Consider the following 57,671-nt stretch of genomic DNA (forward strand, 5'->3'; position numbering starts at 1 on the left):
GCAGCCATTACGTCTAATCCAAATAGATTTACTTTTGATTGAACTATTATATTTGAGAAACAAACTAATACAGATTGTAGACCTGTTGGTATCCCAATTAATAATATTCTTTTTAAGATTTCTTTGTCTATTTTTATTTTGTTTAAATGAAGTTTATAAATTTCATCAGTAGTTAATAATTTTCTCATTATTAAAATTGCTGATAAAGTTTGTGATAATGTCGTCGCTAATGCAGCCCCCATTACGCCCATATTAAATACTATTATAAATACTAAGTCTAAGATGATATTTAAAACTCCAGCAGCCCCTAAGTAATAAAGTGGAGTCTTGCTATCACCCATAGCTCTCAATATTCCTGTTCCCATATTGAAAATCATCATAGGTATCATACTCAAGAAATAAACTTTAATGTATGTAACTGCATGACCAATTACATTTTCTGGTGTGTTCATAAGTTTTAGAATAGTTTCTGCACTTAATAAACCAACTACCATTAAAATTATCCCTGATATAAAACTAAGTCCCATTGTTGTATGTACTGTTTTTGATACTTTTTCTTCATCACTTTCCCCAAAACATTGTGATAAAACAATACTAGATCCATTGGATAGTCCAATAAAGAAGTAAATCATAAATACAACTACTAAGTTACATGTTCCAACTGCGGCTAAAGCATTAGCACCTACAAATCGTCCAACTATTGCCGTATCTACTGTGTTATATAGTTGTTGGAATAGATTTGAAATTAAAATAGGAATTGCAAATAATACAAGTTGTTTCGAGATATTACCCTCTGTCATTTGTGTTACTGCCATATATATCCTCCTTTTATTCCCACAAATTAGATTTATCTTTTATTAATGGTATTACCATATAATATCATTAAATGAATACTTGTTCATATATCATTCTACAATATAATTTTAGTTTTTAATATTCCATTTTGTTATATCAAAAATTTATTTTACAATTAAAATTTCTCTTTTGGCACGATAGCGGCAATTCTAAATCACACTCTTGCATTAAATCATTATCTAGTAGTATATCTTGTGTATTTCCATCAGCAAATATTTGCCCCTCTTTTAATACAACTGTTCTATCACAAGTATCTAATATCATGTCCAAATCATGACTAGCTATTACTTTTGTATAATCAAAACTATTTAAAAGATTTATTAAATTTCTTCTCGCTTTTGGGTCTAGTGCAGAGGTTGGCTCATCCATTATAAGTATTGATGGGTTCATTGATATAGCTGTTGCAATAGCGGCTAAGTTTTTTTGTCCTCCTGATAATCTATATGGAGCCCTATTTTTTAATTCTAATATTCCGACCTTTTTTAGTGACTCCGTAACTCTTTTATCGACTTCTTCTCTGCTCAATTTATAATTTTTAGGGCCAAAAGCTACATCTTCGTATATACTTGTTGTAAAAAGTTGATCTTCTGGATTTTGAAATACAAATCCAATATCTTTTCTAATTTGCGATAGATTTTTTTTATTTACTTCCAATGAATTAATTTCTATTTTTCCACTTGATGGTCTATTTATCCCAGTTAGTTGAAGTAATAAAGTGGATTTTCCTGCTCCATTTGGTCCCACAATACCAAGCGATTCACCTTTATATAAAGTTAAATCTATATGTTTTAATGCTTCATAACCATCTGGATATTTATAATATAAATTTTTAATTTCAATACTAATATCTCTCATTGTATAGACTTCCTATCTCGATTTTTATAAAATATTCACAACTAAACTTCCTATAAATAATGCTATATTTATAAATTTAATTATTATAAAAAATAAAATCCAAAATAACATATATAAATAATCTTTTAGTAGCATTTTTTCATTAGTAAATGTAACATATTCTCCATCAAACCCTCTCAAAATCATAGCGTTGTATATTCTATCTGCTCTCGAAAAACTTCTAAGTAATAAATGACCTAAAAGCGAACCCCATAGTCTACAGTTTATTCCCTTTTGGTTTGGAGCTCTTAACATATATGCATTATATACTTCACTAACTGACTCTATAAGCACAAATATATATCTGTACATAAACACTATTTGATTTGTAAAAACTTTTGGTACTTTTATATCTCTAAGAGATTTTGCAAGACCTTCTATTCCGGTTGTGCAAATAAGCAAAATACCCGCAGTAATAGTGAGCATCCCTTTTATAAATAATGATATAAGCGAAATCGCCCCTAATGTTATAGGAACGATTCCAAAATAAAATGCTACTGTTCTTTCAAAGATTAAGTTAAAAACGCCTAATCCTATTATGACTGGTAAACCTATAAGAGATGCTTTAAGAACTAATTTTAGAGGTATATCAGCTAAATATATTATCAGTATTGGGTAAATTATAAATGGAAGCAATCCTGAAATATTGTATTTTGGAAAAGACACTACAAATACTATGTATAATATAGTTATTATTAGTTTTGCAACAGGGTTTATGCCATGTATAATACTCTTTTGTTTTCCCAAATCATCAATTTTATTCAATTTATATATAGACTCACTCAAACTAGACATTTAAAGCATCTCCTTATATTTTACTAAGCATGTTTTTTAGTGTTATTATCTGAAGTTTTTTTAACCTTACTTGCTCCAAATCCAATTAATGCAGCTAGTCCAAGTGTTATAGCTGAACCAACTATACCAGAAACACTAGTCCCTGCAGTATTTTCTGCGTCTGATTTAAATGCATAGTCTGGTAAAAACGCTGTACTTTCTTGTACTGATTCAAGTGTTTTTGATACATTATTACTTCTATCTAACTCAGTACTTCCTGTTACTTTTTGTATTGACCATTCAAGCCCATCAGGATTTGCTGATGCAAATAAAGATAATCCTCCACCTATTAAAGCTGCTACAACTACTAAAACTAAAGCAACTTTTTTAACACTCACATTTTCTTTTACACTACTTCCATCATATCCAATAAGTAGTTCTGGTTTTGCATTATAAATAAATATAAGTACGCATCCTGTTAAGATTCCTTCAACTAAACCTATTGCTAAATGTATTGGTTGCATTAGAATCACAAAAGTACTAAATGGAAGTTCTGTTACACCTGATAACATTGTCTCACAAACTACTCCAAATGCTCCAAGTTGAAGTGAAATTACAACTGAAATTATGGATGCAATCATGATTTTTGTAGGAGTAAATCCATTTTTTAAGATTTTTTTATATATAAATGGAAATCCTATAAAGCATGCAAAAAATCCCATATTAATCATGTTGCAGCCGAGAGCTAAAAGTCCTCCATCAGCAAAGAATAAACATTGAATTACTAATACGGAAGCTATTGTCAAAAATCCTGCCTCAGGACCTAATAATGATGCTAATAAAATTCCGCCTCCAATATGTCCACTTGAGCCTGTACCTGGAATTGTGAAGTTTATCATTTGTGATGCAAATACAAATGCTCCAAGTACCCCCATTAAAGGTATTTTTTTATCAAAACTAATTGACTTAGGGTTGTCTAGATCTTCTAAATCACCTTTTGATAATTTTGTTGCAGAATAAGCCAATGTTCCTGCTGCAGCTACCCACATAACTCCACCAACTGCTGGTGATAATAAAGCGTCTGCCATATGCATAAATACCATCTCCTTAAAATTAGCATTAAAAAAATTCACTTCGTTCATATCGCCAACGAATCAAAGATTCCGTTGCTTAAGTTAATAAGTTGGAAATTATACATTATCCACAAACCAGATAATGTATAATTTCCTTATAATTTAAAAAACCACAAAAACATATAGTTCTCAAAGAACTTCTAAGCCTTCGTGGTTTAATTTCATAATTTATATTTTTGTGGTTAATTTAGTTAAATAGTAGCACTATATTTTTTTATTGTCAACAAATAGATAAATTTCACTTTTTTGCAGTCCTATATTGCTTATGTACTTCCATATTCACAAATATTTTTAAATATTTTTCCAATTTTAATTGACATAGTTTGCATTCTTCTATACAATTTAAGTATAAATTAAGTTATTGATAAAATATGTTTGAAAACATGCAAACCAAGTCAGAAGACTTTGTAGTCTTTTGGCTTTTTTTATTTTTCTATAACTTAATTCATATTCTACTTTCCCCAAAAGATAGAATAGAAAAATAACCCTGTCTTATAATATGTATTTTTTATTTTAATCAATCACCTCAAGGGTGATTTTTTTTTATTAAAAACTAAAATCCATAAAGTCTGTATATAGACTTTATGGATTTTAGTTTCGTTTATTTACTTTAATCATAATATTTATGAGTTATTTATATTAAATATAATTAAATTTGATTTATTATATTTGCTTCGCTATTAAATCGCCCATTTCTTTTGTTCCAACTACTTCTCCAACACCATTGTAGATGTCTTTTGTTCTATATCCTGCATTTAAGACATTTTCAACTGCATCTTCAATTGCTTTTGCTTCTTCTTCTAATTTAAAACTATATCTAAGCATCATAGCCACTGATAATATTGTAGCTATTGGGTTTACTATGTTTTGACCTGCTATATCAGGTGCACTACCATGAATTGGCTCATACATCCCGAAGTCGTCTTCTCTGACAGATGCTGATGGTAACATCCCAATAGAGCCAGTTATCATTGATGCCTCATCTGATATTATATCTCCAAATATGTTATTAGTTACTATAACATCAAATTGAGAAGGGTCTTTTATTAATTGCATAGCTGCATTATCTACATACATATATGATAATTCGACTTCTGGATATTCTTTTGATAATTCATTTAAAATTTTTCTCCATAATTTAGAGCTATCAAGAACGTTGGCTTTATCTACACAAGTTAATTTTTTATTTCTTATCATTGCTGTTTCAAAAGCCTTTTTGCCTATTCTTCTTATTTCGTTTTCGTCGTATTTTTCAACATCATATGCAAACTCAATGCAATCTTCTATTCCTGTTTTTCTTTCTCCAAAATAGATTCCTCCTGTAAGTTCTCTTACAACGACAAAATCTATACCTCTTTCTACTATGTCAGCTCTAAGTGGAGATGCTTCTTTAATACTTTCGTGCATTGTTGCTGGTCTTAAATTTACAAATAATCCAAGACCAGATCTAAGAGCTAATAGACCTTTTTCTGGTCTTCTTTCGCTGTCTATATTGTCCCATTTTGGTCCACCAACTGCACCTAATAAAACTGCATCACTTGCTTTGCATATATCTAGCGATTCTTTTGGTAGTGGTTCTCCTGTTTCATCAATTGCTGCACCACCGCCTAATACATTTGTATATTTAAATTTATGATTATATTTTTGAGCTATTTTGTCTAAAACTTTTAATCCTTCGTTTACTATTTCTGGACCGACACCGTCCCCTTTTATTACTGCTATATTAAAATCCATCTATAATAATCCCCCTAGTTGACTTCTTTTCCCTTATATTTTTATTATTTTTAATTTATTTATATAATTTATTTCTACAAGTATATTTACTAATTTATTATCTTATATTTGATAATTTATTTTTATGTTTGTAGTATATTTTATTTATTTTTTTCTATTGATTTAATTAAGCCGCCATTTTGAATTATATTTTGCATAAATTCTGGGAATGGTTCTGCTTGATAAGTTTCGTTTTTTGTTATGTTTTTTATTACACCTGTATTGAAGTCAATTTCAACTTTGTCGCCTTCTTCAATTCCTTTTGCTGCTTCGTCACATTCAAGTATTGGAAGACCTATGTTTATTGCATTTCTATAAAATATTCTAGCGAAAGTTGATGCTATTACACAAGATATTCCACTTTCTTTTATCGCTATTGGAGCGTGTTCTCTTGATGAACCACACCCAAAGTTTTTGTTTGCTACTATGATGTCTCCTTCTTCTACTTTTTGAGCAAATTCTTTATCTACATCCTCCATACAGTGAGATGCTAATTCTTTCATATCAGGAGTATTTAAGTATCTCGCTGGTATGATTACATCTGTATCTATATTATCTCCGTATTTAAAAACTTTTCCACTTGCTAACATATTATTTTTCCCCTCCACAAACTTCACTTGGTGATGATATTTTTCCTGTTATTGCAGATGCAGCAGCAACTGCTGGACTCGCTAAATAAACTTCTGATTCTGTGTGTCCCATTCTTCCTACAAAGTTTCTATTTGTTGTTGATACTGCTCTTTCGCCTGCTGCCAATATTCCCATATGTCCACCTAAACATGGGCCACATGTTGGTGTCGAAATTGCAGCACCTGCAAGTACCATATCAGTTATATATCCTTTTTCTATTGCTTCAAGGTAGATTGCTTGTGTTCCTGGGAAAACTATACATCTTACATCATCAGCAACTTTTTTACCTTTCATTATTTCGGCAGCAATTCTCATATCTTCAATTCTACCGTTTGTACATGAGCCGATTACAACTTGATCAATTTTTATATCTTCAGTTATTTCGTCAGTAGTTTTTGTGTTTTCTGGTAGATGTGGAAATGCTACTGTCGGTCTTAACCCGCTTAAGTCTATTTCAATTACTCTGTCGTACTCAGCATCTTCATCTGCTTCATATACAGTTGGTGTTTTTTCTATTGTTTTACATGGATGTGAGTTTATATATTCTTTAGTTTTTTCATCAACAGGGAATATTCCGTTTTTAGCCCCTGCTTCTATAGCCATGTTACATATTGTAAATCTGTCATCCATTGATAAGTGTTGCACACCATCTCCCACAAATTCCATCGACATATATCTAGCTCCATCAACTCCGATTTCGCCGATTATGTGTAAGATTATATCTTTACCACTTATCCATTTAGATGGTTTATTTTTTAGAACAAATTTGATTGCTCCAGGTACCTTAAACCATGCCTTTCCTGTCGCCATGCCAGCTGCCATATCAGTCGAACCTATACCTGTTGAAAATGCACCAAGTGCTCCGTATGTGCAAGTATGTGAATCAGCACCGATTACTACATCACCTGCTGTTACTAATCCCTTTTCTGGTAATAAGCAATGTTCTATTCCCATTTGACCAACATCAAAATAGTTTACGACTTCTTTTCCTCTTGCAAAAGTTCTAGCAACTTTACATTGTTCTGCACTTTTTATATCTTTATTTGGTGTGAAGTGGTCACATACTATTGTGACTTTAGTATTATCAAATACTTCATCTATTCCTAATTTATTAAACTCAGTTATTGCAACTGGAGTAGTTATATCATTTCCTAAAACTAAATCTAAGTTAGCTTCTATTAATTGTCCTTTTTTTACTTCATCCATACCAGCGTGTTTTGCTAATATTTTTTGTGTCATTGTCATCCCCATCGGCATATCCTCCCAATTATTCTTAGTTTACATTCATTTTTATATAGCTCTTATTAATAGCGTTCATAAGTGCGCTTATTGCTGCCGTATTGATATTTTCAGAAATTCCAACTCCGAAATATGGTTCGTCTGCACCTGTATCAATTTGAATATAAGCAACCCCTTTAACATGTGAACCTTCACCAAGAGCATGTTCATGGTAGTGAACGAATTTATAGTTTTTAAGTGGTTGTAATTCTTTTTCATCTTGTTGCATTAATGCATTACTAAATGCATCTACTGGACCATTACCAGTTCCTTTAATTGTATAATCATGGCCGTCAAAGTTTATTACTGCTTCTAATGATAAGCTATTTGTCTCTATATTATTGCTATCAACATCAAATGAATCAGAATCTACTGAGCTTATTTTATATTTTGTTAATTTGTATGGTGTTTCTATATCGATATACCATTTTTTAAATAAGTTGAATATCTCTTGTGGAGAAAGTTCTTTACCCATTGAGTCTGAACATCTTTTTACTACTTTTCCAAAGTATGTCTGCATAGCTTTTGGCATATTATATCCAAATTCGCTTTCCATGATATATGCTGCTCCACCTTTACCAGATTGAGAATTTATTCTTATTATTTCTGTGTATTCCCTTCCTAAATCGTGAGGGTCTAATGGTAAATATGGAACTTGCCATACATATTCACCTCTAGATTCTCTAGCTTTCATTCCTTTTCTGATTGCATCTTGGTGTGAACCAGAAAAAGCAGTAAAGACTAAATCACCGACATATGGATGTCTTTCATGTATATTTAATTTTGTGCAGTTTTTGTATATATCTGCTATTTCATTTATATTTGAAAAGTCTAGCTCAGGATCTACACCTTGTGCGTACATATTCATTCCCACTATTAATATGTCTAAGTTTCCTGTTCTTTCACCATTTCCAAATAATGTACCTTCTATTCTATCTGCTCCTGCTAATAATCCTAACTCAGCAGCTGCAGTTGATGTCCCTCTATCATTGTGTGGATGTAAACTTATTGTCACACAATCTCTATTTTTAATATTTTTGCTGAACCATTCTATTTGGTCTGCATATCTGTTTGGTGTAGTCATTTCTACAGTTGATGGTAAATTTATTATCATCTTATTTTCTTGTGTTGGCTCCCAAACATCCATAACAGCCTCACAAATTTCAAGAGCATATTCCATCTCAGTTCCTGTAAAACTTTCTGGTGAATATTCAAATTGGAAGTTTGTTTCTGGATATTTAGCTGCTTCTTCTTTCATTAATTTTGCCCCTTTAACAGCTATTCCTATTATTTCGTCTTTTTCCATATTGAACACTACATCTCTTTGTAATACTGATGTTGAATTATATAAATGCACTATTGCATTTTTACATCCTCTTAATGCATCAAAAGTCTTTGTTATTAAGTGTTCTCTTGATTGAGTTAAAACTTGTACCTTAACATCATCTGGTATTAAGTTCTCATCTATTAACTTTCTTAAAAAGTCGTATTCAATTTGTGACGCTGATGGAAATCCTATTTCGATTTCTTTGAATCCTACATCTAACAACATTTTAAACATTTTCATTTTTTCATCTACGCTCATTGGAGTAGGTAGTGATTGATTCCCGTCTCTTAAATCTACACTACACCAAATAGGTGCTTTTGTGATATCCTTGTCTGGCCATTCACGATTTGTAAAGTTTTTTGGTTGAAAGTCTGGTTTTACATATTTTTTATAATTAAACTCACTATTTCTCATTTTTTATCCCCCTGTATTAACTATTCACATTGTGTATTTTGTATATTATTCAGTATTTTCTGATATTTAGTTTGAGTATTTTTCCGCTTTACTCAGTTATTTGTACTATTTGCCCATGTACTTATTTAACATATGTGCCTTTATATGTGTTTATATTCCCTAGTTATTTTTTATTTTGTGCTTTTTTATTCCCTATTATTTTTCTCTTATCGAGTCCCAGTTATTATTAGTTATTTACCAAATATTAAAAAAATTTAAAATTTAATTGAGATTGGCCTTATCTCTTTTATTTTTTGTGTTAAAAAAACCCCGTCTCTAAAAATTAGAGACGAGGTTGTATTCTCGCGGTACCACTCTAGTTAGCTTATAAAAAGCTCACTCTGTAACAGTTAAAATTAACTGTCTGCCTTATAACGTAGACTAACGTTTTACCCTAGGTAAACAGCTCCTAGACAAGTTCAGATTCATCCACTGCCAAATCACACCAGCCTTTGGCTCTCTGTAAGCTTCATAAATTCCTACTACTTCTACTCAACGCCTTTGTTTAGTTTTTGTTGTTATTTTGTGTATTTTCTTAACTTAATTAAAATAATATATTATTTACCATTTATTGTCAATAAATTTTTATATATTTTCTTCAATTCATTAAATTCCGAAAAATTCTATAATTTGATCTTCCCAATAATTGATTACTAATTCTTTTGGGAAATTAGCTTCTTCAATTATTGCTTCTGCATATTGGAAAACTCCTATATCATAACATATATGAGAGTCTGTTCCCATTATTATTCTTACACCGTATTCTTTACAAAGTTCTAGGTATTTCAGTATATTTTCTCTAGCGCCCTCTCTAGATGTATTTGGTGATAATGATGAATTATTTACTTCTAATAATATATTTTTTTCTTTTGCTTTTTTTACTATAGCTTCATAATCAAGCTCATATCTAGCGTCATCTGGATGACCTATTATTTTTACTTTTTCTTTATCCATAACGTTAAGGATTGCCATTGTATTGTCTTCTTTAGTAGATGGTTCTATACATACTATATGAAGACTAGCTATTAGATAATCAAGACCATCAAGAGCTTTTGAATCTAATTCGTCTATATTTCCATTAACATCAAGTATATTAGCTTCCATACCTCTTAATATTTTAACGCCATCCATTTCTCTTGGAACTACTTTTAGATTGTGAAAAAAGTATTCTGCTGGTCCGCCTGTCATTGTTGAACCATGGTCAGATGTCCCAAGAAATTTCATGCCATGTTTTTTAGCAAATTGTATATTTTCATGTATCGTGCTGTAAGCGTGTCCACTTGCAACAGTATGTGTATGCATATCTATTATTGCTTTCATTATTCTTCCTCTCTATGATATTTAGTATAAAATGATTCAAGCTGCCCCAATACTGAGACAGCTCTTATTTTAATGTTTAATTATTATTTTCCAGCTTTTTTTATAGCGTCGCCAATTGTAGCACCTAAAGATTCTTCAGGTTTCATAAATTGAGTGTAATCTTCTTCTGGCTCTGCATTAACTTCTTTTATAGATATTAACATTCTTTTTTCTTCTGGATGGAAGTTTAATATTTTAGCTTCTATTTCATCACCAGGATTTACTACGCTGCTTACTGTTGGAACTCTTTTTTCGCTTAATTGAGATATTGGTAAATAAGCTTCAACACCTTCTTTTATTTCAACGAAAGCTCCTCTATCTATAGTTCTAACAACTTTACCAGTTATAACATCACCAACAGCAACTTCTTTAGCTATTAATTGCCATGGATCGTTGTTTATATCTTTTACTGCTAAAGCTATTCTATTATTTTCTTTATTTACTTCTAATACATAAACGTCTAATTCTTGTCCTTCAGAAACTACATCTTCAACAGACTCTACTCTTTTCCAAGCTAAGTTGTTTATATGAGCTAATCCTTCTAAACCTTCACCGATATCTATGAAAGCTCCATAAGGCATTATTTTTGTTACTTTACCATGTATTTTTTGTCCTACTTCAAGAGAATCGAATATGTTTTGTCTAGCTTCTTTAACCCTAGCTCTTTCTGCATCTCTTTCAGCTTTAACTTTAGCTCTTTCTGCGTCTCTTTCTGCTTTTTCTCTTTCTTTTCTTTCTTGTCTTTCTACATTTATTCTTTCTTGTAATACTTCTCTATGAGATGCAACATATTTGTTTCTGTTTGTGTTGAATTCTATTATATAAACTTCTAAATTTGCACCAACATATTCTTTTGTATCGTTTACAAATTTAGTGTCTATTTGAGATATTGGTATAAATAATTGAATTGATTTGTATTTTGCAAATACACCTCTTGGTATAGCTTTTTCAACATATGCAGTAACTATTTTATGTTCGTTATATGCTGCTTCTACATCTTTTAAGTCTTGTTCTTTATCTGCTAATACTTTTGATAATCTTACAGTACCATCTTTAGGAGATACTTTAGTTATAACAGCAGATACTTTGTCGCCAACTTTATAAACATCAGCAACTTCTTTGTCCTTTTCTATATTTAAATCGTCTGATATGATTACTCCGTCAAATCCACAATCTAAACCAAGTACAACTGCATCATGAGTTACTTTAGTTATAGTTCCTGTTATAAGTTCCCCTACTTTTAATTTGTCTAACTGTTGTTCTTGTTGGTCTAACAGCTCTTGCATTGATAATTCATTAGTCATTTTATAATACATCCTTTCACACGTTTATCTTATTAATCCTATAAGTATTATTATACCATTAATCGTTAAAATACCTACAGTTTTATCACAAAATTTATACATAAATTTTATTTATTTTACAAATAATCGACGTTTTTAATATATTCTTATTTTTTCAATTTCTAAATAAGAAATTCCCTCTTCTAATGATTAATGTATATTTTTTTGCTATATCTTAATATTATACTAAATTTTTTGTAATTTTACATCAATCTGACAAAACTTGGTACGATTTATTTCCTAAATTCTCTAAAAACTGCACATCATACACTAAATCCATATATGAATATGATTTTAAATACTCCATATAATAGAATCGATATTTTAAATATTTTAGATATAAGGATGATAATTATGAATTCAAATAACTATAAAAAGCAACTTAAGAAACAAAAACAAGAATTAGAAAATTTAATTTCTGAAATGGAGGATAACACTCTATTTGGCGATACTACTCACCACACAAGCGAAAGATATAGCTCTGGCGAATTATCTAGTTATGATAACCATCCCGGAGATATTGGAACAGAAGTCTATATGAATGACATGCAAAATAGTCTTACTGACCATCAAAAATACCAACTTGATAAAGTAAACGAAGCATTATCAAAAATAGACGATAATTCATTTGGCTATTGCGAAAGATGTCATCACAAAATAGAACCAGAAAGACTCGATATTCTTCCAGAAACTCAACTATGTGCTCATTGTGCACAACAAACTGAAACTTACTCTAAATACGATAATACTGAGCAATACGACGCAAATAATATAAATATGGACCCTCATTTTTATTCAGAATACGTCACAGATTTAACTGATTTAAATAAAAACGGATCATCTGTAAATGAAAATTGTCCGAGAGATAAGGATGATTTATTTTATAGTAATTAAAAATATGCATAAAATAAGTGTTGTAAATTTTACAACACTTATTTTTATTTGTATTCTTATTTCTATTTAAAACTTATATATAATTTTTCATCTGTAATTTCAACAAATATTAAGTATTCTTATCTACACTAATACACTTTTATAAATTTTATAAAATTCTCTCCTACTTTTATATTTAAACAAAAAAATAGAAGGTGAAAATCACCTTCTTCTTGGTAAATAATTAATACATTTAAATAACTGGGCACTATATGTATATATTTATTGTATATAATTTTAGATTTTTGTGCAACTTTTTTTATAGTTTTTATCACAAATTTTTTTATTCTTTCCCTTGATTATGCTACTATTTGTTATAGAAAGGTTATAAAGTTTGAGGTGATTATATGTACGATTTAAGAGATAAATTATTTGAGTTATCTGATGATAAGTTTAAAACATTTCACAGTAGATTATGTCCAAATACGGATAATATAATAGGGGTTCGTCTTCCACTATTAAGACAACTTGCAAAAGAAATTGCAAAGGGAGATTGGAGAAATTTTTTGTCTAACTCTAAAGAAGAATATTATGAAGAAATTTTAATAAATGGATTAGTCATAGCATATGCTAAATGTGATGTAGAAGAAAGATTAAATTATATTGAGAGTTTTGTTCCAAAAATAGATAACTGGGCTATTTGTGATAGCTTTTGTAATACATTGAAATTTGTAAATAAAAATAAAGAAATCATGTGGGAATTTATTCAATCTTATCTTAAATCATACAACGAATTCGAAATAAGATTTGCTGTTGTAATTATTCTAAATTACTACATTACTGAAGATTATATAGATTTAGTATTAAAAACTTTAGACAATATTAAACACGATGGCTATTATGTTAAAATGGCCGTTGCATGGGCTATTTCTATGTGTTTTATCAAATTTGAAGAAAAAACTATGGCTTATCTCAAAGATAATAGCTTAGATGATTTTACATATAATAAATCTCTACAAAAAATCTGTGAATCTCTTCGTATAGATAAAAATACAAAAGAATTGATAAAATCTATGAAGAGATAGGTTTAATCTTAAATAATATAAATTTATAGGGGGTATTTTCTATGAAAAAATATGACGTGATTATTATAGGTGCAGGTCCTTCTGGGATATTCTGCGCTTATAAACTAATAGAAAATAATAAAGATCTAAATATATTAATGATTGAAAAAGGCAGACCTATCGAAAAAAGAAATTGCCCTAAACGTAAAACTAAGAAATGTGTTGGTTGTAAACCATGTTCAATAACTACTGGGTTTGCAGGGGCAGGTGCTTTTTCTGACGGTAAATTATCTTTATCACCAGATGTCGGGGGCAACCTTCCAGAAATATTAGGATATGATAAAGCTATCGAACTTATTAAGGAATCTGATGATATATACTTAAAATTTGGAGCTGATACTAAGGTATATGGAGTTGATAAAGAAAAGGAAATTATAGAAATAAGAAAAAAAGCTATCACTGCTAACTTAAAGTTAATTGAATGTCCTATAAGACATCTCGGCACTGAAGAAGGTTATAAAATTTATTCAAAACTTCAAGACCATCTATTATCATCTGGAATAGATATTATATTTAATACTATGGTTGAAGATATAATCATAGAAGATAATACGGCAAAAGGAGTTGTCTTAGATGATGGGCGTGAATTTTTCGGTGATGAAATCGTAAGCGCAATTGGACGTGAAGGCTCTGAATGGTTCTCAAATATATGTAAAAAACACCATATAGAGACCCAAGTAGGTACTGTAGATATTGGTGTTCGTGTTGAAGTTAGGGATGAAGTTATGGAATTTTTAAACAAAAACCTATATGAGGCTAAATTGGTATACTATACGCCTACATTTGACGATAAAGTTAGAACATTTTGTACTAATCCATCAGGTGAAGTCGCTACTGAATATTATGAAGATGGGCTAGCTGTTGTAAATGGTCACGCATATAAATCAAAAGAATTTAAAACTAACAACACAAACTTCGCACTATTAGTATCTAAAAACTTTACTAAACCATTTAAAACACCGATAGAATACGGTAAGCAAATCGCTCAACTTAGCAATATGTTGTGTGATGGCAAGATATTAGTCCAAACTTTTGGTGATTTTCAAAGAGGAAGAAGAACTACAGAAAAAAGACTTTGTAGAAATAACTTAATTCCTACACTTAAAGATGCAGTCCCTGGTGATTTATCTTTAGTTATACCTCATAGAATAATGGTCGATATAAAAGAAATGATTTTAGCATTGGATAAAGTTACTCCCGGCATTGCAAGTGATGAAACTCTACTCTATGGAGTTGAGGTCAAATTTTACTCTAATAAAGTAATTGTAAATAAAGATTTTGAAACAAGTGTTAAAAATCTTCGTGCTATGGGAGATGGTGCGTCTGTTACTAGAGGGTTACAACAAGCATCTGCCAATGGACTTAGCGTCGCAAATAGCATACTTTCAAAGTTAAATAAATAGAAATATGGATTTTTTAATATATAGGAAAAATTCACTTCGTTCATAATGCCAACGACTTTGTCTGTTGCTTTAAATAATAAAAAAGATGCATGATAAATATTTATCTCACATGCATCTTTTTAAATTTATAAGTCTTTTAGATAATTGCTTTTAAATTTATTTTTTTATTGTAAATGATGAATCTATTTTTTTATTATTATCAGTTCTATAAGTATTTATTGTAAATGTTTTATTTGTGACATCTATTATTGAATACGTTGGCACACTTTCCTGCCATCTTGATGCTATATAGGCTTCTTGGTTTTCTGATAAATTATAATACTTACTTCCTGTAGATGAATCGGCAGTAAGATATAAAACTCCTTTAGGCTTTTTAACTACCATAAATGATTTATTTGTTACTGCATAATCGTCTTCTATAGACCTCATATAATTTTCATATTGTTCATTTTTTTCTTTTTCTCCATTTGTATATTTTTCATAGTCTTTTTCAGTAATCATAGATGATTCATCCAGCTTTGCACCTTTTAATATATATGATCTTGAATATATGTGGTCATGCCCTGTTAATACAACATCTATATTATTTGCTTCTAATATTGGTACGATTTTATATCTCATTCTAGTTAATTTAGGTGAGCTAGAATGTTCTCCAGAGCCATATATATCGTGGTGCATTGATACTACTCTCCATGTGGCATCTTCGTTTAGTTTTATTGCATTTTCTATAAATTCTTTGTGCTCAGAAATTTTTTTACTATTGCTATTTAATATTATAAATAAAGTATTTCCATATCTATAATAATAATCACTGCCTGCTGTTGTCTGTCCTAGTCCGCTTTGGTTTGGAGTATTAAAGTGGTATGAATAGTTACCGCTTGGTGAATCATGATTTCCAATCGTAGTTGCTACAGGCATTGATTTTAATAGTGATGGACTTAAATACCCTGAATATTCAATTTCATTTTTATTGTATAAAGCATTAGATTTACCTTTATCTCTCGATTGTATTTGGTCTCCTGATGATATTATAAAACTTATGTTACAATCTCTTTTTATAATGCTTTCGATAGTATTATTCCAGTTAAAGCTGTCGTTTCTAACTGCTCTATCCTGGATTTCATCTTCGCTCAAATCCTTTGGCATACATCTCCATGATGCACCTATTTGTGGATCTCCAACAAAAGCAAAACTATATCTCTTGAAGTTTTTAGTTTGGTATAGTGTTGGTTTTGTCCATTTCCCATTGATTGTATAGCTATAATAATATCTAGTATTTGGTTTTAAATCTGTTGCTGTTGCTTTATTGCTTTTGAATCCTTCTGTTGCATTTGTTGTTGTGACTTGTAATGCTGTAGAATTTTTCATTTCTGGATTATCACTTATTTTCAAGTTCGGCTTTATTTCACATGTTTTTGAATACCATGCAAAATTCAGTTGTGTTTCATCACTACCTGGTGATAATGACATTTGTGTTGGAGAGTTTTTTATTTTTTCCCATTCGTCACACCATTCACTCCACTTTTCACTCTGGCCTTGTGATGTTTTTGTCGCATCTGTCCAGCTATTATTGTCTACAGCAAATACATTTGTAGATGATGTAATTATCATAACTGCAATAATTATTGATATAAGATAATTTCTTCTTTTCATATTTATGACTCACCCTTTTCAGTTGTAATATTATCAATATATACTACTTTGTTATGATGTAATTAAGTATAAATCCAAGTTATAAAGTATTCAACAAACTTAAGATAGATTTAAAATGTACTTAATTAACTTAACATTCTCTTAATATTTCTAATAAACTTCAATTATAGTATTTTATTCAAGTCGAATTTTTATTCATATAGCTATTTATTTTGTATCAAAAAAATAGTGTTAGATATTATGTTCTAACACTATTTATTCTAAATCTCTATTGTTTTTTTCTTATATTTCTAGTTGCTACAATATCCACACCTGTTCCAGCAATATTTGATACCAATACATCACCTATTTTTATAGGCGCTTCAACTTCTACATCTTTAAGCGCTTTTATACAGTCGTGTATTTTTGCTTTTGGAATATCTTCTTTAGTTTTAACCGAAACTACTGCTATATTTCCATTTTTAACTCTTACAATAGAAGTAACTATTCTTGTTGGATTTGTTACTTCTTTTACTGCGTATTCTTTTCCCTTTTTACAAGTGTTGCCTTTTACTTCAACAACTTCTGAACCATCCATATCAACAGTTAAATTGCAGCCTAAAGGGCATCCTATACAAATCAATTCGATTTTATTACTCACTTCTACAGCTCCCATAATTAAGCCTCCTCAATTCTTATAGTTATATCATCTAAATTTGTAAAGTTTTCAAGTTCTTCTTTTTTAAGAACAACTTGTTCCATCTCTCCTGGTGCCATAACTCTACGTTTTTTGTGCCCAACTCTTTCATCATTAAAGTAAGTTGATATATAGGCATTTTTAAATACATTCCCTACTCTAAAACGTACAGTTAATTCATCATCCATATTCTCTACGTTTATAGTTTTTGGAACTGTGTATCTAACTCCATCAACTGCTTTTATCTCTATTGTTTTTTTAGATTCTTTCTTTCCTTGAAGTATATATTTAGCTGCATTTTTACCTGCTGTTGCTGCCTCTTGTGAAACAAAGTCAACTAAATCATGAACATGTAACACATTACCACAAGCAAACACACCATCAACACTAGCTTCTAAGCTCTCATTTACACATGGTCCATTTGTTATAGGGTTTATTTCTACTCCCATTTCACGAGATAATTCATTTTCTGGTATAAGTCCACAAGATAATAATAATGTATCACAAGAATAGAATTCTTCTGTTCCTTCAACTGGTTTTCCATCTTTAACTTCTGCAATAGTTATTCCTTCTACTCTTTCTCTACCTTTTATATCTACTACTGTATGGCTTAATTTTAGAGGAATATCATTGTCATCTAGGCATTGTACGATATTTCTCTTTAATCCACCTGAATAAGGCATAAGTTCTGCAACTACTTTAACATCTGCTCCTTCTAATGTCATTCTTCTAGCCATTATTAGTCCTATATCCCCAGAACCTAGTATTACTACTTCTCGTCCTGGAAGAAATCCTTCGATATTTACTAATCTTTGTGCTGTTCCTGCTGAATAAATCCCTGCTGGTCTGTATCCAGGTATGTTTAATGCACCTCTTGGTCTTTCTCTACATCCCATTGCAAGAATTACTGATTTTGCATCTATTGTAAATAATCCTTCTTCTCTATTCATTGCTGTTACTGTTTTATTGCTATCTATATCCATAACCATAGTGTTTAATTTATACTCTATGTTTAGTTCTTTCGCTCTTTGAATAAATCTATCTGCATATTCTGGTCCTGTTAGTTCTTCTTTAAAAGTATGAAGTCCAAAACCATTGTGAATACATTGATTTAATATTCCCCCTAATTCGTTATCTCTTTCTAATATTAATATTGAATCTATTTTATTTTCTTTTGCTGCTATTGCTGCTGCAAGCCCTGCTGGTCCTCCGCCAACTACTACAAGATCATAATTTTTCATCCTCATTCACCCCTTATATTGAATCTTTAACTAAACCAAGTACCATATTTGACTCTCCACCGGCCTTTGTTATATCAAACATAGAAATACTCAACTCTCTTTCTAATATTTCCATAGTCTTTGGTGAACAGAATCCTGCTTGGCAACGTCCCATCCCTGCTCTAGTTCTTCTTTTTACTCCGTCTAATGATTTTGCACCTAAAGGTCTACGTATTGCATCTATAATTTCACCTTCTGTAATCATTTCACATCTACAAATTATATTTCCATATGCAGGTTGTTCTTTTATTAATTGGTTTCTTTCTTCTAAACTCAATGTATTTGGGTCAAGTATTCCTTTTCTAGTTCCTACAAAATTAGGGTTTTCTTCTAAGTTTAATTTTTCTTTTAATATATCTGCTACCATTTTTCCTATTGCTGGAGAACTTGTCAATCCTGGTGATTCTATTCCAGCGCAATCTATAAATCCTTTTGCATCCTCAAGCTCTTTTATTATAAATTCATGGTTATCTTCATGAGCTCTAAGCCCTGAGAATGATGTTATTACTTGTCGCATAGGAATATTTTTAACATTCATTGATGATTTTCCTATAACTGTATCTAATCCTTCTCTAGTTGTATTAACTCCTTCCTTATCATCTATATCAGTTGATGTAGGCCCTACTATTAAGTTTCCATGAGCTGTTGGAGAAACTAATACACCTTTTCCCATTTTTCCTGGAAGCGCGAATATTGTTCTTGAAACATGATTTCCTGCAGTCTTATCTAATAAGCAATATTCACCTTTTCTTGCTGTTATATTTATTTTATTTTGGCTTACCATGTTGTGGAACTTGTCTGCATAAACTCCTGCTGCATTAACTATATATTTTGTTTTTATATCCCCTTGATTTGTTTTAATTATAAATCCACCATCTATCTTTTCTATATCCTGAGCTTCTGTATTAAATCTAAATTCTATACCGTTTGTATTTGCATTTTCTGCAAGTGCTATATTAAGACCAAAAGGACATACAATACCACCAGTAGGAGCATACAATGCAGCGTAAACATCGTCTGTTATATTAGGTTCTAATTCTAAAACTTCTTCTTTATTTAATATTTTTAATTCTTTAACTCCATTTCTTATTCCTCTGTCATATAACTCCTTTAACTTTGGCATATCTTCTTCTGATAGGCAAATTACTAAAGATCCATTCTTTTTAAACGGAAAATCTAATTCTTTAGATAACTCCTCCATCATTAAATTTCCTTCTACATTTAGTTTTGCCATTAATGAACCTTCTGGAGCATCGAATCCAGCATGAACAATCCCACTATTTGCTTTTGATGTTCCTGAACACACATCTTCTGTTTTTTCTATAACACAAGCATTTACTTTATATCTTGATAATTCTCTTGCTGATGCACTCCCTGAAACACCAGCTCCTATTATTACTACATCATACATATAATCCATTCTCCTTTTTAAATATTAATTTTCGTATGTATTAAAAAAGCCAAGAAAATTAAAACCTACGTTAATAGGCTTTTAATTTCCTTGACTTTATCTCTATTCTCTAGTCTTAATATTTAATTTTACATTTGAATACGTTTTCTTTATTCTTATAAACTAGATGAGCAACTTTTGTATAAGCTACAAAAGTTCCTCACTTATATAATACTTTAAATTAATTTTTATTACAATAAAATTGTAATATTTTTCCATGATATCTTTTTAACAGTGTTATTCTACCATGGAATTGCTCCATATACTAATACAGCTATGATAGCACCAACTATTGGTCCTAATAATGGAACTATTGCATATCCCCAACCAGAGTCGCATTTACCTTCGATTGGTAATAATGCATGTGCAAGTCTTGGTCCGATATCACGAGCTGGGTTGATAGCATATCCTGTTAAACCACCTAATGACATACCTACTGAAACGATTATACCAAATACAAATATGTTACCTAGTCCTATATCTCCTGCTCCTGCTACATTACTGATACCTTTAATTGCAAATACTAAAATAAAAGTCCCTATAATTTCGCTTAAGAAGTTTAAAGGTTTGTCTTCTATTGATGGTGCTGTACAGAATACCCCCCTTTTTGTTGGGCCGTCTTCTGTTGCATCAAATTGACCTTTAAATAATACATATACTAAGCAAGCACCTAAAAATGCTCCTGCAAATTGAGCAATTATATATCCTGGAACTACTGACCAAGAAATTGTGCCATCTAAAGCTAGTGCTATTGTTAATGCTGGATTAAAGTGAGCGCCTGATGCTGCACCAAAAATATATGCGGGAATCATAACTGCAAGCCCCCAACCTAATGTTATTTGGATAGGTCCTGCACCTTTCATACCTGATTTATTTAGGTTTACATTGGCAACAACTCCACACCCTAAAATTATAAGAATCATAGTACCTAAAAATTCTGCTATATATGCTAACATAACATATTCCCCCTTCTTATTTTAACTCATATTATTTAATTTTAATTCTTATCATTGGTATTTTTCAAATTTCGTAAGTATTTCTATGCTTCTGAAGTTGCTTCTTCATCTTCTTTAGCCCATCCAAATGAGCATTTAACTGCTTTGTTCCATCCTTTGATTTTTTCTTCTCTATCTTCTCCATCCATAGCTGGAGTAAACACTTTATCTATTGCCCAGTTTTTAATTACGTCTTCTTTACTACCCCAGTATCCTACTGCTAAACCTGCTAAATATGCAGCACCCATAGCTGTAGTTTCTACACAACAAGGTCTTTTAACTGGTGCATTTATTATATCTGATTGGAATTGCATTAAGAAATCATTGGCACTAGCACCACCATCTACTTTAAGTGCAGCTAAGTCAATTCCTGAGTCAGCTTTCATAGCTTGTAATACATCATTTACTTGATAAGCTAATGATTCTAATGTAGCTCTTATTATATGGTATTTGTTAACTCCACGAGTTAAACCTACTATTGTTCCTCTTGCATATTGATCCCAATGAGGCGCACCTAAACCTGTAAATGCAGGTACTACGTAGCAACCATTAGTATCTTTAACTTTTTTAGCCATATATTCTGAATCTGGAGCAGAATCTATTATTCTAAGTTCATCTCTTAACCATTGTATAGATGCCCCTGCAACGAATATAGAACCTTCTAAAGCATAATTAACTTTTCCATCTAAGCCCCATGCTATAGTTGTTACTAATCCATTTTTAGAATAAACTGGAGTTTCTCCTGTATTCATCAACATAAAGCATCCAGTTCCATATGTATTTTTCGCTTCACCTGGATTAAAGCAAGTTTGACCGAATAATGCTGCTTGTTGGTCTCCTGCTGCCCCTGCAATAGGTATTTCTTTACCAAAGAATGACGCATCGCTATATCCATATATACAGCTTGATGGTTTTGGTTCTGGTAACATGCATTCTGGTATGTTTAATTCTTCTAATATTTCTTTATCCCAAGTTAGATCTTTTATGTTAAATAATAATGTACGAGATGCATTAGAGTAATCTGTTACATGAGATTTACCTTTAGTTAATTTCCATATTAACCAAGTTTCAACAGTACCAAATAATAATTCTCCTTTTTCAGCTCTTTCTCTTACACCTTCAACATTATCTAGTATCCATTTTAATTTTGTTCCTGAGAAATATGCATCTATTATAAGACCTGTTTTTTCTCTAAATTTATCTGTTAATCCTTTATCTTTTAAAGTATCACAGTATTCTGAAGTTCTTCTACACTGCCAAACTATTGCGTGATATACTGGTTCTCCTGTATTTTTGTCCCAAACTACAGTTGTTTCCCTTTGATTTGTTATACCTATAGCTGCTATATCATCTGCACCTATTCCCAATTTAGCCATAGCTTCAACAGCTACACCTAATTGAGATGACCATATTTCATTTGCATCATGTTCAACCCAACCTGGTTTTGGAAAGTATTGAGTAAATTCTTTTTGTGCTACACTGCACATTTCTCCTTTTTCATTAAAAATAATACATCTGTTACTAGTTGTACCTGCATCAAGCGCCATTACATATTTAGACATATTCAAAATCCTCCTTCTAAACCTTATACATTATAAATAAAAATATATATAATTATATAGACTAGTTGTACTTAAATAGTCATATATAATATCCCTAAATTAATGTCTGTCCTCATACCTTTGTGCCTCTTTGATATTCTACTACATTTTCCAAGTGTCCTGATTTGTTGAAGATACACATACAGCTCCTGATGAAAGTGCATCCATTATATCTTCTTTGTCTGTGATTAATCCCCCAGCAATAAGTGGACATTTTATTTGTTTTGAAATTCTTTTTATTATTTTTGGCATTACTCCTGGCAAAATTTCTATTATATCTGGATTTACGTTGTTTTGTGATTTAAAAACGTTTTCCAAAGCCATAGAATCGATTAAGAAAAATCTTAAAACTGTGTATAATGATAATTCTTTTGCCCTTTTAATTAAATTAGGCTTCGTAGTTATTATTCCATCTGCTTTAGTGTTTTTCTTTATAAAATCAACAGATATATCTTTTGCACTTAACCCCACAATTAAATCAATATGTACCATTGCAACTTTATTATTTTCTTTAATTTCGTCTACTATTTGTACTATATTACAGACGTCACCAAATAAAATAAATATGATTCTTATTGAATCTATTTTTACAGCCTTATGTAATCCATCCATATCTTTTACTGCTGCTATTATTGGATTGCTTTCTATTTCATTATAAAATCTAATATCCATTTAAAACTCCCTCTGTATACTACTTATTTCTTAATTTAGATACTAATTAGTATTACTAAAATACCCCTAAATTCATGTGTCAATAAAAAGAGCAATACTAAGTAAAGACAGGTCTGCCTTCTTTAATATCGCTCTCAACATCTCACATGTAATATTTACCATTTATACTTAGATAGTATCACATCAATTTGCATGACACAACATTTGATATTTTTTTAACGCCACTTTTTTTGATAAATATATTTTTAATAGTTTTTAGTATACAAAGTCAACCGTTATAGTGTTTTTTTATCCATTATACTTACTTTTTAGAAGTTCTATTTCTCTAGCATATCCATCTAGTTCATTAGGTGTTTCTAATAAAAATGGTAGATGTTTTAATGCATCGTGATTTATAATTCTAACTATAGCATCAAGCCCAATTTGACCTTCACCAATTCTAGCATGTCTATCTTTATGACTACCACAAGAATTTAAACTATCATTTAGATGTATTGCTTTTAATCTATCTAATCCTATAAGATTATCAAATCTTTCTAGTACTCCATCTAAGTCATTTACTATATCATATCCTGCATCAAATACATGGCATGTATCCAAGCATACACCTAGTTTTTCATCTAATTCTACTCCATCTATTATAGCTTTTAATTCTTCAAAATTACGCCCTACTTCCGTTCCTTTTCCTGACATAGTTTCAAGAAGAACTGTTGTTGTTTGTTCTTTTGTAAGTGCTTGATTTAACATATCTGTTATATATTTTATACCTACATCTGCTCCTTGTTTAACATGACTTCCTGGGTGGAAATTATATAAGTTGTTTGGAGTTAGTTCTAATCTTTTTAAATCATCTATAAATGTATTTACTGCAAACTCCCTTTTACTTTCATCCGCTGCACAAGCATTTAAAGTATATGGCGCATGTGCTAATAATTGAACAAAATTATTTTCTTTTGCTAAATTTAAAAATTTATTTATATCATTTTGATCTAATTGTTTTGCTTTTCCTCCTCTTGGATTTCTTGTAAAAAATTGAAACGTATTTGCATCTATTGTTAGGGCTTCTTTTCCCATATTTTCAAATCCTTTTGAGACTGATAAATGACATCCTATATTTAACATAAATTTAATTTCAATAGATTTTTGTTAATTTTACAACAATCCATTGATATCCTCCTCTACTATTTATATATATCTTATTTACTTTAATATTTTTATTAAAATTTGATTTCTTTTACTTTATTAACTTTATTTTTTTGTATTGATATACCTTCTAGATCTAAAAGTCTTTCCTTTAAATCTAATCCACCTGCATATCCTACTAATTTTTTATTTGCTCCTATAACTCTGTGACATGGAATTATTATAGGAATTGGATTTTTATTATTAGCCATACCTACAGCTCTACATGCCTTTTCATTTCCAATAGAAATGGCTATATCTTTATAAGACCTAGTTTCGCCATAAGGTATTTCAGTTAATGCCTTCCATACTTTTATCTGAAACTCTGTCCCATTTGGATGAAGGGGCAAATCAAATACCTTTCTTTGACCATCTAGATATTCTCTTATTTGAGTATAAGCCAGTTTGGTTAAATCACTTTCTTCTATAATTACATCGTCTATATATATATTTTCTGATTCAAAATATAAATTTGTTATATTTTGGCTATTATCTCTTATACCTAGTCTTCCTAACTCCGTATCATAAAAAAATAATTTATCCATTCAAATCCCTCCTCTTTATTCTACCCATTATTTCTTAAATTGTAACAAAATTATTGTCCTGTGTTCATTTTCTATATTTATTTATTATATATTTTGATACAAAATAAATCACCACATAATATTTTTACAAAACAAAAATTCGCTTCACTCATATCGCCAACGAATCAGAGATTCCGTTGATTTAGTTGATAGGTTGGAAATTATATATTTTCCACAAACCAAATAATATATAATTTCCTTAAAAATAAAAAAGCAACTACTAAGTTGCTTTTTATTTATAAATATCTTTCCTTAACAAATCCTATACTTGTTCACTATTTTCATTTTCTTGTTTCAACAACGGATTATAATATCTTCCCTTTTTCCTTGTACCTTTTCCATATTGTATTGCTTCTTGAGGACATCTACAGATACACGCCATACACTTTGTGCAGTGTTGTGACCACATTGGTCTTCCTTTATACAATTCTATATTTTTATATGGGCAAACTTTAACACAAAGACCACATGAGTTACATTTGCTATCAACATTAAACTTTGATGTTCCCATACAGCAAATATAAAATAATCTTTTTACTATATATGTTTTAAAATAATCCATTATAGTGTATTTATCTTTATCAAATGCATGCAGTTGTCTATCTTTAATCTGTTCATTTATCCTAACTATGCTTTTTTGAGCTTCTTCTAATTTTCTATTTCTTAAAAGAGTTGAATCCAAATCAAACATAGTTATAAAATTCTCTGGCATTTTTATAAATGTTGTATAGTATATTTCCATCTTTTTATCTTTAAACATATTATCTAAGTACTTTGACATACATCCTGTATCAGTACCACAAGTATATACAGAAAATAGGTAATGCTGTCTATATCCATTAAATTTTACTTTTTTTATAAAATTTTCAACTATTTGGGGTGGTGCCCATGAATATGTGGGAAATACAAATCCTATTTTTTCTTTTCTTCCTAAATCGTAAACATATTCTTCTTGATTTTTTTGCATTTCTCTAGCTATATCTATCAACATCTCATTTTGATATTTACCTAATTCTTTAGCTACCCATAAAGAATTTCCGGTCCCCGAGTAATAAAATATCATATGTCTATTCCCCCTAACCTGTAAAGTATCCTCTACTCCTATAAGTGAAACTTCTCTATTCATTGTTCTAAAATTTTTAAACTATAATTTTATATAATATAATTGCCTAAATTTATTATAGCATATATACTTTTCTTCTCTCCTAATAATAATTATGATTTATTAGGATTAATTTAACATAAATTTAATAATCCCTTTTATTTTATTATAATAGAATTAATTAATTTTGATGTATAATAAATATAATCGATTATGTAATTAATTGAAAGGAGGCTCATTTGTCAAATATATTAAATTTAGATAAAATCCTACTTCTCTTTTGTGGAGAAGACATATTTACTGATTTAAATAATGATAATTACAATCAAACAGTTGATGTTAGATCCTCCGAAGAATTTAATTCTACAACTTTACTACAACATAATGTTCCTGTAATAAATATAGCACAACATCAACTACTACATAAACATCTATATCTAGCTGGAATTATCGTTTTTTATGGACTCTTTAAAAATAGGCAGTTTATAAAAAGAAAATTACTAGAGATATCTAATAATAAAAAATTAAGAATATTAATTGGATGTTCACAAGGTAGGTTACGCAGTCCTGCTGTTTGGTTGTATGCTAGATTTTTAGGAATTGATGCAAAAATTTTGCAATATGGAATTAAGCATTACGTTGAATAATATATTTTCATAAAAAAAATCTCAGGGGACTAGGAATCCTGAGATTTTTTTGGTTATACCCTAATGACTTTCTATAACCATTTTTTTACTATATATATTATAGCCTAAATTTATGAATTTTTATAGTAATATTTTGATATTACCTATATCAATATTTGGTTATTATCTTTTATAAAATAATATTCTTAAATAAATATCCTTTTGATGTTAAACTTTATATGTAATATGTTTATTGATGTTTCATTATACAATTTTTATTTTTACAAACTCTACAAACACCTGTACATTCGTCTACTAAATCTAGAGATTGTTCAAAAGCAAATTTGCTATTGTTTTTATTTCTTATTATAGGAATATCTTGTTTTTTAGCTTGAGTTTCTACTGATGCCATTAGTTTATGTGACACTGTTGAAGTAAATATAACTATTGCATCTGGACTTCCAATCGACCTCTTAACTTTTGACGACATATTTAAAACTACCTTAGCTTTATATCCCCTATTTTTCGCTAACTGTATATAGTCTCTTTTCATTCTTTCATTTCCACCAACTACTACTAAACTCATATTCGTTCCAACCCCTTTTATTTATTCTCATTATCATTATGATAATTTAATTCTAGTTTATTTATTTCTATTTGTCAAACAGATGATATTGATTATCATTTTTAATATAATATTATATTATAATACCTTTTACAAAAAGTCAACCATAATTGATAATATTTATCAATTACACCTTAACTTCTATTATCTTGAAAGTAATTGAAATTAAAAAATTCACTTCGTTCATAGCGCCAACGAATCAAAGATTCCGTTGCTTAAGTTAATAGGTTAGAAATTATACATTATCCACAAACCAGATAATGTATAATTTCCTTAGAATTAAAAAAGACCGCATATTAAATATGCAGTCTTTTTATAATGCAAATTATACTAAGTATAGTTTGTATTATTCTTGTTCTTCTAATTCAACTTTTATGCTTAATTCTTCTAATTGACCTTCTTCTGGTAATCCTGGTGCATTAGTCATTGGGCATATAGCATTTTGGTTTTTAGGGAATGCTATTACTTCTCTTATGTTGTCAGCTCCTGTAAGTAACATCATAAGTCTGTCAAATCCAAATGCAAGACCAGCGTGTGGTGGAACACCGTATTTGAATGCTTCTAATAAGTATCCGAATTTATCGTTAGCAGTCTCTTGGCTCATTCCTAAGGCCTTGAACATCTTTTCTTGAACTTCTTCATCAGATATTCTTACACTACCTCCACCAAGCTCATATCCGTTTAATACCATGTCATAAGCTTTAGCTCTTAATTGAGTTTTATCTTCTTGATCTAATTTATCTATATCTTCGTCTAATGGGCAAGTGAATGGATGGTGCATTGCTATCATTCTTCCTGTTTCTTCGTCTTCTTCGAATAGTGGGAATTCAGTTACCCATAATAAGTTGTATTTGTTTTTGTCTATTAAGTCCATTTTTCTAGCAACTTCTAGTCTTAATTGACCTAATGCATCATATACAACTTTGTTTTTGTCAGCTACGAATAATATTAAGTCTCCTGCTTTAGCGTCCATTCTATCTAATATAGCTTTTATTTCATCTTCTGTGAAGAATTTAGCTATTGGAGAATCTATACCTTCTTCAGTAACTTTTATCCAAGCTAAACCTTTAGCTTTGTAAGTTTTAGCATGTTCTTCTAATTTTTTCATTCCTTTTTTAGAGAATGCATCTGCTCCACCTATTGCATTTATAGCTCTAACACTTGAGTTAGCAGCATTTGCAGCTGATGAGAATACTCCAAATCCACAGTCTTTAACTAAGTCTGATAAATCTGTAAGTTCCATAGCAAATCTAGTATCTGGTTTGTCAGAACCGAATCTGTCCATAGCTTCTTTGTAAGTCATTCTCTTAAGTGGTAATTGTATATCTATGTTGTGTATTTCTTTGAATATTCTTCCTATCATGTTTTCCATCATAGTCATAACATCATTTTCGTCAACGAAAGACATTTCGCAGTCTATTTGAGTGAATTCTGGTTGTCTATCAGCTCTTAAATCTTCGTCTCTGAAACATTTAACTATTTGGAAGTATCTGTCCATACCACTTACCATTAATATTTGTTTGAATAATTGTGGTGATTGTGGTAAAGCGTAGAATTTACCTGGGTTAACTCTACTTGGTACAAGGTAATCTCTAGCACCTTCTGGACTTGGTTTTATTAAGAAAGGTGTTTCTATTTCTAAGAAGTTGTTTTCAGATAAGTATTGTCTTACTATTTGAGCAACTCTACTTCTCATTATTAAGTTATTTTGCATAGAAGGCTTTCTTAAGTCTAAGTATCTATATTTTAATCTTTTATCTTCAGATACGTTGTCGTCATCTTTTATATATATTGGTGGAGTTTGAGATTTGCTAAGAACTCTAAGTTCTGTAGCTGATATTTCTATATCTCCAGTAGCCATGTTAGGGTTTTTAGCTTGTCTTTCACGAACTATACCTTTTACAGCTATAACATATTCTGAACCTAATTTTTCAGCTTTTTCAAATGCATCTTTACTTACGTCAGCATCGAATATTATTTGGCTTATTCCTCTTATATCTCTTAAGTCAACGAATACTAATCCGCCTAAGTTTCTTTTCTTTTGAACCCAACCATTTAGAATAACTTCTTCGCCAACATTGTCCATTCTAAGATCTCCACAATAGTGAGTTCTCTTTAATCCTTTTAATGTCTCCATGTTTTTCTCCTTTATCATTTACACACTAAAGGAGGACTACTATTTTGTGGTTAGCAAAAATATAAGCAGCCCCTCTAGTATTTTTCATATATTAGATTATAATCTTTTTTTAAGTTCGTCAACTAATTCGCTTAGTTTTATAGTTGTTTGTTCTGATGTTTTCATATTTTTAAGTGTTGCTGTATCGTTAGCTAACTCATCATCACCTATAACTACTGTGTATTTAGCGTTAAGTTTGTCAGAGTACTTAAATTGAGCTTTTAAACTCTTATCTAAGTGGTCATTGTCTGCACTTATGTGATTAGTTCTTAAATCTTTTATTAATTTAAAGCTCTTAGTCTTAGCTGCATCACCTATAGTTGCTATATATATATCAGTTGATTTTGGATTTTCGATTTCTATATTGTTATTTTCTAAAGTTAATAATAATCTTTCTGCTCCAAGAGCAAATCCTATACCGCTTATACCTTTAGGTCCACCAAGCATTTCAACTAGTCCGTCGTATCTACCTCCACCACAAACTGTACTTTGAGAACCGATGTCGTTAGATATAATTTCGAACGCTGTCTTTTTGTAGTAATCTAATCCCCTAACTATAGTTTTATCAACTACATAGTTTATATCCATTTCTTTTAAGTAAGTTTGTAATTTGTCAAAGTGATCCTTACAATCTTCACATAAGTGGTCTATCATGAAAGGTATGTCTTGTAAGTTTTCTTTACAGTGAGGGTTCTTACAGTCGATAACTCTCATTGGATTTTTATCTTTTCTTTCTAAACAAGTTTCGCATAATACGTCAACTTTTTTGTCTAGATATTCTTTTAATTTTCTATTGTATTCTTCTCTACATGTTGGGCAACCTACAGAGTTTATATTTACTGATAAGTTTTTAAGTCCCATTTCGTTGAAGAATTGTACTGCAAGGCTTATAACCTCAGCATCTACTGATGGTCCATCACTTCCTAATACTTCTATACCAAATTGGTGGAATTGTCTTTGTCTTCCTGCTTGTGGTCTTTCATATCTGAAGCAAGGAGTTATGTAGTATAATTTTGTTGGTTGTGTATCAGCATACATTTTATTTTCTATAAATGATCTTATAACACCTGCTGTTCCTTCTGGTTTTAAACTTAATTGTCTATCTCCTCTATCAGTGAAACTATACATTTCTTTTTGAACAACATCAGTAGTGTCCCCAACACTTCTAGCAAATACTTCTGTGTGTTCAAAGATAGGAGTTCTTATTTCTTCATATCCATATAATGCACAGATTTCTCTGAATTTCTTTTCTATATAATGCCATTTATAAACATCCTTTGGTGTTATATCTTTAGTTCCTCTAGGTGCTTTACTTAACATTTTTCTGTACCTCCTCATATTTTCTATTTATCATTTCGTCAACTCTATCAATATATTGTTCTAGATTTTTGACGTTTTCTACTCTTTCGATTCTGTTTTCATCTGTATATACAAATTTCGTGATTGAACCTGCCCCTAAGGCAATATTGCTTTGACGTTCTTCCATAATTTGAATATTATAGATACATTCGTATCCTTCTTTAGCATAACCTATATTTTCTAGGTTTCCTAACATGTGTTTTTGTCTGTACATATAGTATGGATTAAGTCCCATTTTCTTTGCATATTTCATAGATAAATCTATCATCTTAGTCATTTCATCGAATTGAGTTAATTCATAGTTATCTATGTTTTCTTTTAATTTAGATGTTCTTTTAACAGCTAATGTGTGCACTGTTAAACTTTCTGGTGAAAGTTTTTCTATTTCTTTTAATGTATTTTCTACCATTGCTAGATTTTCATCAACAAGACCTAAAATTATATCCATATTAATATTATCAAATCCTAGCTCTCTCGCCAACTGAAAACATTCAATTATATCATTTACACTGTGTTTTCTTCCTACTTTTTGTAGAGTTTCGTCGTTCATAGTCTGTGGATTTATACTAATTCTACTTACACCGTGTTTTTTAAGAACTTCTAAAATCTCTCTATTTATTGTATCAGGTCTTCCCGCTTCCACTGTGAACTCTTTTATATTGCTTAAATCGAATTCTTTGAATAATCCTTTTATTAAAGTCTCCATTTCTTCTGGTGATAAAGTTGTTGGAGTACCTCCACCTATATATAAAGTTTCTATTTCTTTGTTGTTATCTCTAAGAAGTTCTGCAACACCTTTGGCTTCTTGAAGTAATTTTTCTACATATAGTGGCTTTTTACCACCAAATTTATCAACTGGATTTGCTGGGAATGAGCAATAATAACATCTTGTTGGACAGAAAGGAATCCCTACGTATAATGATACCTTATTTTCATCAATTGGGTAGATAAATTGTCGTTCTCTTTTTGCTATGTTTAATGCTAATTCTATTTTATCATCTTTTATATAATAATCTTCTTTTAACTTTTCTTTTATATATTCTTCGTCTTTTCCTTCGTCTAATAAAGCATGGACAATTTTTACAGGTCTTATTCCTGTAAGAATACCCCAAGGTACATTAGATTCAAATTTTTGTTCAAGAATTTTGAACATACTTCTTTTAATTGTTTCTTTTATTGTTTTTTTACGAGCTCTTTCATCTAAACCACTTAAGTCTCTGTGGTCTACATTGCTAAGTATTTCTTCGTAGTTTTCACAATAAACAGTTCTTGAAAAAACTTTATCTCCATGATAGAAAATGCTGTTTTCTATTACCATCATGCAGTCTCTCTCGTCTATAAATCTAAAATCAGAAGTGAATAATTTTATAAGTTCACTTACTTCATATTTATAATCATGTCCTTTTAGAACAACTCCTATCATTTTATGTCTCCTTTTTTATTTCTATTTTATTAAAAAATAAACCAGTACTGCCTTGATTAGCTAAAACAGTACTGGAAAAACTTAAATTTGTTGCATATATGGATTCATTCTTTTTTCTACTCCAATTGTAGATGTAGGTCCATGTCCTGGGTATATTACTGCATTATCATCGTATTTAGCTAATTTTCTTAAAGATTTCATCATTTGTTTGTAATCTCCGCCATAAAAATCAGTTCTTCCTATGCTTCCTGCAAATAAAGTATCCCCTGTGAATATGTGTTCTCCTACTTTTATGCACATTCCACCTTTTGTGTGACCTGGAGTGTGTATAATTTTTAATTTAAGGCTTCCAAGTTCTATAATATCACCTTCTTGAACATATTTGTCCGCTTCAAATTCAACTAAAGGTCCTGGAAGTTGAGCACTTAAATTTTTATTTCTATCTATTAATACTTCTTCTTCATTTACATGAGCTATTACTTTAGCATTTGTTTTGCTTTTAATTTCTGGTACACGGCATATATGATCTCCATGTCCATGAGTTAATATTATATATTCTACAGTAAGTCCATGTTGCTTTATTTTATTGAATATATCTATAGTACTTCCACCTGGATCTATTATTGCACATTTTTTTGTTTTTTCATCTCCAATGATGTAAGTATTTTCATCCATAAATCTATCTACAACTTTTTCAATTATCATCAAAATCCCCTCCTAGAAAGCTTTTTTCGATTCTAATAAGATTGTTACTGGTCCATCATTTGTAAGTTCAACCATCATATGAGCACCAAATTCCCCTGTCCCTACAGTTATTCCTTGAGCTCTTAATTTTTCTACAAATTCTTCATATAAAGGATTTGCTACATCTGGTCTTGCTGCATCAGAAAAACTTGGTCTTCTTCCCTTTCTCGCATCTCCATAAAGTGTAAATTGAGATACTGCCATTACCTCTCCACCTATATCTTTTAAAGATAAGTTCATTTTATCATTTTCATCTTCGAATATTCTTAAGTTAGTTACCTTATCTACCATATAGTCTACGTCTTTAGAAGTATCGTCATGAGTTACCCCTAATAATACTAATAACCCTTTTTTAACTTCTCCAGTTACTCTTTCATCTACAGTAACTCTCGAACTCGCTACTCTTTGAACAACAGCTCTCATATCTGCCTCCCTAAATTTCAAATTATTTTATGAGTATATAAAATTCTGGGATTAATTTCTCATTCTTGAAACGTCGTCAACCCCTGGAATTGATTTTATTTTTTTCATAAGTTGTTTTAATTCTGATATATCGTTAACTTCGACTAATAAGCTGATATTTGCTGTGTTGTCTTTTAGGACTCTACAGTTTATACCGCTTATGCTTAGTTTTTCCATAGATACAACATGTATAATGTCATTTAAAAGACCTACTCTATCTACTGCGATGATTTTTACTTCTCCTTCAAATTTGCTCTTTTCAGGATTATTCCACTCAACTTCTACAAGTCTATTTTGTAGGAATTCATCGTCTAGTTTTATATTAGTACAGTCTCTTCTGTGGATTGCAACACCTCTACCTTTAGTGATATATCCTACTATATCATCACCTGGAAGTGGGTTACAACATTTTGCAAATCTTACAAGTATGTTGTCTAATCCTTTTACAGTTATACCGTTGTCTTTTTTCTTTCTTTTCTTAGCATATTCATGCTCATCAAAGTTTTTCTTAATTTTGTCTTCTTTTTCTTGCATTCTTTTTTCTTTTTCTTGTCGATTGACTTCTTTATTGTAGAAATCTCTGACTTTTGGCATAACTTGTGATGTTGCTATACCACCATATCCTATAGTTGCAATTAAATCTTCTAATGTTGGTTGATTGAATTTTTTTGCAACTTGATTTAAGAATTTTTGAATGCTTGAATTTTTGTATGGTATATTGTAACGTTTAAATTCTTTTTCTAATATATCAGTACCACGTTCGATATTTTCTTCTCTTCTTTCTTTTTTGAACCATTGTCTTATTCTATTTCTAGCAGTTGGTGTCTGTACTATATTTAGCCAGTCACGACTAGGTCCAGTTGAATTTGAAGATGTTATAACTTCAACAATTTCGCCGTTTTGTAATTTATAATTTATAGGAACAATTTTACCATTTATTTTTGCACCAGTACACTTATTTCCTACGTTTGTATGCACTCTATAAGCAAAGTCAATTGGAGTTGAACCTGCTGGTAATTCGATTACATCTCCTTTTGGTGTAAATACATAAACTTGGCTATTAAATACATCGTCTTTTAATGCATCTAAAAACTCATGTGGGTCTTGGACGTCTTTTTCCCATTCCATCATTTGTCTTAGCCATTTTAATTTTTGTTCCATCTTAGCATCTTGGTTGCCTGTGATTCCCTCTTTATATTTCCAGTGGGCAGCTATACCGTTTTCAGCTATTTCATGCATTTCATGCGTTCTAATTTGTATCTCTACAGGTTCTCCATCAGGACCAATTACCGTTGTATGAAGAGATTGATAAAGATTTGGTTTTGGCATAGCAATATAATCTTTAAATCTACCTGGCATTGGAATCCACATTGTATGAACCATTCCTAAAACAGCATAACAATCTTTAACTGTATTGACAATTATTCTTACAGCAGTTAAATCATAAATTTCTTCGAACGTTTTATTTTTCTTTTTCATTTTTTTATAGATACTATAAAAATGTTTTGGTCTACCAGATACTTCGCAATTTATATCGACTTCTTTGAATTTTTCTTCTAATAAATGTACTATTTTATCTATGTATTCCTGCCTTTGACTTCTTTTCATTGTTATCTTATCAGAAAGTTCTCGATAACCTTCTGGATCGATATATTTTAAAGCTAAGTCTTCTAATTCCCATTTAATCTTTGAGATACCTATTCTATGAGCAATTCCACCATATATTTCTAGAGTTTCTTTAGCTTTATATTTAGCTTTTTCCTCTGGCATAAATTTAAGAGTTCTCATATTGTGAAGTCTATCAGCTAATTTAATTAATATAACCCTAATATCTTTAGCCATTGCTAAGAACATTTTTCTAAGGTTTTCAGCTTGAGACTCTTCTTTTGTTTGATACTTAATTTTACCTAATTTAGTTACTCCGTCTACTAAGTCGGCTATATCTTTTCCAAATAGTTCTGTAATGTCTTCATATGTGTAAGGTGTATCTTCTACGACATCGTGTAGTAGACCTGCTGCTATAACTTCCATATCTAGCTCTAAATCGGCTAAGATATTTGCAACAGCTATTGGATGAATTATATATGGCTCACCCGATTTTCTAAATACGCCTGCATGAGCAGATTTTGCTAATTCGTATGCTTTTATAACTGGTGTTACGTCGGCGTTAGGAGCGTATTTTTTAATTTTATCTAAAATTTCTTGTAATTCCTTGTCATACATATTACCACCTGATTATCCTATATTTTTATATATATGAAAATAGTTGGTATATACCAACTATTATTATTCTAGTATTTAATTAGAGCATTTACATGGCAGTCTTGTAATTTATCTCTACCATTTAAATCTTCTAATTCTATTAAGAATTGTGTTGAAACTACTTCTCCACCTAATTGTTCTATTAGTTTTATTGCTGCTTCAGTAGTTCCTCCTGTAGCTAGTAAATCGTCAACTATTGCTACTCTTTGACCTGGTTTTATTGCATCTTTGTGTATTTCTAATATGTTTGATCCATATTCTAAATCATACTCAAATCTTTCAACTTCTCCTGGTAATTTTCCTGGTTTTCTAACAGGTACAAACCCAACACCTAATGCATAAGCAACTGGAGTTCCTATTAAAAATCCTCTTGCTTCTGGCCCAACAACTATATCTACGTTTTTATCCTTTAAATCTTCTGCTATTTGATCAATAGTATATTTTAAAGCTTCTCCATCTTGTAATAAAGTTGTTATGTCTTTAAAACTAATTCCCTCTTTTGGGAAATCTTCAATAACCCTTACACATTTTTTTAAATCCATTTTAGATTCCTCCTAATAGCTTTCTAAGCAACTCTCTCTTAGATGTTTCATATTCGTAAGTATCAAACTTTCATCAAGATTAAATTTAGATACAGATTCTTCTGTAAAATCTATAATTAAATTATTGTTTTTATCGTTTATTTCGTAATTTAATAAATTAAATTCTCTAAATACACTTAATATAGTAAATAATTTAAGTGGCATAATTCCAAATACAGCCTTTATCTTATTAAGTGTGATATCTATATGTTTATTTGTAATACAATATTTATATACAAATATAAATTCTTGTCTCGTAGGTACTATGTTTTCCATTATATTATTTAAATATAATTTACTTTTCTCGTCATAATACTTCATAATTTTACTATTTGTACCAATATTATCTAATAAATACAAATATTCTTGTTTATTATATAAAACATCGTAAAGAATAATACTATTATATATGTTTAAATCTAATTTATCAAGATTAGGAGAAAATATAAGTTTTATTTTATGTGTATTTTTAGATATTTCGCCAAATTCGACATCAAATTCTTCTTCTATAAGTGATAAGTCTGAATATGCTCTAAAAAATCCATTTAACGTATTACACATTACTAAAGTGTCTTCTTTGAAATACTCAAATATATTTATATTTTTTATATCATTACTTTTATTATAAAAATTATCTGATATTTCATTTTCTCCAAAATTATTCTCTTTTATTCTTTTATTTTCTAAATTGTAATCTATTTGGTATAAATTGTTCGTATCTTTTGGAACAATCTTTGAAAATAACTTAATAGAATTAAAATCCTTTATCGCAGATTTTGGATGTGCCATTCTTACATCTTTAAGTAAAAATTGTACTTTTCTATTGTTGTTATAGTTATTTTCATCAAGTTGGAACAATACATCTACCTTATCTCCTCTAGTAAAATCATCTGCTAAATAAGCCATATTAAATCCTATAGCCTCATAGACATGGTCTTTTTGAAGAGTTAATTTAAGGTGTTGTTTTGCTGCTCCAACAAACCCTATATTAGAAAGAAGTAAATCCCTCATTATAAATCTCGGTGTTGGATTACTCATTCCAAATGGCTCTAATAAATGAAGGTCATCTACTAATTTTAAATCTACTTGACCTTCTTGTAGCTCATATTCTACTTTTACATTTTCAATTAGATCTTCTTGGCTTAAATTGTAGTCAGCTATTTCATTTACTCTTTTTCTAAGTTCATCTATATTTTCCATATTCATAGAAAGTCCTGCTGCTTGTTCGTGTCCACCAAATTTAGTCATTAAGTCTTTGCATTTGACAAGTGCATCAAATATGCTAAATCCTTTTATTGATCTTGCAGACCCTGTCGCCATACCTTCTTCTATAGTCAATAAGATTGTTGGTTTATAATATTTTTCAGTTAATTTTGATGCTACTATTCCTATTATTCCATGTTGCCAACCTTCATTAGCTATAACTAAAACTTTATCATCTTGGTATGCCGGGTCGCTATTTATAATCGCCTCAGCCTCACTATACATCTTGCTTTCTATTAACTGTCTTTCACTGTTTTTTTCTTCTAAATCAAGCGCTATTTCTTTTGCTTTTTTAGGGTCATCTGCTGTGAAAAGCTCTACTCCTAAGTAAGAATATCCTAGACGACCCGATGCATTTATTCTAGGCCCTACAGAATATCCTATGTGTGATGATTTTATTTGGTGAGTGTCTATGCCACATACTTTTATAAGTTCTTTTAAACCTATATTTTTACCATCTTTCATCATTTTAAGACCAGTTTTTACAATTATTCTATTTTCATCTTTTAGTGGCACTATGTCACATATTGTAGCCAATGTCACAATTTCTAGATAATTATACATAGTTGTCTTAAATTCTTCTGGTGGTGTTAAAGCTTGTATTAATTTAAATGCTACTCCACATCCACATAAAAAATCATATGGATAAGTACAGTCTTCTTGTTTTGGATTTATTACTGCGATTGCGTATGGAACTTCATCTTGGCATTCATGGTGGTCAGTAATTATAACATCCATTCCAAGTTCTTTCGCAAATTCTACTTCTTTTGCTGATGTAATCCCACAGTCAACACTTATTAATAAATCGCATCCCATTTCATTGATTTTTTCTAATGCTTCAACACTAATTCCATAACCTTCTTTTAATCTATTTGGTATGTAATAATTAACATCATATCCTATCGACTTAAAATATAAAACTAATACAGAAGTTGACGATACGCCGTCCACGTCGTAATCTCCATAAATAAATATTCGTTGATTTTTTTCGATAGCTTCTTTTATTCTATCTACACCTTTTTGCATATCTTTCATCAAAAATGGGTCTCTTAAATAATCTAAAGATGGATTCATGAATATTTCCGCATCTTTTTCTGTTATTATGTCTCTATTTTTTAATATTTGGCTTATTTCCGGGGAAATACCAATTTTTTCACTCATTTTATCTTGTTCTATTTTCCCGAAATGTCTCAAAGTCCATTTCTTTTTATAAAGCATATAATCACCTCCTGATTTATATAAATCACATTTTTATTTTTCCAATTTATCCATTTATTATAAAAACTCTCTACACTTTTATTGTGTTAATTTTTTCCATAGATTTATTATTTATTTTATATATTCTGCTTTATATTTTTACAAGTTTTATTATATTATATTTTTGTATTATTTCATAATTTGTTTTACTTTTTCCAATATACTACCGCTTTTTTAGCTTTTATTTTTTCATATACTACACCATTTTGGCTTATATCTTTTAAGTATTGTTTTACTTTTTCTTCTTGGATATTATCTATATCATACTTAGCTTTACATCTATTTATATATACTTCATATGCATTTTCAAGCGTTCTCTCACTGTCCCAGCTTTGATCTATATATTCTACATTAGGGTAATATCCATTTTCCCATAGTATATTGAATACATACAAAACGCTCTTTTCTGATTTACTTTCTTGTTTATTAATCCCTAATATTTTATCTATTTCATCTGTAACTGAATCTGACCTTCTCGTACCAGAACAAAATATCCCGGCATTTTTGCTACAATCTATAAACTTTTTAAATGTATCATAATTGCATATCGCAGGTGTCATACAAGCTATTACTAAGTCAAATTGATGAATCATCCCTTCTTTTTTTATATCTAATTTGGACCAATCATCACATCTAAATTCTATATTTGTCTTTTCATATTCTTTTGCCCTTTTTTGTGCAGATTCAATCATCTTTGGCGACAAATCAGTTCCAACAATTTTGAAACAGTCGTCTGATAATGCTATAGAATATTTTCCTGCTCCACATCCAACATCTAATATAGTCCCTTTTTTGTCTATTAAATTATTTTCTTTTATTATCTGTATAAATATCTCTTTTTTTACTTCTTCTAAATCATAACTCCCAAAATAATCTGCCTTTGCATTCCACAGTTTTACTGCAGCATCATCATTAGCATTTTCATATTTCCAATTTTCTTTAATACTCTCAATAAACATAATATATTCCCCCTAAAAAAAATGGATACAACATTGCTTATTGATTAATGTCGTATCCATTTATATTTTATATAATAATTTTAGCTTAAATTTATTTAAAATTACAACATATACTATTTATAAATCTCAAATTTATTTATGTCTTTGAGCATTTTTATAATAGTCATCTGCTGATTTTATTAAACTTTGTTTTTCTTCATCAGTCAATTCTCTGACAACTTTTGCTGGAGAACCCATTATAAGAACGCCATCTGGGAATTTTTTATTTTGTGTAACTAAAGCCCCAGCAGCTATCATGCAGTATTCTCCTATTTCTGCACCATTTAGAACTATTGCACCCATACCTACAAGACTGTTATTACCGATTTTACATCCATGCACTAATGCGTTATGACCTACTGTTACATTATCACCTATAACAGTGTCTACATCCCATCCTACATGAATTACAGTACCATCTTGTATATTAGTATTTTCACCTATTCTTATAGCATGTTCATCACCTCTAAGAACAGTATTATACCATATGCTTGAATTTTTACCTATTTTGACATCACCTATTATGTCCGCACTTTCTGCAACAAAAACAGATTCGTCAATCTCAGGCATAATTCCATCAAATTCTTTAATCATTTGCATTCGCCCCTTTAAATATTAATTTCCTTCTAACATTAATTTGGCTTGAATCATTATAGCACATTCAGTACGTTTCTTTTGCATTTCACATCCAAGTTTATAAGGAACTTTTATGTCATTGTTGAAGTTGATTGCATTTGCATGACATCCACCTGAACAATAGAATTTGTTCCAACAGTTTCTACATTCATCTTTAGCATAAACGTGAGCTTCTCTGAACATATTTGTTACTTCTTGTGGTAATTCTATTTTTTCTTCTAATATATTTCCTAATTTGAAGTCTTCATTTCCTACGAATTGATGACATGGATATATATCACCTGATGGAGTTATTGCTAGGTATTCATTACCTGCACCACAACCAGTTATTCTTTTTATAACACAAGGTCCTTGATTTAAGTCTATCATAAAGTGGAAGAATGTGAAACCTTCGTCTTTTAATTTCATATCTGCATATTGAACTGCTAATTTTTCATATTCTTCAAATACTTTTGGAAGATCTTCTTCTCTTAATGCATAAGGATTTTCTACTTCTCCAACAACTGGCTCTACAGATGTTAATTTGAATCCTTCATTTGCAAAGTGAAGTACGTCTTCTGAGAAATCTAAGTTATCTCTAGTGAATGTACCTCTTATGTAGTAGTATTTGTCTTTTGGTCTTTCAGATACTAATTTTTTGAATTTAGGAGCTATTATATCATAACTTCCTTTGTTATTTACTGTAGGTCTCATGTTGTCGTTTACTTCTTTTCTACCGTCTAAACTAAGAACTACATTGTGCATATTTTCGTTTATGTATTTTATTTTTTCGTCGTCTAATAAAACACCATTTGTTGTTATTGTGAATCTTATATTTTTTCCACGAGCTTTTTCAGCTTCTCTTCCGTACTCAACAAGTTGTTTAACAACGTCGAAGTTCATTAGTGGCTCTCCACCGAAAAAGTCTATTTCTAGGTTTCTTCTATTTCCTGAATTAGCTATTAAGTAATCTATTGCCGCTTTACCAACTTCAAAGTTCATTATTTCTTTTGCTCCACCGAAGTCACCTTGTGATGCGAAACAATATTTACATCTTAAGTTACAATCGTGTGAAACGTGTAAACATAAAGCTTTTACAACTTTTTGTCTATTTACAAAGTTTGGATTAAATTCGTATGTATCTGTTGTGAATAATAATCCTTCTTCTTTTAAACTAGTTATTTCATCATATGCTTCATCTATTTGTTCTGCTGTGAATTTATCTTCTAACTTAGCTATTATTTCTTCTTTTGTATTTTCTTCATATAAATCAACTAATTCATATGCAACATCATCTAATATATGTACGCTTCCTCCATCTACGTCTAATACCATATTGTATCCGTTCATAGAAAACTTATGTATCATGTCTATTTCCTCCTAAAGTTAAGTTTTGTCTATTTTTTACACAAAATTTATTATAACTTTTTAAGATGATGTAATCAAGTTATACACGACTTTATTTATCGAAATATAAATATATTTAAAACAAAAACTCTCTCGCAATTATGTGAGAGAGTCTTTGTAATACTTTTTCTTATGGGTGTTTGTTTAAAAATCAAAAACAGAGTTTTTTTCAAATTTAACTCTAATTTTTTGTCCAACTTTAACTTTTTCTATATTTTTATCAACTTCCATTTGTAATGAAAGATTGTTTTCATTGTCACAATTTTTTATATGTATATTGTAAGTAAATGAATTTTCTATTACTTTTACAACAGTCATTTCAAATATATTTTCACCATCTTCTATATCTTGTGAATTATCTTCAACAACTTTCATATGATGTGCTCTTATTCCAATATGTTTAGAATTTTCGTTGACACCTTTTTCTATTTTACAGTTAAATCCCCAATCTTTGGCAAATACTGTATCTGTATTAATTATATCACAAGATGATATGTTTTTGCATCCTGTTATAACAGCTTCTGTCATACAACTTGGATGTACGAACAACTCATTCTTTGTTCTTTTTGGTAATGAAAGCCCATTATCAAATACTATTATATCATCACTTATTCTATAGGCCTCTGATATATCATGAGTTACAAATAATACATTTCCATCAAAGTCTTTTAATATTTCACATAATTCATTTTCCATATTACTTCTAAGATGATAATCTAATGCTGAAAATGGCTCATCTAATATTAATATATCTGGATTTAAACATAATGCTCTAGCTAGTGCTATTCTTTGTTGTTGTCCTCCTGACAATTGCCATGGGTATCTATCTTCAAATCCTTCTAATCTGAACTTCTTAAGATATTTTTTAGTTATTTCATCTTTTTCTTCCTTAGATAACTTTTCTATCCCCAACTGTATATTTTGTTTAACTGACATATGTGGGAATAGTGCATAGTTTTGGAATAAAAACCCTATATTTCTCTGTTGAGGCGTTAGGTTTATCTTTTTTTCTGAATCAAAAAACACCTTTCCATTTGAAATTATTTTTCCTTTATCAGGTTTTACAATACCTGCAATACATCTTAGCGTCATACTTTTTCCGCATCCAGATTGACCTAATAATCCAACTATCCCATCTTCTTGCTCAAATTTAACTTTTAATTTAAAGGAGCCTAGATCTTTTTCTATATCAACATATAAAGACATTTCTATTTACCTCCTCTACTTCTTTTTCCAACAAGGTCTTGCTGTTTATCAGACCAAAAGTTTAATACTAATATCATAACTACAGAAATAGCCACAATTGTCGCTACCCATAACATAGCTCCCTTATAATTCATTGCTTGCACTTGGAAGAATATCGCAAGTGGCATAGTTTGAGTTTTTCCTGGTATATTACCAGCCATCATTAATGTAGCTCCAAATTCTCCTAATGCTCTTGCAAAAGATAATACTACTCCACCGATTATTCCTGGCCAAGCAAGAGGTACCGAAATCTTATAAAAGATTTTCCACTTACTCATTCCTAATGTTTTTGCCGCTGCAATTAAATTATCGTCAATTTGTTCAAAAGCTGAACGTGATGATCTATACATCATTGGGAATGCTACTACAACAGCCGAAATTACTGTTGCTGTCCATGTAAATATTAAGTTTATATCAAACTGTAATAAGAACTTCCCTGCTGGTCCATTTTTACCAAAGAAAATAAGTAAAAAGAACCCTAAAACAGTAGGAGGAAGAACAAGCGGTAATGTAAATATACTATCGATTATTCCCCTCCATTTCCCTTTATAGTTTGCAACTAAATAAGCTGTTCCTATTCCTAAAAAAAATGTTATTACTGTTGCCAGTAAAGATGTTTTAACGGAAATCCAAAGAGGTGTTAAACCTGCATCCATCTTATTCTTCCTCCTCTTAAATTTTATAATCTTCTCTATTTATTAATAACCTATAAATGACGCAAATGCATCATCTATAGGTTATGTCATTTAAAATCATTATTTTTAATTTATAATATCTATAATTTAAAACTATTTAGCTTTTTTGAATCCATATTTTTCTAATATAGCTTGTCCTGCATCACTTAATAAGAAATCTTCAAATTGTTTAGCAGCATCTGATTGTTTGCTATCTTTAAGAACAGCTATTGGGTAAGCTATTTCTGAGTGAGTATCTTCGTCAGTAGTTAAAACTACATCTACATCATCTACTCCATGAGCATCACTTAAGTAAACAAAACCAACTTGTGCAGCACCTTGTTGTACATAAGATAAAACTTGTTTAACGTCTTTACCTAAAACTAATTTGCTTTGTACTGCATCATATAATTTAGTATTATCTAAAACTTCTTTAGCGTATTTACCAGCTGGAACACTTTCTGGATCTCCTATAGCTATTTTTGTTATAGAATCAGATTTTAAATCATCTAATGAATCTATTTTTTCACCTTTAGCAGCTACTAATACTAAATCATTTATTAATAAAGTTTTTACATCGTCTTTATTTATTGTTCCGTCTTCAACTAATGCATCCATTTGTTTTGCACCTGCAGATATAAATACATCACATTCTGCACCTTCTTGTATTTGTTGCATTAATGTTCCTGAAGAACCTAAGTTAACTGTTAATTTTACATCTGGATTTACTTGTTTGAATTCTTTTTCTATTTCTACCATTGCTTCTTGTAATGAAGCTGCTGCAGATATTTTTAATTCTATTTCTTTTCCTGATGATTTTGAAGATGATGCATCGCTTGATGCACCTGAAGATGAGTTAGAAGATGATGAACTTCCGCTATTGCTGCATCCTACTGCACCTAACATTAAGCATAATGCTAGTGATAAAACCCCGAATTTCTTTTTCATAATTGAAATTTCCCCCTACCTTATAATTGTTCGTCACAACTAAACATGTTATAACATTACTGGTTTGTATATTTTTGTTATGTTTTATAATGTTTTACCATTTTTAATTATGTTCATTCTTATTGTATAATGTTTTCTCTTTTTTTTCAACTTTTTTAGACAAAATTTACCTTATTTTTTTCTGCTTTTCGACCAAAAATGATGTTAATAGTATAATTTTTAGATATACATAATTAAACAAATATTATAAAATATTACATAAGGAGGCTGATATTATGGATTCAACATCATTAACGCCATTAGAAGTTGCGGAATTATTAAAAATAACAAAAAATACAGTTTATGAGTTAATAAAAAGAGGTGAACTTCCAGCTTATAAAGTAGGCAAAAAACTTCGTATTGATAAAGAAGATATCAATAATTATATAAATAATCAAAAAAAAGGTAGTTCATCACCTCAAACTAAACATTCAAAACAAGAAATCCTTGCAAATGATATAGCTATCAATAAGGATATGAATATAGACGATAAAAACATTATAATTTGTGGTCAAGATATGATTTTAGATATTTTAGGTAGAAATATTGAAAGTCGTCTTCCATCTATAAAGTCATACAGATCTTATATGGGAAGTTATAATGGTCTAATTAATTTATACACTAATAAAGCATCTATTGCTTCAACTCATCTATGGGACTGGGAAACTTCAGAATATAATATTGATTTTGTTAAGAAATTACTTCCTGGAATTCCATGCACAATAATCAACTTGACATATAGAATTCAAGGTTTTTATGTTCAAAAAGGGAATCCTAAAAATATAAAGGGATGGGACGATTTAAAAAGAAATGATTTAAATTATATAAACAGAGAAATTGGATGCGGTGTCAGAGTTTTATTAGACGGCAAATTACGTGAACTAAATATTCCTTCTAATAAGATTAATGGTTATAACTGTGAAGAAAACTCTCACTTAGCTGTTGCAAGTGCTATTGCAAGAGGTAAAGGTGATTTTGGTTTAGGTATAGAAAAAGTCGCTAAGCAAATAGATAATATTGATTTTATTCCTCTACAAAGTGAACGATATGATTTAGTTATAAAAACTGAAAATCTAGAAAATCCAATTTATAAAGAAATTTTAAACATTATTAATTCAGATGAATTCAAAGATGAATTGGTAGGACTTGGTGGTTATGATTTAAAAGATACGGGAAGAATAATAGCAGAAACATAACCCACCTTTAACTTTTAAAAAGGGAATTGAACGGTAACTCAAATCACCATTCAATTCCCTTTGTATTTTATGTAGATACTATCTTTCACATTCTTGGTTAGCAACTGTACAAGAAGTCTTGCAAGCTGATTGACAAGAAGTTTGACATTCTCCACATCCACCTTTAGCAGCACTTTCTTTTAAAGTAGCTTGAGATAAAGTTTTTATATGTTTTTTAGCCATGTCGAATTTCCTCCTAATCTTTTGTTTGTATGTATAATTTTATAACACTTGAATAATTATAACATATATTCCATATATTTAAAAATATTTTAGAAATTAACTCCTATAATTCCTCCAATTCCACCGGCTACAGTCGTTAATATTACACTATATAGCATACTTATCTCAAAAGAAAAATTTTCTTTTGCTAAGAAAACTAATACTATTAAAAATACTATATAAAGCAATCCTTCAAGCAATCCATATAACAACCCTTTTTCTTTTATTTGTTTACAAGCATAAAATCCACCAAATGCAGCACCAAAAGTTGTAATAATGGATACTATTAATCCCATACTATCTGAAGACATCTTTGTAAAAGTTAATAATGCATTGTAAATTAAAATTACAATTAGAGTAAAGATATATGCATATCCCAATCCTTTAAAAATACTTATCGCTTTATTCATAAAAAAACCTCCCTTCTTAAATAAATATATTTAAGAGGAAGGTTTTAAATTCCTAATTATTATTTACTTTCTTTTTTTGATTGAACGCTACCTATAGCCCATTTTTGTATTGGCATTTTAGTTCTGCTTGGTCCAAATTCTATAACTATAGTTTCTTCTTCTATTTTTGCTACGTTAGCAACAATACCACCTATAGTTACTATAGTATCTCCAACAGCTAAAGAATCTCTCATTTCTTTTAATTCTTTATCTTTTTTCTTTTGTGGTCTTATAAATAAGAAGTAGAATATTGCAAATAAAGCAATTATATACACAATTGACCATACTAATTGTTGATTCATTTTATTTTCTCCTTTAACTTTTATTTAAAAATATTTATTATTAAATATTATATAGTAAATATTTTATAATTCATACCCATATTTAGTAAAAAATTCTTCTCTGAAGTCTAGTAATCTATCTTCTCTTATTGCTTGTCTAACTTGTTCCATTAATTTAAGTAAGAATCTTAAGTTGTGTGTAGTTATAAGTCTAGCAGCTAATATTTCGTTAGCTTTTACTAAGTGTCTTATATATGCTTTTGTGTAGTTTTGACAGCAATAGCAATCACACTCTGGATCTAATGGAGTAAAGTCTTTAGCATAAGCAGCATTTCTAACTACAACTTTACCTTGGCTAGTCATAGCAGTACCATTTCTAGCTATACGAGTTGGAAGTACGCAGTCGAACATGTCTACTCCTCTTATTACACCTTCGATTAAGTCGTCAGGTGAACCAACACCCATTAGGTATCTTGGCTTATCAACTGGCATAAGTGGTGTAGTATATTCTAATACTTCGTACATAAGTGGTTTAGGTTCTCCAACACTAAGTCCACCTATTGCGTATCCTGGTAAATCTATAGCAGTTATTTCTTTTGCTGATTGCTCTCTTAAATCTTTATACATACCACCTTGGATTATACCGAATAATGCTTGGTTTTCTGTATTTTTGTGAGCATCTTTACATCTTTGAAGCCATCTTGTAGTTCTTTCTAAAGATTTTTTAACGTATTCTCTGTCAGCTGGGTATGGAGCACATTCGTCAAATGCCATCATTATGTCTGAACCTAATGCATTTTGTATCTCCATAGCTTTTTCTGGACTTATGAAGTGTCTTGAACCATCTAAATGTGATTTAAATGTAACACCTTCTTCAGTTATTTTTCTAAGTGGTCCTAGTGAGAATACTTGGAATCCACCACTATCTGTTAATATTGGTTTGTCCCAATTCATAAATTTGTGAAGCCCACCAGCTTCTTTTACTAATTCGTGACCTGGTCTCATATATAAGTGGTAAGTATTACTTAGGATTATTTGTGATCCTATTTCTTTTAATTCTTCTGGTGTCATCGCCTTTACTGTTGCTTGTGTACCAACTGGCATGAATATAGGCGTTTCTATACTTCCATGTGGTGTGTGTAATATTCCAAGTCTTGCACCACTTTGTTTACAAGTTTTGATAAGTTCGTATCTTATTGCACTCATTTTGTTTCTCCTTAAAATTTCAAATATATTGATTAATCTCTATATTAAATTTATGATGTAAGTATATTTATTAAAACATACTTACATTTTCATCATCATCTTTTAGATAAGATGCTATTATACTTTTGATAGTAGATTTTGATTCTTTTTCTATGCCTTCTTTGTCCTTTTCCGGCATTAAATATTTCTTAATGAAGAATATAGCTGCTATAGCTAATACACCTAATAATAATTCACCTGCACTTGATGACTTAGGTATTAAAAGTAGCTTTCTTGCTATTGCGTATAAAAGAACTTCTAATAAAGTTTCAGGTCGATGTAAGCAAAGCATAATTACTAATTCTACGGCTATTACAAGTAATAATATTTGTGCCAAGAAGTTATTTAGTTGCTCGTAATTAACAGGATTTGCGAAGTCGATAATATAAGCACCATAAACCTCTCTCAAAATATCGAATATACCTAAAAGTATGACTAATAGTATTACTACTGATAGTAAAATCTCACATAAATGTGCTATTTTAATAAAAGTCTGCTTTGTATTTCTTTTCATTTTTTCGGCCCCCAGTTAAGTTTGATATTATTATTTTATAAACATTGCATCTCCAAAACTAAAGAATCTGTATTTGTCCTTAACTGCTTGATTGTAAGCATTTAATACATGCTCTTTTCCTGCTAAAGAACTAACTAGCATTATAAGTGTAGACTCTGGTAAATGGAAGTTAGTTATTAAGTTATCTATAACTTTCCATTTGTATCCTGGGTATATAAATATATTTGTCCATCCTGATGTAGCTTTTACTAAGCCATTTTCATCAGCTACTGACTCTATAGTTCTTGTACTTGTTGTACCAACACTTATTACTCTATTTCCATTTGCTTTAGCTCTATTTATTTTTTCTGCTGCTTCTTCTGTCACCATGTAGAATTCTGAATGCATTTGGTGGCTGTTAACATCATCTACTTTTACTGGTCTGAAAGTTCCAAGACCAACATGAAGTGTTACGAATGCTAAATCAACACCTTTTTCTTTTATTTTAGTTAATAATTCTTCTGTAAAGTGAAGTCCAGCAGTTGGAGCTGCTGCAGAACCATTATGTTTAGAATAAACTGTTTGATATCTTTCTCTTTCATCTAGTTTTTCTGTTATATATGGTGGTAGTGGCATGTTTCCTAATTCGTCTAGAATTTCTTCAAATATACCATTATATTCGAATTTAACTATTCTAGCTCCATCTTCACCCATTCCAACTACTTCTGCTATTAGTTTGCCATCTCCAAATGAGAATCTAGCTCCTATTTTAGCTCTTTTACCTGGTTTAACTAATGTTTCCCAAGTATCATCTTCAGTTCTTTTTAAAAGTAAAAATTCTATTTTTCCACCTGTTTCTACTTTTGAACCGATAAGTCTAGCTGGGATTACTCTAGTGTCGTTTAAAACTAGGCAATCTCCTGGATTTAAATAATCTATTATATCTTTAAATATTCTATGTTCGATTTCACCAGTTTCTTTATTAAGTACCATAAGTTTAGAACTTGTTCTATCTTTTATTGGAACTTGTGCAATTAATTCTTCTGGTAAATCAAAGTTAAAATCGCTTGTTTTCAATTTTTTAACTTCCTTTCTAAATAAATATTTGTCAAAACATACAAATACAATGATAACAAATATTTATTTATTTGGGTAGACTTTTATAAAATCTTATTTTTGGGGATATTCTATATTTAAATGTTCATATGCTCTTGGCATAGCAATACGCCCCCTAGGCCCTCTATTTATAAAACCTAGTTGAAGTAAATACGGCTCATAAACATCTTCTATTGTATTTCTATCCTCTCCAATTGATGCTGCTAATGTGTCTAATCCTACTGGCCCACCGCCAAACTTGTGGATTATTGTTAAAAGTAGTTTTTCATCAACATCATCAAGACCTAAACTGTCTACACCTAATAATTCTAAGGCATCATTTGCAACTTCATCAGTTATATTTCCGCCGGCTTTTACTTGAGCATAGTCTCTAACTCTTTTTAGAAGTCTATTTGCTATTCTTGGTGTCCCCCTAGAACGTCTAGCAATCTCTGTTGCTCCATTTAAGTTTATTTCTGCTTCTAGAAGATTTGCTGATCTCATTGAAATTTGAGCTAATTCATCTACTGTATAGTAGTCTAATTTGCATATTACTCCAAATCTATCTCTAAGTGGGTTTGTAAGCATTCCCGCTCTAGTCGTCGCACCAATTAGTGTGAATTTTGGTAAATCAAGCCTTATACTTCTTGCTGATGGTCCTTTTCCGATAATTATATCTATACAGTAATCTTCCATTGCAGGGTATAAAACTTCCTCTACACTCCTATTTATTCTGTGTATTTCGTCAATAAATAATACATCATTTTCCTCTAAATTAGTTAAAATTGCCGCTAAATCACCAGCTCTTTCAATAGCTGGACCAGATGTAATTCTAAGGTTTACACCCATTTCATTGGCTATTATTCCAGCTAAAGTTGTTTTTCCTAAACCTGGAGGTCCATATAATAAAACGTGGTCTAGTGGCTCATTTCTAGATTTTGCTGCCTCTATAAATATTTCTAATTGTTCTTTTACTTTTTCCTGACCTAAATAATCCGATAAACTCTTAGGTCTTAAACTAACTTCTGTCTCTGTATCTTCTGATTTCATGCTAGAAGTTATCAATCTATTTTCATCACCTAAATCAAACATTTACCAATCTCCTTTCTATATTTTCGTCTATTTAAATCTAATTACTTACTCATTAAATATGTAAGTGATTTTTTAATTAAGTCTTCTGTTTTTAATCCGTCTTTTTTGAATTTTTGAACAGCTTCTTTAGCTTCTGTACTTGAATATCCTAAAGCTAATAATGCTTCTAATGCTTCATCTAACTCTAATCCTGTAGGTGCTTGATTAAATAAAGTAGCTTCAAACTCTGCCATATCTTTATCTACTTTATCTTTTAATTCTAAAATTATTCTCTCAGCAGTTTTTTTACCGACGCCTGGACATTTCGATAGTTTTGCAATATCCTCACTAAGGATATATGCACTAAGTTGTGGTGGCGTTGCACAAGATAAAATTCCAAGACCTACTTTTGGACCTATCTTTGACACTGATGTAAGTAGTTTAAACATCTCAAGTTCCATTTGAGTTGAAAATCCGCACAAACTCATGTCATCTTCTCTTACTATTAATTTTGTAAATATTTTTGCACTTTTTCCCTTTTGTACACTTTGCGCCGTAAAACTAGATACATTTATTTCGTATCCAATTCCGTTATTTTCTAAAATTATTCTATCTAAATATATTTCCTCTACGATTCCTTTTATATAGCTATACATACATTCTCCTTATAAAATTATTTAAAGTTTTTTAAAGTCTTTTCTAGTCTATTTGCATGTGCATGACATACAGCTATTGCAAGAGCATCAGCAGTATCATCTGGTTTTGGTATTTCTTTTAATTTTAAAAGAGATGTCACCATCTGTTGTACCTGCATTTTTTGAGCTCTACCATATCCAACAACACCTTGTTTAACTTGAAGTGGTGTATATTCATAAATAGGCTTATTATTGTGTGTACAAGCCAACATAATTACACCTCTCGCCTGTGCAACTGTGATTGCTGTTTTTACATTTTTGTTAAAGAACAATTCCTCAATCGATACTTCATCAATATTATAGTTCTTAATTAAAATATCTATACCTTTATAAACAAGTGCTAGCCTTTGATCTGTTGGTGTGTTTGCGTTAGTCGTAACAGCCCCATAATCAATAACTCTAAACTTATTATTTTTATATTCTATTATTCCGTATCCAACTATAGCTATCCCTGGGTCTATTCCTAAAATAACCAAAACTGACCTCCTAAATTTATTTTTATACAAACCTATGTTCTCATCTATTATATCAAATAAACTAAAGCTTTAACAAATAAACTAAAAATATTATTTCTATAAATATAAAAATATGTCCTTTAAATGTTGTCAGCAAAATTATGCTATTAACATTTAAAGGACATATTTCTCAGGTATATATTAAATTTTATTAGCTACCGAAATCTTCAAGTCTAGAATAAGCATCTTCTTCATTATCTAATACTATCGCTTCTTTAAGTTCTTCTTGAACTGATTTTGGAAGTGATTTTATTTGGATAGAAGTTTTTTCTACTAATTCTTTTTTACCTTCTTTATTATATTTGAAAACAGTTATATATCCATCTTCATTTTCTAATGTATATTTATTTGCTTTTGATAAATCTGTAGTTTCATCAGAAGTCTTTAAAATTATTTGATATTTATTCATTGTAGATACTTCTTTGTCTGGATATTTTTCTTTTAAGGCCGCTTTAATTTCATCTTCAGTTTTATTTAATAAGTCCTCGTTTACTTTTCCTAACATTACTGGTATTTCATTATCATCTTGAAGCCATATTTGACAGTATTCATCTAATTTAAATTTTTGTTGACTAGAAAGACTCTTTTGATTTGTTTTGTCAATTTTGCTGTTACTTGCTTCAAGCGTTTCATAACTCTTAACCCCTAAAAAAATACCTCCACTTAATAGTATTACTCCTAATGCTACTAATGACGGAATAATCCAGCGATAATTCTCCATCTTTTTCATTACTTATGTCCTCCTCCTTTGTAAATATGTAGGATTTTTATTAGTATCTTAGCCATTTTTGCTAATATTTATACATTAATAACACTATATTTTGGTCATATTTTTTAGGTGTGCAAAATATAATTATTAATAATAATTTTATGGAATTGAGGTGTGTTTATCTTGGAAAATAACTCTTATACTACATCAGATAGACTTGATTATTTAGAGTTTAGACAAAACCTACTAATTTTAAAACAACCATGTCACAAGGCAACCGTCTTTTTTGATTTAACTATAGATATATATTTAAAAATGAAGGAAAAATCTGAGGAGTTCTCTGAAAATGTTAAAAACGGTAAAAATCTAAAATTATTAGATTATGAAAAAATGATAATAAATATTTGGCCAAATATTTCAAATTACCCTTCTTCATGTTCACTAATAGCAAATTCACTATTAGATAAAGATGTGTTTCAATCAATAGTAGAATAATCTATGTACAATACATATTTTTTTATATTTTGGAAATACTTTTATTAATTAAAGTTAATAGGAGGTTCAAAATAATGGCTAGAATAGGATGTAATGTACTAAATTGTTCGCATAACGATGCAGGAGTTTGTTATGCAAATAGAATATCTATAACAGGAAAAAAAGCTCATACAAGTAACCATACTTGTTGTTCTTCATTTTTAGACCAATCTACTTACAGTAACTTAACAAGCAATACTTGTACTAATGGAAGTTGCGACTACATAGGATGTAATGTAAAAACATGTGCTTATAATGCAGGAAATGTATGTAGCTTAAATAATATATCAGTAACATCTAGTGCTGATTCAGCTAATTTATACTCTGAAACATATTGTTCAAGCTTTAAATGCAAATAATAATATTTACTTTTTATAGAAAGATAGACGTCAAAATGTCTATCTTTTTTTAATTATAAATAAATTATCTAAATCAACGGACAAAGTCATTGGCTACATGAACAAAGTGATTTTTTTAATTTTATATTCACTTATCTATAGTCTAAATTTGTATATTATTTAACAAAACTTTAACATAAATTCACCTCTCTTTCAATTGACATTTTATGGTAATCATCACTATAATACTTGTATGTATTGTATGTGAGTATTTACTCACTATTTTTATGGTTCATATTGTGAGTGTTTACTCACTTTAATACTTTGGAAAAATATTATTTAATAATGTGTTAAATAAAAATTTTCTTATTAATAGTTTTGTTTTAATATGAAACTTCAAATTTTAGGAGAAATTTCAAATGCAACATTCTATTTTAAATTCATATAAGAAAGACATATTAGAAAATAAAACAATGACAGCCAAGTGTAAAAGGGTATTAGAAACTAGCATTGACCTTTTTGCTAAAAATGGGTATTCCAATACATCAACCAGTGAGATAGCAAAAATCGCAGGTGTTGCTGAGGGTACAATATTTAAACATTTCGGCACAAAAGAAAATTTACTACTTTCTTCGATTATGCCATTTATATTTGATTATGTTCTTCCAGAAATGATAATAGATTTTGAAGATGTTGAAATAAAGGATATATATCCTGACTTTAAATCATTTATACATGAACTTGTCTATGAAAGATTTAATTTTATGAGTGAAAATTATAAAGTCGCTCACATCTTATTGGCAGAAGTGCTTTATCGTGAAGATCTAAGAATAAAAATTGTAGATGGTTTAAAATCTACTATAATGGACGGTTTTGACAAAATATTAAATTACTTTAAAGAAAATAAGATGATAAAAGACGTTCCTAATGGACTTATCGTCAGAACTGTTATTTCAAATATAGGTGGATATGTCGTGTTAAAGTATATTTTCGATCCTGATGGGAATTACAACGATGAAAAAGAGCTAAAATACATAGAAGAATTAATAGTTAATGCTTTTAGTTTATAATTACTTTGGGGCAGTTTGAGGAGGTTTAATTTTATGAAAAAAATATTTAATGTAGGGATAGATGTCGGTTCTACTACAGTTAAAATAGTCGTTTTAGATAAAGATACAGTTGTATTCAAAAAATATACAAGACATTTTTCAGACGTAAAAAAAGCCGTTAAAGAAGTTTTAATAGAAGTTTATGAAAAATTCGGGGATATCAGAATTTCTACTGTAGTAACTGGGTCTGGAGGAATAGATATCTCTAAGTATTTAGGTTTAAAATTTGTACAAGAGGTAATATCATCTACAAAAGCAATTGAAACCTTCAATCCAGAAACTGATGTTGTAATCGAACTCGGTGGTGAAGATGCAAAAATCACTTATTTAAGTGGTGGTATTGATCAAAGAATGAATGGTATCTGCGCTGGTGGTACTGGTGCATTTATAGACCAAATGGCAACTTTACTAAAAACAGATGCTGCTGGACTTAACGAAATGGCTAAAGATTATGAGGTTATCTATCCTATCGCCTCTAGATGTGGTGTCTTTGCAAAGACAGATATTCAGCCATTGATAAATGATGGTGCAAGAAAAGCTGATATAGCCATGAGTATATTTAATGCTGTCGTAGTTCAAACAGTCAGCGTTTTATCTTGTGGTAGAGCTATAGAAGGAAATGTAGCCTTTTTAGGAGGTCCTCTATACTTCTTATCAGAACTTAGAACAGCATTTAAAAATGTACTTAACTTGAGCGATGAAAATATAGTATTTCCAAAAGATGCACAGTTATATATCGCTATGGGTGCTTCAATATTAGCAAAAGATGAACCCGATATTAATTTATCAGATTTGATAAATAAAACAAAAAAAATCGAAGGTGTAAATTTATCTAATACAGAAGGTTTAGAGCCTCTATTCAAAAACAAACAAGAACATGACGAATTCATAAATAGACACAATAAATCTAAAGTTACTAAAAAAGATATAAAAAATATAAAAGGAAATTGCTTCTTAGGTATTGATGCCGGTTCTACAACTACAAAAGCCGCATTAATAGATGAAGATTGCAACTTAGTTTATACATATTATAGTAGTAACGAAGGTAGTCCCCTTCAAACTTCTATAAATATAGTAAAAGATATTTATAGCTGCCTGCCAAAAGATGTCCACATAGTTTCATCTTGCGTCACTGGATATGGTGAAGCTTTACTAAAAAAAGCGTTAAAAATAGATTATGGTGAAATAGAAACTATGGCTCACTACAAAGCAGCTAAATACTTTGACCCACAAGTAGACTTCATATTAGATATCGGAGGCCAAGATATGAAATGCCTTCATATAAAAGATGGAGTTATCGACAATATTATCCTTAATGAAGCTTGTTCTTCTGGTTGTGGTTCTTTCCTTGAAACTTTTGCAAAATCACTTTCTATGTCTATACAAGACTTTGCAAAAGAAGGTACATATTCACAACATCCAGTTGATTTAGGTTCTCGATGCACAGTCTTTATGAATTCTAGAGTTAAACAGGCACAAAAAGAAGGTGCTACAGTTGCCGATATATCATCAGGTCTTTCTTATTCAGTTATAAAAAACGCCTTATTCAAAGTTATAAAAATTAGAGATTTAAATGAACTTGGTAAAAACATAGTTGTACAAGGTGGTACTTTTTACAATGATTTAGTTTTAAGAAGCTTTGAAAAATTAATCGGCAGGGATGTAATTAGACCTGATATTTCTGGAATAATGGGTGCATTTGGTGCTGCTTTAATAAGTAAGGAAAAATACACTCCACAACATAAAACAGAATTTTTAAATTTAAAACAACTTGAAAACATCAAAGTAGATAATACAGTTCGTAGATGTAAAGGTTGCTCAAACAAATGTCTACTTACTATAAATAAATTCTCAGAAACTGAAATATTTGTATCTGGTAATAGATGCGAAAATGGTGCCGCTTTATATGGTGAAGAAAAACCTGACCCAAATAAAGAAAAACCAATAAATCTATTTGCATACAAATATGACAGATTATTTAAACATTATAAACCATTAAAATTGGAAGATGCACCACGAGGTGAAGTCGGTATTCCAAGGGTTTTAAATATGTATGAAGATTATCCATTCTGGTTCACTTTATTTACTAAATTAGGATTTAAAGTAACTCTATCAGGAAGATCTTCAAAAAAACTTTATGAAAGAGGTATGATTAGTATAGCCTCTGAAACAGTTTGTTACCCAGGTAAAATGGTCCATGGACATATCCAAAGTTTAATAGATAAAGGTGTTAAGACTATCTTCTACCCTGCTGTAACACACGAATACAGAGAAGATAAAACTTCAGACAACAACTACAATTGCCCTGTCGTTATATCTTATTCTGAAATAATAAAAAACAATGTTCCTGATATAAAGAAAAAGAATATTAAGTTTATAAATCCATTTATGACTTTAAATGATAAAGAAAACTTAAAACAAAGACTTTGTCAGGTCTTCTCTAATTATTTTTCAGAATTAAACATCTCAAAATCTGAAATTAGAGCTGCTGTTGATGCTGCAAGAGATGAAGAATTAGCATTTAAAGCAGATATAAGACATGCTGGCGAAGAAGCTGTTAAA

At 30.1% G+C, this 57,671-nt stretch carries 54 protein-coding genes and 1 other annotated feature (2 of these 55 cut by a window edge); of the genes, 9 read left to right on the forward strand and 45 right to left on the reverse strand.

All coding sequences use genetic code 11. The features are described from left to right. The 10 genes from ABCM86_RS01775 to ABCM86_RS01820 form a co-directional block, all read right to left on the reverse strand. A protein-coding gene (locus tag ABCM86_RS01775; protein ID WP_343003348.1) for an MATE family efflux transporter crosses the window boundary here: on the reverse strand, positions 1–815 show its 5' portion. The gene continues 541 nt to the left of window position 1, outside the view; only the first 815 of its 1,356 coding nucleotides appear in the window; it begins with the start codon at positions 813–815; its stop codon lies off the left edge, out of view. A 136-nt stretch (positions 816–951) separates the two neighbouring features. Beyond that, entirely contained in the window at positions 952–1,710 is a 759-nt protein-coding gene (locus ABCM86_RS01780; RefSeq protein WP_295763168.1) for an ABC transporter ATP-binding protein, read from the reverse strand. Positions 1,711–1,734: 24 nt separating this feature from the next. After that, on the reverse strand, positions 1,735–2,544 hold the full coding sequence (gene cbiQ, locus ABCM86_RS01785) for a cobalt ECF transporter T component CbiQ (RefSeq protein WP_295779351.1): 810 nt from the start codon (positions 2,542–2,544) through the stop codon (positions 1,735–1,737). Between the two features lie 23 nt (positions 2,545–2,567). Next, positions 2,568–3,617, reverse strand: a complete 1,050-nt coding sequence (locus tag ABCM86_RS01790; RefSeq protein ID WP_195929016.1) for an energy-coupling factor ABC transporter permease — start codon at positions 3,615–3,617, stop codon at positions 2,568–2,570. A 702-nt stretch (positions 3,618–4,319) separates the two neighbouring features. Then, complete coding sequence (gene leuB / locus ABCM86_RS01795; RefSeq protein ID WP_295779322.1) at positions 4,320–5,390, reverse strand: 3-isopropylmalate dehydrogenase; 1,071 nt, start codon at positions 5,388–5,390, stop codon at positions 4,320–4,322. Positions 5,391–5,530: 140 nt separating this feature from the next. After that, a complete protein-coding gene (gene leuD, locus ABCM86_RS01800; RefSeq protein WP_343003349.1) occupies positions 5,531–6,019 on the reverse strand; it encodes a 3-isopropylmalate dehydratase small subunit in 489 nt (162 codons plus the stop codon). Position 6,020: 1 nt separating this feature from the next. After that, the gene (gene leuC / locus ABCM86_RS01805) at positions 6,021–7,316 is read right to left on the reverse strand and encodes a 3-isopropylmalate dehydratase large subunit (protein WP_343003350.1); all 1,296 of its coding nucleotides are present in this window, start codon (positions 7,314–7,316) and stop codon (positions 6,021–6,023) included. Between the two features lie 16 nt (positions 7,317–7,332). Then, positions 7,333–9,078 carry a 2-isopropylmalate synthase gene (gene leuA, locus ABCM86_RS01810; RefSeq protein ID WP_343003351.1) on the reverse strand — a complete coding sequence of 582 codons (1,746 nt, stop codon included), beginning with the start codon at positions 9,076–9,078 and terminating at the stop codon, positions 7,333–7,335. A gap of 321 nt (positions 9,079–9,399) precedes the next feature. Beyond that, positions 9,400–9,622 (reverse strand) — a binding site (T-box leader). A gap of 101 nt (positions 9,623–9,723) precedes the next feature. Continuing rightward, on the reverse strand, positions 9,724–10,437 hold the full coding sequence (locus ABCM86_RS01815) for a phosphatase (protein ID WP_195929006.1): 714 nt from the start codon (positions 10,435–10,437) through the stop codon (positions 9,724–9,726). Between the two features lie 83 nt (positions 10,438–10,520). Beyond that, entirely contained in the window at positions 10,521–11,780 is a 1,260-nt protein-coding gene (locus ABCM86_RS01820; protein WP_295676309.1) for a S1 RNA-binding domain-containing protein, read from the reverse strand. 393 nt (positions 11,781–12,173) lie between these two features. Here ABCM86_RS01820 and ABCM86_RS01825 point away from each other — a divergent pair, with 393 nt between their 5' ends. The 3 genes from ABCM86_RS01825 (at position 12,174) to ABCM86_RS01835 (ending at position 15,219) form a co-directional block, all read left to right on the forward strand. Then, on the forward strand, positions 12,174–12,713 hold the full coding sequence (locus ABCM86_RS01825; RefSeq protein ID WP_295676311.1) for a TraR/DksA C4-type zinc finger protein: 540 nt from the start codon (positions 12,174–12,176) through the stop codon (positions 12,711–12,713). 386 nt (positions 12,714–13,099) lie between these two features. After that, positions 13,100–13,777: a DNA alkylation repair protein gene (locus tag ABCM86_RS01830; protein ID WP_343003352.1), complete on the forward strand. Its 678-nt coding sequence runs from the start codon at positions 13,100–13,102 to the stop codon at positions 13,775–13,777. 41 nt (positions 13,778–13,818) lie between these two features. Continuing rightward, a complete protein-coding gene (locus ABCM86_RS01835; protein ID WP_343003353.1) occupies positions 13,819–15,219 on the forward strand; it encodes an NAD(P)/FAD-dependent oxidoreductase in 1,401 nt (466 codons plus the stop codon). A gap of 156 nt (positions 15,220–15,375) precedes the next feature. Here ABCM86_RS01835 and ABCM86_RS01840 read toward each other — a convergent pair whose 3' ends face one another. From ABCM86_RS01840 to ABCM86_RS01885, 10 genes are all read right to left on the reverse strand, one after another. Further along, a complete protein-coding gene (locus ABCM86_RS01840; RefSeq protein ID WP_343003354.1) occupies positions 15,376–16,872 on the reverse strand; it encodes a metallophosphoesterase family protein in 1,497 nt (498 codons plus the stop codon). Positions 16,873–17,140: 268 nt separating this feature from the next. Next, on the reverse strand, positions 17,141–17,527 hold the full coding sequence (locus ABCM86_RS01845; protein ID WP_295573097.1) for a DUF1667 domain-containing protein: 387 nt from the start codon (positions 17,525–17,527) through the stop codon (positions 17,141–17,143). A gap of 2 nt (positions 17,528–17,529) precedes the next feature. Next, a complete protein-coding gene (locus ABCM86_RS01850) occupies positions 17,530–18,789 on the reverse strand; it encodes an FAD-dependent oxidoreductase (RefSeq protein WP_295676320.1) in 1,260 nt (419 codons plus the stop codon). 13 nt (positions 18,790–18,802) lie between these two features. Further along, on the reverse strand, positions 18,803–20,239 hold the full coding sequence (locus ABCM86_RS01855; RefSeq protein WP_195928984.1) for an NAD(P)/FAD-dependent oxidoreductase: 1,437 nt from the start codon (positions 20,237–20,239) through the stop codon (positions 18,803–18,805). 281 nt (positions 20,240–20,520) lie between these two features. Continuing rightward, entirely contained in the window at positions 20,521–21,234 is a 714-nt protein-coding gene (locus ABCM86_RS01860) for an MIP/aquaporin family protein (protein ID WP_195928982.1), read from the reverse strand. Positions 21,235–21,317: 83 nt separating this feature from the next. Then, positions 21,318–22,835 carry a glycerol kinase GlpK gene (gene glpK / locus ABCM86_RS01865; RefSeq protein WP_195928980.1) on the reverse strand — a complete coding sequence of 506 codons (1,518 nt, stop codon included), beginning with the start codon at positions 22,833–22,835 and terminating at the stop codon, positions 21,318–21,320. A gap of 141 nt (positions 22,836–22,976) precedes the next feature. Next, positions 22,977–23,546 carry a glycerol-3-phosphate responsive antiterminator gene (locus ABCM86_RS01870; RefSeq protein WP_295733297.1) on the reverse strand — a complete coding sequence of 190 codons (570 nt, stop codon included), beginning with the start codon at positions 23,544–23,546 and terminating at the stop codon, positions 22,977–22,979. Positions 23,547–23,834: 288 nt separating this feature from the next. Beyond that, positions 23,835–24,668, reverse strand: a complete 834-nt coding sequence (locus ABCM86_RS01875) for a deoxyribonuclease IV (RefSeq protein ID WP_195928976.1) — start codon at positions 24,666–24,668, stop codon at positions 23,835–23,837. A 95-nt stretch (positions 24,669–24,763) separates the two neighbouring features. After that, positions 24,764–25,273: a methylated-DNA--[protein]-cysteine S-methyltransferase gene (locus ABCM86_RS01880; protein ID WP_343003355.1), complete on the reverse strand. Its 510-nt coding sequence runs from the start codon at positions 25,271–25,273 to the stop codon at positions 24,764–24,766. Between the two features lie 301 nt (positions 25,274–25,574). After that, complete coding sequence (locus ABCM86_RS01885) at positions 25,575–26,375, reverse strand: EFR1 family ferrodoxin (RefSeq protein ID WP_195928972.1); 801 nt, start codon at positions 26,373–26,375, stop codon at positions 25,575–25,577. Between the two features lie 278 nt (positions 26,376–26,653). Between ABCM86_RS01885 and ABCM86_RS01890 the strand changes: the two genes are divergently transcribed. Continuing rightward, positions 26,654–27,061: a hypothetical protein gene (locus ABCM86_RS01890; RefSeq protein WP_195928970.1), complete on the forward strand. Its 408-nt coding sequence runs from the start codon at positions 26,654–26,656 to the stop codon at positions 27,059–27,061. Between the two features lie 229 nt (positions 27,062–27,290). On the opposite strand, the gene ABCM86_RS01895 is transcribed toward ABCM86_RS01890, so the two are convergent. The 15 genes from ABCM86_RS01895 to modA form a co-directional block, all read right to left on the reverse strand. Next, a complete protein-coding gene (locus tag ABCM86_RS01895; RefSeq protein WP_195928968.1) occupies positions 27,291–27,626 on the reverse strand; it encodes a DUF2325 domain-containing protein in 336 nt (111 codons plus the stop codon). Positions 27,627–28,011: 385 nt separating this feature from the next. Further along, on the reverse strand, positions 28,012–29,802 hold the full coding sequence (gene aspS, locus ABCM86_RS01900; RefSeq protein ID WP_343003356.1) for an aspartate--tRNA ligase: 1,791 nt from the start codon (positions 29,800–29,802) through the stop codon (positions 28,012–28,014). A gap of 96 nt (positions 29,803–29,898) precedes the next feature. Continuing rightward, entirely contained in the window at positions 29,899–31,161 is a 1,263-nt protein-coding gene (gene hisS, locus ABCM86_RS01905; RefSeq protein ID WP_295677639.1) for a histidine--tRNA ligase, read from the reverse strand. Next, complete coding sequence (gene hemZ, locus ABCM86_RS01910) at positions 31,151–32,623, reverse strand: coproporphyrinogen dehydrogenase HemZ (RefSeq protein WP_343003357.1); 1,473 nt, start codon at positions 32,621–32,623, stop codon at positions 31,151–31,153. The genes hisS and hemZ overlap by 11 nt, the downstream gene beginning before the upstream one ends. Before the next feature lie 81 nt (positions 32,624–32,704). Then, positions 32,705–33,328 carry an MBL fold metallo-hydrolase gene (locus tag ABCM86_RS01915; protein WP_195928960.1) on the reverse strand — a complete coding sequence of 208 codons (624 nt, stop codon included), beginning with the start codon at positions 33,326–33,328 and terminating at the stop codon, positions 32,705–32,707. A gap of 12 nt (positions 33,329–33,340) precedes the next feature. Further along, complete coding sequence (gene dtd / locus ABCM86_RS01920) at positions 33,341–33,790, reverse strand: D-aminoacyl-tRNA deacylase (protein ID WP_195928958.1); 450 nt, start codon at positions 33,788–33,790, stop codon at positions 33,341–33,343. Positions 33,791–33,841: 51 nt separating this feature from the next. Next, on the reverse strand, positions 33,842–36,052 hold the full coding sequence (locus ABCM86_RS01925; protein ID WP_343003358.1) for a bifunctional (p)ppGpp synthetase/guanosine-3',5'-bis(diphosphate) 3'-pyrophosphohydrolase: 2,211 nt from the start codon (positions 36,050–36,052) through the stop codon (positions 33,842–33,844). 68 nt (positions 36,053–36,120) lie between these two features. After that, positions 36,121–36,633 carry an adenine phosphoribosyltransferase gene (locus ABCM86_RS01930; RefSeq protein ID WP_195928954.1) on the reverse strand — a complete coding sequence of 171 codons (513 nt, stop codon included), beginning with the start codon at positions 36,631–36,633 and terminating at the stop codon, positions 36,121–36,123. A gap of 12 nt (positions 36,634–36,645) precedes the next feature. Next, complete coding sequence (recJ, locus tag ABCM86_RS01935; RefSeq protein WP_343003359.1) at positions 36,646–39,153, reverse strand: single-stranded-DNA-specific exonuclease RecJ; 2,508 nt, start codon at positions 39,151–39,153, stop codon at positions 36,646–36,648. Between the two features lie 185 nt (positions 39,154–39,338). Continuing rightward, entirely contained in the window at positions 39,339–40,151 is an 813-nt protein-coding gene (locus ABCM86_RS01940) for a class I SAM-dependent methyltransferase (RefSeq protein ID WP_343003360.1), read from the reverse strand. Positions 40,152–40,283: 132 nt separating this feature from the next. Then, positions 40,284–40,784 (reverse strand): gamma carbonic anhydrase family protein, encoded by a 501-nt coding sequence (locus ABCM86_RS01945; protein WP_195931440.1) that lies wholly within the window; start codon positions 40,782–40,784, stop codon positions 40,284–40,286. A 21-nt stretch (positions 40,785–40,805) separates the two neighbouring features. Next, positions 40,806–42,173, reverse strand: coding sequence for a thioether cross-link-forming SCIFF peptide maturase (gene scfB / locus ABCM86_RS01950; RefSeq protein WP_343003361.1), 1,368 nt, complete (start codon positions 42,171–42,173; stop codon positions 40,806–40,808). 183 nt (positions 42,174–42,356) lie between these two features. Then, a complete protein-coding gene (locus ABCM86_RS01955) occupies positions 42,357–43,418 on the reverse strand; it encodes an ATP-binding cassette domain-containing protein (RefSeq protein WP_195931439.1) in 1,062 nt (353 codons plus the stop codon). A 2-nt stretch (positions 43,419–43,420) separates the two neighbouring features. After that, the gene (gene modB / locus ABCM86_RS01960; protein WP_195931438.1) at positions 43,421–44,113 is read right to left on the reverse strand and encodes a molybdate ABC transporter permease subunit; all 693 of its coding nucleotides are present in this window, start codon (positions 44,111–44,113) and stop codon (positions 43,421–43,423) included. Between the two features lie 132 nt (positions 44,114–44,245). Further along, the gene (modA, locus tag ABCM86_RS01965; RefSeq protein ID WP_295733289.1) at positions 44,246–45,079 is read right to left on the reverse strand and encodes a molybdate ABC transporter substrate-binding protein; all 834 of its coding nucleotides are present in this window, start codon (positions 45,077–45,079) and stop codon (positions 44,246–44,248) included. Between the two features lie 275 nt (positions 45,080–45,354). Here modA and ABCM86_RS01970 point away from each other — a divergent pair, with 275 nt between their 5' ends. After that, a complete protein-coding gene (locus ABCM86_RS01970) occupies positions 45,355–46,314 on the forward strand; it encodes a helix-turn-helix transcriptional regulator (RefSeq protein WP_343003362.1) in 960 nt (319 codons plus the stop codon). Between the two features lie 78 nt (positions 46,315–46,392). On the opposite strand, the gene scfA is transcribed toward ABCM86_RS01970, so the two are convergent. The 10 genes from scfA to ABCM86_RS02020 form a co-directional block, all read right to left on the reverse strand. After that, positions 46,393–46,536, reverse strand: coding sequence for a six-cysteine ranthipeptide SCIFF (gene scfA / locus ABCM86_RS01975; RefSeq protein ID WP_007286268.1), 144 nt, complete (start codon positions 46,534–46,536; stop codon positions 46,393–46,395). A gap of 89 nt (positions 46,537–46,625) precedes the next feature. Next, positions 46,626–46,985, reverse strand: coding sequence for a TIGR04086 family membrane protein (locus tag ABCM86_RS01980; RefSeq protein WP_195931435.1), 360 nt, complete (start codon positions 46,983–46,985; stop codon positions 46,626–46,628). A 59-nt stretch (positions 46,986–47,044) separates the two neighbouring features. Next, a complete protein-coding gene (gene yajC / locus ABCM86_RS01985; protein ID WP_343003363.1) occupies positions 47,045–47,326 on the reverse strand; it encodes a preprotein translocase subunit YajC in 282 nt (93 codons plus the stop codon). A 63-nt stretch (positions 47,327–47,389) separates the two neighbouring features. Next, complete coding sequence (gene tgt / locus ABCM86_RS01990) at positions 47,390–48,511, reverse strand: tRNA guanosine(34) transglycosylase Tgt (protein ID WP_295676971.1); 1,122 nt, start codon at positions 48,509–48,511, stop codon at positions 47,390–47,392. 70 nt (positions 48,512–48,581) lie between these two features. Next, positions 48,582–49,064 (reverse strand): phosphate-starvation-inducible PsiE family protein, encoded by a 483-nt coding sequence (locus tag ABCM86_RS01995; protein WP_343003365.1) that lies wholly within the window; start codon positions 49,062–49,064, stop codon positions 48,582–48,584. 30 nt (positions 49,065–49,094) lie between these two features. After that, positions 49,095–50,120, reverse strand: a complete 1,026-nt coding sequence (gene queA / locus ABCM86_RS02000) for a tRNA preQ1(34) S-adenosylmethionine ribosyltransferase-isomerase QueA (RefSeq protein ID WP_195930084.1) — start codon at positions 50,118–50,120, stop codon at positions 49,095–49,097. Positions 50,121–50,213: 93 nt separating this feature from the next. Continuing rightward, entirely contained in the window at positions 50,214–51,230 is a 1,017-nt protein-coding gene (gene ruvB / locus ABCM86_RS02005; RefSeq protein ID WP_195930085.1) for a Holliday junction branch migration DNA helicase RuvB, read from the reverse strand. Positions 51,231–51,271: 41 nt separating this feature from the next. After that, positions 51,272–51,865 carry a Holliday junction branch migration protein RuvA gene (gene ruvA / locus ABCM86_RS02010; protein WP_195930086.1) on the reverse strand — a complete coding sequence of 198 codons (594 nt, stop codon included), beginning with the start codon at positions 51,863–51,865 and terminating at the stop codon, positions 51,272–51,274. Between the two features lie 17 nt (positions 51,866–51,882). Continuing rightward, positions 51,883–52,380, reverse strand: coding sequence for a crossover junction endodeoxyribonuclease RuvC (gene ruvC, locus ABCM86_RS02015; protein ID WP_343003366.1), 498 nt, complete (start codon positions 52,378–52,380; stop codon positions 51,883–51,885). Between the two features lie 190 nt (positions 52,381–52,570). Further along, positions 52,571–53,149: a hypothetical protein gene (locus ABCM86_RS02020; protein ID WP_195930088.1), complete on the reverse strand. Its 579-nt coding sequence runs from the start codon at positions 53,147–53,149 to the stop codon at positions 52,571–52,573. A gap of 162 nt (positions 53,150–53,311) precedes the next feature. Between ABCM86_RS02020 and ABCM86_RS02025 the strand changes: the two genes are divergently transcribed. The 4 genes from ABCM86_RS02025 to ABCM86_RS02040 form a co-directional block, all read left to right on the forward strand. Continuing rightward, the gene (locus ABCM86_RS02025) at positions 53,312–53,623 is read left to right on the forward strand and encodes a hypothetical protein (protein ID WP_343003367.1); all 312 of its coding nucleotides are present in this window, start codon (positions 53,312–53,314) and stop codon (positions 53,621–53,623) included. Positions 53,624–53,697: 74 nt separating this feature from the next. Then, a complete protein-coding gene (locus tag ABCM86_RS02030) occupies positions 53,698–54,021 on the forward strand; it encodes a DUF1540 domain-containing protein (RefSeq protein WP_195930090.1) in 324 nt (107 codons plus the stop codon). 398 nt (positions 54,022–54,419) lie between these two features. Continuing rightward, positions 54,420–55,070 carry a TetR/AcrR family transcriptional regulator gene (locus ABCM86_RS02035; protein WP_343003368.1) on the forward strand — a complete coding sequence of 217 codons (651 nt, stop codon included), beginning with the start codon at positions 54,420–54,422 and terminating at the stop codon, positions 55,068–55,070. Between the two features lie 33 nt (positions 55,071–55,103). Then, positions 55,104–57,671, forward strand: the 5' portion of a protein-coding gene (locus ABCM86_RS02040) for an acyl-CoA dehydratase activase-related protein (RefSeq protein WP_343003369.1). It continues 1,809 nt past the right edge of the window; only the first 2,568 of its 4,377 coding nucleotides appear in the window; the start codon lies at positions 55,104–55,106; the stop codon falls past the right edge of the window.

This window comes from Clostridium sp. 2218st1_F5_2218SCRN_220325, from assembly GCF_039062665.1.
Taxonomy (GTDB): Bacteria; Bacillota; Clostridia; order Peptostreptococcales; family Peptostreptococcaceae; genus Intestinibacter.

Excerpts from the sequence above, each read along its gene's own strand:
- ABCM86_RS01790 (WP_195929016.1), bottom strand. The coding sequence starts at position 3,617 with ATGCATATGGCAGACGCTTTATTATCACCAGCAGTTGGTGGAGTTATG.
- leuA (WP_343003351.1), bottom strand. The coding sequence starts at position 9,078 with ATGAGAAATAGTGAGTTTAATTATAAAAAATATGTAAAACCAGACTTT.
- ABCM86_RS01895 (WP_195928968.1), bottom strand. The coding sequence starts at position 27,626 with ATGAGTTTAGTAGTAGTTGGTGGAAATGAAAGAATGAAAAGAGACTAT.
- ABCM86_RS01930 (WP_195928954.1), bottom strand. The coding sequence starts at position 36,633 with ATGGATTTAAAAAAATGTGTAAGGGTTATTGAAGATTTCCCAAAAGAG.
- tgt (WP_295676971.1), bottom strand. The coding sequence starts at position 48,511 with ATGAGTGCAATAAGATACGAACTTATCAAAACTTGTAAACAAAGTGGT.
- ABCM86_RS02030 (WP_195930090.1), top strand. The coding sequence starts at position 53,698 with ATGGCTAGAATAGGATGTAATGTACTAAATTGTTCGCATAACGATGCA.
- ABCM86_RS01830 (WP_343003352.1), top strand. The coding sequence starts at position 13,100 with ATGTACGATTTAAGAGATAAATTATTTGAGTTATCTGATGATAAGTTT.
- ABCM86_RS02020 (WP_195930088.1), bottom strand. The coding sequence starts at position 53,149 with ATGAAAAAGATGGAGAATTATCGCTGGATTATTCCGTCATTAGTAGCA.
- ABCM86_RS01860 (WP_195928982.1), bottom strand. The coding sequence starts at position 21,234 with ATGTTAGCATATATAGCAGAATTTTTAGGTACTATGATTCTTATAATT.
- scfA (WP_007286268.1), bottom strand. The coding sequence starts at position 46,536 with ATGGCTAAAAAACATATAAAAACTTTATCTCAAGCTACTTTAAAAGAA.
- ABCM86_RS01850 (WP_295676320.1), bottom strand. The coding sequence starts at position 18,789 with ATGAAAAATTATGATCTTGTAGTAGTTGGCGGAGGACCAGCAGGGCTT.
- yajC (WP_343003363.1), bottom strand. The coding sequence starts at position 47,326 with ATGAATCAACAATTAGTATGGTCAATTGTGTATATAATTGCTTTATTT.
- leuB (WP_295779322.1), bottom strand. The coding sequence starts at position 5,390 with ATGGATTTTAATATAGCAGTAATAAAAGGGGACGGTGTCGGTCCAGAA.
- ABCM86_RS01915 (WP_195928960.1), bottom strand. The coding sequence starts at position 33,328 with ATGATAATTGAAAAAGTTGTAGATAGATTTATGGATGAAAATACTTAC.
- scfB (WP_343003361.1), bottom strand. The coding sequence starts at position 42,173 with ATGATACATAAGTTTTCTATGAACGGATACAATATGGTATTAGACGTA.
- ABCM86_RS01835 (WP_343003353.1), top strand. The coding sequence starts at position 13,819 with ATGAAAAAATATGACGTGATTATTATAGGTGCAGGTCCTTCTGGGATA.
- ruvB (WP_195930085.1), bottom strand. The coding sequence starts at position 51,230 with ATGTTTGATTTAGGTGATGAAAATAGATTGATAACTTCTAGCATGAAA.
- hemZ (WP_343003357.1), bottom strand. The coding sequence starts at position 32,623 with ATGATAGGAGTTGTTCTAAAAGGACATGATTATAAATATGAAGTAAGT.
- ABCM86_RS01840 (WP_343003354.1), bottom strand. The coding sequence starts at position 16,872 with ATGAAAAGAAGAAATTATCTTATATCAATAATTATTGCAGTTATGATA.
- ABCM86_RS01885 (WP_195928972.1), bottom strand. The coding sequence starts at position 26,375 with ATGATATTTTATTACTCGGGGACCGGAAATTCTTTATGGGTAGCTAAA.
- ABCM86_RS01820 (WP_295676309.1), bottom strand. The coding sequence starts at position 11,780 with ATGACTAATGAATTATCAATGCAAGAGCTGTTAGACCAACAAGAACAA.
- cbiQ (WP_295779351.1), bottom strand. The coding sequence starts at position 2,544 with ATGTCTAGTTTGAGTGAGTCTATATATAAATTGAATAAAATTGATGAT.
- ABCM86_RS01875 (WP_195928976.1), bottom strand. The coding sequence starts at position 24,668 with ATGTTAAATATAGGATGTCATTTATCAGTCTCAAAAGGATTTGAAAAT.
- recJ (WP_343003359.1), bottom strand. The coding sequence starts at position 39,153 with ATGCTTTATAAAAAGAAATGGACTTTGAGACATTTCGGGAAAATAGAA.
- hisS (WP_295677639.1), bottom strand. The coding sequence starts at position 31,161 with ATGTTAAGTAAAGCACCTAGAGGAACTAAAGATATAACACCAAAGGAT.
- ABCM86_RS01870 (WP_295733297.1), bottom strand. The coding sequence starts at position 23,546 with ATGGATATTAGATTTTATAATGAAATAGAAAGCAATCCAATAATAGCA.
- ABCM86_RS01970 (WP_343003362.1), top strand. The coding sequence starts at position 45,355 with ATGGATTCAACATCATTAACGCCATTAGAAGTTGCGGAATTATTAAAA.
- ABCM86_RS02035 (WP_343003368.1), top strand. The coding sequence starts at position 54,420 with ATGCAACATTCTATTTTAAATTCATATAAGAAAGACATATTAGAAAAT.
- ABCM86_RS01925 (WP_343003358.1), bottom strand. The coding sequence starts at position 36,052 with ATGTATGACAAGGAATTACAAGAAATTTTAGATAAAATTAAAAAATAC.
- ABCM86_RS01825 (WP_295676311.1), top strand. The coding sequence starts at position 12,174 with ATGAATTCAAATAACTATAAAAAGCAACTTAAGAAACAAAAACAAGAA.
- ABCM86_RS01880 (WP_343003355.1), bottom strand. The coding sequence starts at position 25,273 with ATGGATAAATTATTTTTTTATGATACGGAGTTAGGAAGACTAGGTATA.
- leuD (WP_343003349.1), bottom strand. The coding sequence starts at position 6,019 with ATGTTAGCAAGTGGAAAAGTTTTTAAATACGGAGATAATATAGATACA.
- dtd (WP_195928958.1), bottom strand. The coding sequence starts at position 33,790 with ATGAGAGCTGTTGTTCAAAGAGTAGCGAGTTCGAGAGTTACTGTAGAT.
- ABCM86_RS01995 (WP_343003365.1), bottom strand. The coding sequence starts at position 49,064 with ATGAAAAGAAATACAAAGCAGACTTTTATTAAAATAGCACATTTATGT.
- ABCM86_RS01780 (WP_295763168.1), bottom strand. The coding sequence starts at position 1,710 with ATGAGAGATATTAGTATTGAAATTAAAAATTTATATTATAAATATCCA.
- modB (WP_195931438.1), bottom strand. The coding sequence starts at position 44,113 with ATGGATGCAGGTTTAACACCTCTTTGGATTTCCGTTAAAACATCTTTA.
- ABCM86_RS01955 (WP_195931439.1), bottom strand. The coding sequence starts at position 43,418 with ATGTCTTTATATGTTGATATAGAAAAAGATCTAGGCTCCTTTAAATTA.
- ABCM86_RS01845 (WP_295573097.1), bottom strand. The coding sequence starts at position 17,527 with ATGGGAGCTGTAGAAGTGAGTAATAAAATCGAATTGATTTGTATAGGA.
- ABCM86_RS01980 (WP_195931435.1), bottom strand. The coding sequence starts at position 46,985 with ATGAATAAAGCGATAAGTATTTTTAAAGGATTGGGATATGCATATATC.
- aspS (WP_343003356.1), bottom strand. The coding sequence starts at position 29,802 with ATGGAGACATTAAAAGGATTAAAGAGAACTCACTATTGTGGAGATCTT.
- glpK (WP_195928980.1), bottom strand. The coding sequence starts at position 22,835 with ATGTCTAAATATGTAATGGCGCTTGATGCAGGTACAACTAGTAACAGA.
- ABCM86_RS01945 (WP_195931440.1), bottom strand. The coding sequence starts at position 40,784 with ATGATTAAAGAATTTGATGGAATTATGCCTGAGATTGACGAATCTGTT.
- ABCM86_RS01940 (WP_343003360.1), bottom strand. The coding sequence starts at position 40,151 with ATGTTTATTGAGAGTATTAAAGAAAATTGGAAATATGAAAATGCTAAT.
- ruvA (WP_195930086.1), bottom strand. The coding sequence starts at position 51,865 with ATGTATAGCTATATAAAAGGAATCGTAGAGGAAATATATTTAGATAGA.
- leuC (WP_343003350.1), bottom strand. The coding sequence starts at position 7,316 with ATGCCGATGGGGATGACAATGACACAAAAAATATTAGCAAAACACGCT.
- ABCM86_RS01855 (WP_195928984.1), bottom strand. The coding sequence starts at position 20,239 with ATGTATGATGTAGTAATAATAGGAGCTGGTGTTTCAGGGAGTGCATCA.
- modA (WP_295733289.1), bottom strand. The coding sequence starts at position 45,079 with ATGAAAAAGAAATTCGGGGTTTTATCACTAGCATTATGCTTAATGTTA.
- ABCM86_RS01815 (WP_195929006.1), bottom strand. The coding sequence starts at position 10,437 with ATGAAAGCAATAATAGATATGCATACACATACTGTTGCAAGTGGACAC.